Consider the following 57,671-nt stretch of genomic DNA (forward strand, 5'->3'; position numbering starts at 1 on the left):
GCTCGGCCGGTACGGCCACGACGGCCAGGTCCACCTGCTCGCCGATGTCGTGGACGAAGCGGTGGGCCTGGACGCCGGGGCCCGGGAGGTCGGGTGCGCCGAGCACCGCCCCGCCTTCGGGGAAGGCGTGGTTGACGGCGTGCACCCGCCCGGTGAAGCCACCGGCGAGCAGGTTGCGCAGCACGGTGCGGCCGACGCCGCCGGGCCTGCGGCTGGTGCCGATGACGGCGACGGAGCGCGGGGCGAGGAGCCGCTGCACGGAGCGGGCCTCGGCGCGCTGCTCCCGGCCCCGCTGGACGGCGAGGGACCGGTCGGTCGGCTCGAGGTCGAACTCCAGGCGCACCACGCCGTCCTCGAAGCTGCGCTGCTGGGTGTACCCGGCGTCCGTGAACACCTTGATCATCTTGTTGTTGGCGGGCAGCACCTCGGCGGCGAAGCGGCGGATGCCGCGCTCGCGGGCGACGGCTGCGATGTGCTCGAGGAGGGCGGAGGCCACGCCGCGGCCCTGGTGGGCGTCCTGGACCAGGAAGGCGACCTCGGCCTCGTCGGCGATATCGGGAGAGGTCGCGAAGCGTCCGTTGACGGTGGCGGTGGGCGACGGGCGGGAGGTGGCGGGCCGTCCGTCGGCGTCGATCCGGTCGTAGCGCACGGTCGCGATGAAGTCCCCGCCGACGGTGGCCGCGAGGCCGACCCGGTCGACGTAGTCGTGGTGAGTGAACCGGTGCACATCGCGGTCGGAGAGCCGAGGGTACGGTGCGAAGAAGCGGTAATACTTCGACTCGTCCGAGACCTGCTCGTAGAAGCGCACCAGGCGCTGCGCATCGTCCGGAGTGATCGGCCGGATCTGTGCCGTGCCGCCGTCACGCAGCACGACGTCGGCCTCCCAGTGGGCCGGGTAGGCGTGTTCCGGCGTCGTCTGCATGGGGACAAGCGTACGGGCGCGGGGCGGAGCGGAGCACTCCGTGCGCCGTGAGAGACTGGACGGAACTACTGGTCTAGACAACGTCGGGAAACCTGACACGACCCGAAGGGCAGCACCATGGTTGAGCGCCGCGTCACCGTCGGCTGGAACGAGGGCCTGCACGCCCGGCCTGCTTCGATCTTCGTCCGCGCGGCGACCGCCGCAGGCGTCCCCGTGACGATCGCCAAGCCCGACGGCAACCCGGTCAACGCCGCCTCCATGCTCGCCGTGCTCGGCCTGGGCGCCCAGGGTGGCGAGGAGATCGTTCTCGCGTCGGACGCCGATGGCGCCGACATCGCTCTGGACCGTCTGGCCAAGCTGGTCGCCGAGGGTCTCGAAGAGCTTCCGGAGACTGTCTGAACCGTCCGGACCCGACTCGGCGAAATACGCAAACGAGCCGCGGTGGACCTTTATGGCCACCGCGGCTCCGTCGTTCGGAAGTCGCTTTTCTTTTCCGCGCGGAATTCGCCCCTCGTTGTATACGGGAGTTCTGTTAATTCTGCGCGCTCAATCTGTTTACGGAGTGTTTCGAAGTTCTCACATGGCCCGGGCGGCGCAGCCGGTAGCCCGCGAGGGAGCGCTCGGTGTGCACGGTCATCAGGGCACGCGCGCGGTCGGCGTCGCCCCGGGCCACCGCGTCGGCTATGGCCGCGTGTTCCTCCCAGGAGTCGGCGGCCCTGACCGGCGCGTCCGACGCGTACACCCAGGTGATCTTGCGGCGGACCTGGGTGAGCAGGGCGGCGAGGCTGGGGCTGCCCGAGGCCTGGGCCAGGGTCTCGTGAAACCAGCCGCCCAGCGACCGCAGATCCGCCAAGTGCCCGCGGCGGGCGCGCTCCTGACCCAGCCGCACGAGCCCGCGCAACACCTTGAGGTGCGCTTCGGTACGGCGCTGTGCGGCGCGCGCGGCGCCCAGCGGCTCCAGCAGGGCACGGATGTCGAGGAGGTCGGCCGCCTCCTGCTCCGACGGCTCGGCGACGCAGGCTCCGGCATGCCTGCGGGTGGTCACGAAGCCCTCGGACTCCAGGGTGCGCAGGGCCTCGCGGACCGGGACGCGGGAGACGCCGTAGCGGCGGGCCAGGACCTCCTCGGTCAGTCTGCTGCCGGGGGGATGCACGCCGGAGACGATGTCGTCCCGGATCGCCTGGCACACCGCGTGCGCCGGAATGCGGCCCGTGGCCACCGCATCGCCGTTCACATCCGACCCCGCATAGCCGGTCCTCCGCTTTAATCCCCGTGAAACATGCTCGATCGCTGCTTGTTCAGGGACTCTATTGCAATGCGGTGGAATTTCCGACGGGCGGGGCCGGAACATGGATATCTTTTGGCCAGAGCGGCTGTGAAACAGGCCACGAAACGGGTCAGATACGCACTCCGTGCGAGCGGAGATAGGCCACGGGGTCCATGTCGGAGCCGTAGTCGGCGGACGTACGGGCCTCGAAGTGCAGGTGCGGACCCGAGGTGTTGCCCGTGCTGCCCGACAGGGCGATCCGCTGCCCCGGGGTGACGCTCTGGCCGACGGAGACGCGGATCGCCGACAGGTGGCCGTACTGCGTGTACGTGCCGTCCTTCATCCTGATCACGACGTTGTAGCCGTACGCGCCGGCCCAGCCCGCCTCGACGACGGTGCCCGCGCCCACCGCGCGTACCGAGGTTCCGGCCGCGGCGTGGAAGTCCACGCCGGTGTGGGCCCCGGAGGACCAGGCGCCGCCCCCCGCCCCGTACGCGGTGGAGATATAGCTGCCCTCGACCGGCAGCACGAAGGCGTTCAGCCGCTTGCGCTCGGCCTCGCGCGCCGCGCGCTCCTTTCTGGCCCTGGCCTCCGCCGCCCGCTTCTTCGCCTCGGCCTCGGCCCTGGCTCGCGCGGCGGCCTCGTCGGCCGCGGTCCGCTGGGCCTGCGCCTGGGCGCTGATCGTCTCGGCGAGCGAGTCGTCCAGGACGATCGCCTGGCGCAGCCCGGTCTGTTCGGCCTCGGGCGGCTGAGCGGGCGCGGCGAGCGCGGAGCCCGAGGCGAGGGAGGCCACGACGCCAGTGGTGGCGAGGGTGGCTATGCCTGCGATGTTCGCGCCCGAGCGGACGAGGCGGCTCGGACGGCGGTGCTTCCCGGTGGCACGGGTGAACGACGCCATGCGGCGGCGGTGCTCCTTTCCTTCCTTCTCGCCTACCGGGTTAGCTGACGGGTTCGGAGCAGGAAGGTCTCCTACGGGCCCCTCCGCCAGGAGGCGCCCGATTCACCCCAGGGACTCACAGTTCGGGTCCCCGGCTCCCCTGGCTCGCGCCGTACGGGGACTCGGCGATGACTGCCCGGGGCCGCGGGTGCGGCGCGTGGTCGGCCGGACAGCCGGACCGACGCTAAACGGGACATCTTTCAATCGCCAAAGAAATCAGGGCGTTTGTAGCCGACACCACACAACAAACGGCCGACTCATCAACAAACCCGGGCATACGGAAGTACCCCGGAGCAACGGACGCTCCGGGGTACTTCGTCACTCCCGCGAGAGAGCTTGACGCGACGTCAGCCGGTGACGACCTTCACCTCGCCGATGCCCAGGGCCCGTACGGGCTCCTCGATGGCGGACGCGTCGCCGACGAGGATGGTGACCAGGCGGTCGGACGGGAAGGCGCTGACGACCGCCGCGGTCGCCTCCACGGTGCCGGTGTCGGCGAGCCGCGCGTACAACTGCCCCTGGTAGTCGTCCGGAAGATGCTGCTCCACCTGGTCGGCGAGGGTGCCCGCGACCGCCGCCGACGTCTCGTACTTGAGCGGGGCGACGCCGACGAGGTTCTGCACGGCGGTGTCCCGCTCCGCGTCCGTCAGGCCCTCGGCCGCCAGCGTGCGGAGGACCTTCCAGGCGTCCTCGAGCGCGGGGCCCGTGGAGGCGGTGTCCACCGAGCCACTGATGGCGAGCAGGGACGCGCCCGTGCCGTCCGGGGCCGAGCGCAGCACCTGGCCGAAGGCGCGCACGCCGTAGGTGTAGCCCTTCTCCTCGCGCAGCACCCGGTCGAGACGGGAGGTGAGGGTGCCGCCGAGGCAGTAGATGCCGAGCACCTGGGCGGGCCAGACCCGGTCGTGGCGGTCCGGGCCGATACGGCCGATCAGCAGCTGGGTCTGGACGGCTCCGGGGCGGTCGACGATCACGACGCGGCCGGTGTCCTCAGCGGTCACCGGCGGTACGGGGCGGGGCGCGGCCGTGGTGCCGGTCCAGGCGCCCAGGGTGTCGCCGAGGACCGCGGCGAGGTCGATGCCCGTCAGGTCGCCGACGACCACCGCGGTGGCGGTGGCGGGCCGGACGTGCGCCTCGTAGAAGGCCCGTACGGCGGCGGCGTCGATGCGCTCGACGGTCTCCTCGGTGCCCTGCCGGGGCCGGGACATCCGGGAGGTGGCCGGGAACAGCTCCTTGGAGAGCTCCTTGGCGGCGCGGCGGGCCGGGTTGGCCTGCTCGTGCGGGATCTCGTCGAGGCGGTTGCGGACCAGCCGCTCGACCTCGCTGTCCGGGAACGCGGGGGCGCGCAGGGCGTCGGCGAGCAGGCCGAGCGCCTTGGACAGCCGGGAGGCCGGGACCTCCAGGGAGACGCGGACGCCGGGGTGGTCGGCGTGCGCGTCGAGGGTGGCGCCGCAGCGCTCCAGCTCCGCTGCGAAGTCCTCCGCGGTGTGCTTGTCGGTGCCCTCCGACAGCGCCCGCGCCATGATCGTGGCCACGCCGTCCAGGCCCGCGGGCTCGGCGTCGAGCGGCGCGGCCAGGTTCACTTCGACGGCGACGACCTGCTGGCCGGGGCGGTGGCAGTGCAGCACGGTCAGGCCGTTGGCGAGAGTGCCGCGCTCGGGGGCCGGGAAGGCCCAGGGCTTGGCGATCCCGCCCTGCGGCTGCGGGTGGAAGGTCATGGTGGGGCCGGCGTCGCTCACTGGGCCGCCTCCTGTCCTGCGTTGTCGTCGGCCTGGCTGTCTGCGGGTGCTGTCGGCTCGTAGACGAGGACCGCGCGGTTGTCGGGGCGCAGCCGGGCGGCGGCCACGGCCTTGACCTCGTCTGCGGTGATGGCCAGGAGCCGGTCGACGGCGGTCAGCGCCAGCTGGGGGTCGCCGAACAGCACCGCGTAACGGCAGAGCTGGTCGGCGCGGCCGCCGACGGTGGCGAGCTGGTCCAGCCACTCCCGCTCCAGCTGCGCCTGGGCGCGCTCCATCTCCTCCGGCGTCGGGCCCTTCTCCGCGAACCGGGCCAGCTCCTCGTCGACGGCGGCCTCGATGTCCGGGACCTCGACGCCGCCGGAGGTCTTCACGTCCAGCCAGCCGAGCGAGGGGGCGCCGGCCAGCCGCAGCAGGCCGAAGCCGGCGGCCACGGCCGTACGGTCGCGGCGCACCAGGCGGTTGTGGAGCCGGGAGGACTCGCCGCCGCCGAGGACGGTGAGCGCGAGGTCGGCGGCGTCGGCCTCACGGGTGCCGTCGTGCGGGAGGCGGTAGGCGGCCATCAGGGCGCGGGCCGGGACCTCCTCCTCGACGACCTCGCGCAGCTGCCGGCCGATGACGTCCGGGAGCGAGCCGTCGCGCGGCGCCGGCTTGCCGTCGTGGGCCGGGATGGTGCCGAAGTACTTCTCGATCCAGGCGAGCGTCTGCTCCGGGTCGATGTCGCCGACCACCGACAGCACGGCGTTGTTCGGCGCGTAGTAGGTGCGGAAGAAGTTCCGCGCGTCCTCAAGGGAGGCGGCGTCCAGGTCGGCCATGGAGCCGATCGGGGTGTGGTGGTACGGGTGGCCCTCGGGGTAGGCCATGGCCACCAGCTTCTCGAACGCGGTGCCATAGGGCACGTTGTCGTAGCGCTGGCGGCGCTCGTTCTTCACGACGTCCCGCTGGTTCTCCAGGCCGTCCTCGTCGAGCGCGGCCAGCAGGCTGCCCATGCGGTCGGCCTCCAGCCAGAGTGCGAGCTCGAGCTGGTGGGCGGGCATGGTCTCGAAGTAGTTGGTGCGCTCGAAGCTGGTGGTGCCGTTCAGGGAGCCGCCTGCGCCCTGGACCAGCTCGAAGTGGCCGTTGCCCTTCACCTGGCCGGAGCCCTGGAACATCAGGTGCTCGAAGAGGTGGGCCAGGCCGGTGCGGCCCTTGACCTCGTGGCGGGAGCCGACGTCGTACCAGAGGCAGACCGCGGCGACCGGGGTCAGGTGGTCCTCGGAGAGCACCACGCGCAGACCGTTGTCCAGGCGGTGCTCGGTCGCTTTCAGGCCGCCGGAACCGGCCTGTTGCGTGGCCGTGTGACCCATGGGCATGTACGTCCCTTCGATCGCGGGATGGCAGAGGTCGTAAAGAGTCCTGCCACTGTATGCAAGCGTGCTGCCACCTGGCGAAGTTCCCGTACCGTACGGGGGTCATACGGGTAGGTGGAACGCGCTGTCGGTGGGTGGGTCCACAATGGTCGGCGTCAGATCCTCCCTCCTGCTGCCGCCTCCGGGGCGCGGGAGGGGCCCGGAACACACCGCTGAAGGCAGTTTCTAAGGAGCAGCAGCCGCGATGGCCCGCCGCAGTACGAAGACCCCGCCGCCGGACGAGTTCGAGGAGCGCATCCTCGACATCGACGTCGTCGACGAGATGCAGGGTTCCTTCCTCGAGTACGCCTACTCGGTCATCTACTCGCGCGCCCTCCCCGACGCCCGCGACGGCATGAAGCCGGTGCACCGCCGCATCGTGTACCAGATGAACGAGATGGGCCTGCGCCCCGACCGGGGCTATGTGAAGTGCGCCCGCGTCGTCGGCGAGGTGATGGGCAAGCTGCACCCGCACGGCGACGCGTCGATCTACGACGCGCTGGTGCGCATGGCGCAGCCCTTCTCGATGCGGCTGCCGCTGGTGGACGGGCACGGCAACTTCGGCTCGCTGGGCAACGACGACCCGCCGGCCGCGATGCGGTACACCGAGTGCCGGATGGCCTCCGCCACCTCCCTGATGACGGAGTCCATCGACGAGGACACCGTCGACTTCGTCCCCAACTACGACGGCCAGGAGCGGGAGCCGCTCGCGCTCCCCGCCGCCTATCCGAACCTGCTGGTCAACGGCGCATCCGGGATCGCCGTCGGCATGGCGACCAACATGCCGCCGCACAACCTCAGCGAGGTGATCGCCGCCGCCCGGCACCTGATCAGGCACCCGAACGCGGACCTCGAGACCCTGATGCGGCACGTGCCGGGTCCCGACCTGCCGACCGGCGGCAAAATCGTGGGGCTCAGCGGGGTCCGGGACGCGTACGAGACGGGGCGCGGCTCGTTCCGGATCCGCGCGACCGTGGCGGTGGAGAATGTCACGGCCCGCCGCAAGGGCCTGGTGGTCACCGAGCTGCCGTTCACGGTCGGCCCGGAGAAGGTGATCTCCAAGATCAAGGACCTGGTCAACGCGAAGAAGTTGCAGGGCATCGCGGACGTCAAGGACCTCACCGACCGGGCCCACGGCCTGCGCCTGGTGATCGAGATCAAGAACGGTTTCGTTCCGGAGGCCGTGCTGGAGCAGCTCTACAAGCTGACGCCGATGGAGGAGTCGTTCGGCATCAACAACGTCGCGCTGGTGGACGGCCAGCCGCTGACGCTGGGCCTGAAGGAGATGCTCGAGGTCTATCTGGACCACCGCTTCACCGTGGTCAGGCGGCGCAGCGAGTTCCGGCGCGGCAAGCGCCGCGACCGGCTGCACCTGGTCGAGGGCCTGCTGGTCGCGCTGATCGACATCGACGAGGTCATCCGGATCATCCGGTCGAGCGAGAACTCGGCGGAGGCGAAGGGGCGCCTGATGGACCGCTTCTCGCTGAGCGATGTCCAGACGCAGTACATCCTGGACACCCCGCTGCGCCGGCTGACCAAGTTCGACCGGCTGGAGCTGGAGTCGGAGCGCGACCGTCTCGGCGTGGAGATCGAGGAGCTGACCCGGATCCTGGAGTCGGACGCGGAGCTGCGCAAGGTCGTCTCCGGCGAACTGGCCCAGGTGGCGAAGAAGTTCGGCACCCCGCGGCGTACGATCCTGCTGGAGTCGGCGGGCGTCCAGGTCGCTGCGGTCCCGCTGCAGGTCGCGGACGACCCGTGCCGGGTGCTGATGTCCTCCACCGGGCTGCTGGCCCGTACGGCGAACGGCGAACCGCTCGGCCCGGACGACGCGAAGCGCTCCAAGCACGATGTGATCGTCTCGGCGGTCCCGGCGACGGCCCGCGGCGAGGTGGGCGCGGTGACCTCTGAGGGGCGGCTGCTGCGGCTCTCGGTGATCGATCTGCCGATGCTGCCCGACACGGCCACGGTTCCGAACCTGGCGGGCGGCGCCCCGATCGCGGAGTTCCTCACGCTGGAGCCGGACGAGGCGGTCGTGTGCCTGACCACCCTGGACGAGTCCTCGCCCGGCCTCGCGCTGGGCACCGAGCAGGGCGTCGTCAAGCGCGTGGTGCCCGACTACCCGTCCAACAAGGACGAGTTGGAGGTCATCTCGCTCAAGGAGGGCGACCGGGTCGTCGGCGGCGTCGAGCTGCGGACCGGCGAGGAGGACCTGGTCTTCATCACCGACGACGCGCAGTTGCTGCGCTACCCGGCGGGGGCGGTCCGGCCGCAGGGCCGTCCGGCGGGCGGCATGGCGGGCATCAAGCTCACGGCCGGGGCGAAGGTGGTCTTCTTCGGGGCGGTGGACCCGGCGGCGGACGCCGCGGTGTTCACGATCGCCGGGGCGCTGGACACCCTCGACGGCAGCTCGCAGGGCACGGCCAAGCTGACCCCGTTCGACCAGTACCCGCGCAAGGGGCGGGCAACGGGCGGCGTGCGCTGCCAGCGGTTCCTCAAGGGCGAGGACTGCCTGGTCCTGGCCTGGGCGGGCGCCGTTCCGGCTCGTGCGGCGACGACGAACGGCACTCCGGCGGAGCTGCCGGAACCGGACCCGCGGCGCGACGGCTCGGGCGTGCCGCTGGCGAAGGCGGTGGCGGTGGTGGCGGGGCCGGTGTAGCCGGTACGCGGGCGTGGCCGGGCTCGGGGGGCGAGGGTGGCCCGGCCGGGGTGACCGGTACGCGGGTGTGGCCGCGCTGCAGTGACCGGTGCGCAGGCGTGGCCCGGCCGGTGCGCCCCGTCCGCGCGCCGGGTCCGGTTATGCCTGCGCGTAGCGCAGGACGCCCCACATGCTCTCGGGACCGGCCTTCTGCGGGCCGGTCCCGGCGCATGCCGCGAGCCCCCGCCGCAGGGCGCCGGCGTCGATGCCGGCGCCGATCATCACCAGCCGGGTGGAGCGCTTCTCGCCGCGCGCCCACGGCGACGGGTAGAAGCGCAGGAAGTCGCCGACCGCGTGCAGGGCGAACTTCTGCCGGTGCCCGGCCACCGCGAAGTGGACGAAGCCCTTGATGCGGTAGAGGCCCTCCGGCCGGGCGTCGAGGAACTCCATGAGGCGGCGCGGGTCCATGGGATCGTCGGACGTGAAGGCCACGCTCTCGTAGGCGGCGTGGAGGTGGTGGGCGTGGTCGTGCTGATGGCCGTGCTCGTGACCGCTGCCGTGGCCGTGGCCATGGCCGTGCTTCTGGTCGTGCTTCTGGCCGTGCTCTTCGTCGGCGCACAGCTCGTCGAACGAGAGCTGGCGGACGGCCGGTTCCCGGTCCGCCCCCTGCCGCCGGTCGAAGAGCAGCTCCGGGTCCACCCGGCCGTAGGAGGCGTGCACCACGGGCCTTCCGGGGCTGAGCCGCGCGAGCTCTTCGAGGAGCGCCGAGCGGGCCTCCTCCGCCACGCGGTCGGTCTTGTTCAGCACCACCAGATCGGCGACCCCCAAGTGCCGGTCGAGCTCCGGGTGCCTGGCCCGGGTTTCCGGGAACTCCGCCGCGTCGACGACCTCGACCAGTCCGCCGTAGACGATCCGCTGGTTCGTGCTGGAGAGGATCAGCCTGATCATCTCCTCCGGCTCGGCCAGGCCGCTCGCCTCGATGACGATCACGTCGATACGGGCCGCGGGGCGGGTGAGCCGGTCCAGCATCTCGTCCATGTCGCTGGTGTCGACGGCGCAGCAGAGGCAGCCGTTGCCCAGCGAGATCATCGAGTCGACCTGTCCGGCGACGGTCATGGCGTCGATCTCGATGCTGCCGAAGTCGTTGACGATCGCGCCGATACGGCTGCCTCTGCTGTTGCGGAGGAGATGGTTGAGCAGGGTGGTCTTGCCCGATCCCAGGAAGCCCGCGAGGACGATGACGGGGATCTGCTTCTTGGCCACGCCCAGATCGTAGTCAGGCCGCGGGAACGGCCGGGCGGCCGGGCGGCCGGGCGAGATGCGGCTCGGCACCCGCACACCGTCTCGCCACCCGGCGACCCCGGCACCAGCCGCCGGCACCAGCCCTTGTCGCAGGCGGCCCGGACCCCCGTCCCGGGCCACCTCATCCGTAGCTGCCGCGGTCACTCCCCCGCCCGTCACGCCACGGCTGCCCTCACGCCGTGGGGTGACGGCTAAGCGGCCGGGACCGGCTCCGCCGGAGGCGGGCCCACATAGCGGGCCGCGGGCCGGATGATCTTGCTGTCCTCGGCCTGCTCCAGGATGTTCGCACTCCAGCCCACCACCCGGGCCGCGGCGAAGGTCGGCGTGAACATCTCCCGCGGGATCCCGCAGAGTTCCATCACCACCCCCGCGTAGAACTCCACGTTGGTGTGCAGCTCCCGGCCCGGCTTGAGCTCCGCGAGGATCGCCTCGACCCGCCCCTCGACCTGGACGGCGAGCTCCACCAGCGGGCCGCCGAACTCCTCGGCGATGCCGCGGAGCATCCGCGAACGCGGGTCCTCCGTGCGGTAGACGGCGTGCCCGAAGCCCATGATCCGCTCCCCGGCGAGGACCCGCTCCCGGACCCAGGGGTCGATCCGCTCCGGCGTCCCGATGGCGTCGAGCGTGTCCAGGGCGCGGCTCGGTGCGCCCCCGTGCAGCGGCCCCGACAGGGCACCGACCGCCCCCACGAGGCATGCGGCCAGATCGGCTCCGGTCGAGGCGATGACCCGGGCGGTGAACGTCGAGGCGTTGAAACCGTGTTCGACGGTGGAGATCAGGTAGTGCTCGATCACACGGGCCCGGGCCGGGTCCGGCTCCGAACCCGTGAGCATGTAGAGGTAGTTGGCCGCGTACGGCAGGTCGTCCCGGGGCGCGAGGGGCTCCTCGCCACGGCCGAGCCGGTACAGCGCGGTGAGCAGGGTCGGGACGGCGGCGCAGGCGGCCAGGGCGTCCTCGCGGCGCCGCTCGGCCCCGGTGTCGTAGAGCGGCCGGAAACCGGCCGACGCCCCGAGCAGTGACAGCGCGGTGCGCAGGCCCGCGAGCGGGCCGGAAGCGGAGCCGGCACGGGCGATGGCGGGCAGGGCGGCGGACACGTCAGCGGGCAGGTGTCGCAGAGCGGCGGTCCGGGCGGTGAAGGCGGCGCGCTCGACCGGGTCCGGGAGCGCGCCGTGGAGCATGAGGTGCCAGACGTCCTCGAAGGTACGGGTCCCTGCCAGCTCGACGGCGGAGTACTGGCGGTAGTGGTAGAAGCCCTCGCTCCCCCGTACGTCCCCGAGCGCGGTGTCCGTGACGACGACTCCCGTGAGCCCACGGGGCACGGCAGTCGGCGGGATGGTCTGCATGGTGTCCTCCCAAAAGTGTTGATTCGACTGTCCATGCTTGATTCAATGTGCGTCAAGATTGATTCAATCAATATGAGCAGGCGGAGCCATGACGGACGAGGGCGACGGAGCACAGCGGCAGGGACGACGGCTGACCACACGCGAGGCCGCGGACCGGCTGGGCGTGAAGCCGGAGACGGTCTACGCGTACGTGAGCCGCGGGCTGCTGACCAGCCGCCGTGCGCCCGGGGGCCGCGGCAGCACCTTCGACCCGAAGGAGGTCGAGGCGCTCGCCCGGCACGGCCGCCGCGACCAGCCCGCCCCGGGCGCCGACGCCGTGTCGACGTGGGGCGGCCCGGCCATCGGCACCGGCATCACCCTCATCGGCCGGGACCGCTTCTACTACCGGGGCGTCGACGCCACCGAGCTCACCCGGCGGTACGGCTACGAAGAGGTCGCCGAGTGGCTGTGGACCGGCACGATGACGCCCGGCATCCGGTTCTCCGCGCCCGAGGAGGCCCTCGCGGCCGCCCGCCGGGCCGTGGCCGCCCTGCCCCCGCACAGCGGCCCGACGGACCGGCTGCGGGTGGCCGCCGTCGCCGCCGCGGCCGCCGACCCGCTCCGGTTCGACCTGTCGGAGACGACCGTCCTGGCCACCGCCCGCAGCCTGATCCCGACGCTGGTCGGCGCCCTCCCCCTCGCCGGGCGCGCACCGGGCCCGCGCACGGAGCTGGCACAGCGGCTGTGGCCCCGGCTGACGGCCACCCCCGACACCAAGGCGTCCGTCCGGGCCCTGGACGGGGCTCTGGTGCTGCTCATCGATCACGATCTGGCGGCGTCCACGCTCGCCGCGCGCGTGGCCGCGTCGGCGCGCGCCCACCCGTACGCCGTGGTCTCCGCGGGCCTCGGCGCGCTCGAAGGACCGCTGCACGGCGCCGCCAGCGGTCTCGCGCACCGGATGCTGGCCGAGGCCCTGGAGCGGGGCAGCGCGGCCGCGGTCGTCGCCGACCACCTGCGGGCCGGGCGCCGGGTGCCGGGGCTCGGGCACCGGCTCTATCCGGGCGAAGACCCGCGCGCACAGGCGCTGTTCGCGCTGCTCGAGGAGATGCCGCGGTCCGCCCGCGCGCTGGAGGCGGCCCGTGAGGTGGAGGCGACGACGGCCCGCCACGTGCCGCTGCACGCCAATGTCGACCTGGCGCTCGCCGTGCTGACGGTGTCCACGGGCATGCCGCCCGAGGCGGGCGAGACGGTCTTCGCCGTGGCCCGTACGGCGGGCTGGATCGCCCATGCGCTGGAGGAGTACGCGGAGCGGCCACTGAGAATGCGCCCCAGCGGCCGCTACCGCGGGCCGCGCCCGCCCCAGCCGCTGCCCTAACAGGCGGTGCCGCCCGGCTCCCGGTCCCTCCCGACCGGGCCCGGTAAGCCTCCGCGCGCTGGGCAGCGGCATCGCCATCTCCAACCAGCAGTCCTGTCCGATCAGCAGTCCTGCCCGATCCTTGTGCCGTCGTTCACCGCTGCCCCGGCCTCGACAGAGGTGAGCCGGCAGCGCGGCGCCTGGCGGCCGCGGTGGCGTATGGCGGACCCAGCGAGCGGCCCGGGCCGGGCGACCGCGCAGGCGAGACGGCGGCCGGGCGTACGGCGTCGGGTGCGCGGCCAGGCCGCCATGTCCTGTGGAAGCCGCTCAACCTCCAGCAGGACGCTTGTGCCCGGGAGTTCGGCGGGCTCCCCGGCGAGCTCGGCGACGCGGACGAGTCCGCGCGTGCGCGAGCTCGCCGGCCGCGCGCGGCGGATACCCAGCGCCGGGTCGGTGGGCACGCCGTGCGCCTCGGTCGCGGAGTCGAAGCCGGTGCCGTCGCGACCGAAGCAGGTGCTCGTACAGGTCATGTCGTGGCTGCACAGCATCCAGGTCGCAGCCGCGCCAACGCGCGCGTGCGCGGCGAGGCTGGTGTCGATGGAGGCGCGCAGTGAGGTTAGGGTCACCTCTGTGAGTACCTGCGCCACCGCATCGCGGAAGCTGGCCGAGCCTCTCGCGGGCACTTCGGCCACCGCCCGCACGTGGCTGCTGGTCGAACAGCCCGGCCCCTGGGGCGCCAAGGCCCTCACCTCCAGCCACCTCGACCCGGCGGTCGGGCGCGCCCTGGAGCGGGCGGCCGAAGGGACCGGCGTACGGGTCGCGCTCATCCGGCGGCCCGGCCGCCACGCCGACTGCCACACCCCCTCCCGGCGCCGGGTCTACGCCGCGCACACCCTGCCCGGCCGGTCCTGGATCCGTACGGCCGAACTGACCGGCCCCGAGCCGCTGCTCGGCCTCGACTTCGCGGCCCTGGGCGCGGGCGAGTCCGGCGGCCTGGAAAGCCCGTGGGAGGCGTACGAGGGCGATCCCCTCGCCCTCGTCTGCACCAACGGCAAACGCGACCGCTGCTGCGCGCTGCTGGGCCGGACACTCGCGGCCGAGCTGGCGGCCTCGGGCGCGGGCGGCGTCTGGGAGGTCACGCACATCGGCGGCCACCGGTTCGCCCCCACCCTTTTCGTGCTCCCGCACGGCTACGCGTACGGCCGGGCCACCGCCCACGCGGCCAAGGACGTCCTGGAGGCGGCGCGCGCGGGCCGTGTCGTCACGGCGGACGCCCGCGGCCGCTCGGCCTGGGAGCGGCCGGGACAGGCGGCCGACCTGGCCGTGAGGGGGCTCACCGGCGAGGACCGGGCAGGCGCCCTCGACATCGTGAGCGTGGCCGTCCGGACCGATGGCCCGGGCCCCGGTCCGGCCTGGACCGTGACCGTCGCCCACGCGGACGGCCGGACCTGGCACGTCGACATCGCGCAGGGAACGGCCGAGCCGCCGCGTCCGGAGAGCTGCGGCTCAGCACTCGGCTCCCCCGCCCGGATGGACGTCCTGGCCGTCCGCGAGGCGGCCCCCGCCGCGTAGGCCCGTCTCGTAGGCCCGTCTCGTAGGCCCGTCTCGTAGGCCCGTCTCGTAGGCCCGTCTCGTAGCCGCGCCTCGTAAGCCCCGCCTCCTGGGCGAGGCGACCGGCGGCGCGCATTCCGACGCGCCCCTGTTCTGCGCTTTTCGCTCGCGCTACAACAACAGCCAGGACCTGGCCGCGGACAGCGCTCACCCCGGCCGCCCCCCTTACCCTTCGTTCACATGACCGAATCGGAAGAGGGCGCTCCGCACCGGAGCGGTGAGCAGCGAGACGGAGGCGGACGCATGCGCATCGGATGGCCCCGCCGCGTCTTCTCGCAGGTGCTGCTCATGCAGCTCGCCATCGCCACCGGCGTCACCGCGCTCGCCACCGGGCTGTTCCTCGCCCCGCTCGGCGACCAGCTCGACGACCAGGCCATGCGCCGGGCCCTCGCGATCGCGCAGACCACCGCCGCCCGCCCCGGCCTCGCCCAGGATCTCCAGCGGACCGCGCCCTCCCCCGAAGGCCCCGTCCAGGCCGAGGCCGAACGCATCCGCAGGTCCACCGGCGCCGAGTACATCGTGGTCATGGACGAGCGCGGCGTCCGTTGGTCGCACACCTCGCCAGACGAGATCGGCCACCACGTCTCCACCGACCCCAGCGCCGCGCTCGCGGGCCAGGAGGTCATGCAGATCGACAACGGGACCCTCGGGCGGTCGGCCCGCGGCAAGGTGCCGCTGCGCGAAGCCGACGGCGACATCGTCGGCGCCGTGTCGGTCGGCATCGCGTACGAGAGCGTGCGCGACCGGCTGATCTCGGCCGTTCCGGGGCTGCTGGCGTACGCGGGCGGCGCCCTCGCCGTCGGCGCCCTCGCGGCGTACGTCGTCTCCCGCAGGCTCCAGCGGCGCACCCACGACCTGGCCTTCTCCGACATCTCCGCGCTGCTCGCCGAGCGCGAGGCGATGCTGCACGGCATCCGCGAAGGCGTGGTCGCGCTCGACGCGCGGGGCAGGATCCGGCTGGTGAACGACGAGGCGCAGCGGCTCCTCGGCATCGGCCCCGCGGACACCGGGAAGCCACTGGACGAGGTGCTGGGCCCCGGCCGTACGACCGACGTGCTGGCCGGCCGGGTGACCGGCGACGATCTGCTGACCGTCCGGGGCAACCGGGTGCTCGTCGCCAACCGCATGCCGACCGATGACGGCGGTGCCGTGGCCACCCTGCGCGACCGCACCGAACTGGAGCGGCTCGGCCGGGAACTGGACGGAACCCGCGGCCTCATCGACGCGCTCCGCGCCCAGGACCACGAACACGCCAACCGGATGCACACCCTGCTGGGGCTGCTCGAGCTCGGCCTCTACGAGGAGGCTGTGGAGTTCGTCACCGAGGTCGTCGGCGTGCACCGGGCGACGGCGGAGCAGGTCACGGAGCGGGTGCACGACCCGCTGCTGGCCGCCCTGCTGGTCGGCAAGGCGACGGTCGCGGCGGAGCGCGGCGTCGGCCTGCGGATCTCCGGGGACACGCTGCTGCCGGACCGGGTGGTCGACCCGCGCGGCCTGGTGACCGTGGTGGGCAACCTCGTCGACAACGCGCTGGACGCGGCCGCCGGCACCCAGGAGCCCCTGGTGGAGGTGGCGCTGCGGGCGGAGGGGCGTACGGCGGTGCTGCGGGTCGGCGACTCCGGCCCCGGCGTCCCGCCGGGACAGCGCGAACTCATCTTCACCGAGGGCTGGTCCACCAAGGACCCCCCGTCGCACGGACAGCGCGGGATCGGGCTCGCGCTGGTGCGGCGGCTGGCCGAGCGGCAGGGCGGCAGCGCCCTGGTCGGCGCCCGGGAGGGCGGCGGGGCCGAGTTCACGGTCGTTCTGCCGGAGGCCCTCGCCGAGGAGCTGACGGAGGATCTGACCGAGCCCGGACTGGCCGAGGCAGGAGAGGTGCGATGAGCGGCCCGATGAGCGGCGCACCGATCGACGTCCTGGTCGTGGACGACGACGTACGCGTCGCCAGGATCAACGCGGCGTACGTCGCGAAGGTCTCCGGCTTCCGCGTCGCGGGCACCGCGCACACCGCGGCCGAGGCCCTCGCCTTCCTGGAGGGCAACGAGGTCGATCTGGTCCTGCTCGACCACTACCTGCCGGACGAGACCGGTCTCGCGCTGGTGGGGCGGCTGCGGCAGCTCGGCCACCACACCGACGTGATCATGGTGACGGCGGCCAGGGACATCGCGACGGTCCAGGCCGCGATGCGCCACGGCGCGCTGCAGTACCTCGTCAAGCCCTTCACCTTCGCCGGACTTCGCGCCAAGCTCGAGGGCTACGCCGCGCTGCGCCGCGCCCTCGGCAGCGGCGGCGAGGCCGAACAGGACCAGGTGGACAGGATCTTCGGGGCACTCGGCGGTGCCTCGGCGGGCCCCGCCGAACTGCCCAAGGGGCACTCGGCGCTCACGGCCGACCTCGTCCGGGAGGTGCTGCGGGGCGCGGAGGGCCCGCTGTCGGCGCAGGAGGTCGCCGAGCGGTCAGGGCTCAGCAGGCAGACCGCGCAGCGCTATCTGAAGCTCCTGGAGCGGGCGGGACGGGTCCGGATGAGCCTGAGGTACGGAGAGACGGGCCGCCCCGAGCACCGCTACCTGTGGGACCGGGCCTGACCGGTCCGACCTGGCCTCACCCGGTCCGGAAACGGACGCGGCACGGGCCCGCGCACGCGGCACGGGCCCGCGCACGCGGCGCAGCTCGCTTCCCGGCACGGAGCGCCGGGCCTAGGCGGCCCCCGCACCCGTCAGTGACCGCACCTCCGTCTCGGCATGCCTGGCCGCCCGGTCCGGCTCTTCGCGAGACGTCACCGTTCCCAGCCAGCCCGCCAGGAAGCCGAGCGGTACGGACACGAGACCGGGGTTCTGCAGCGGGAAGAGCGCGAAGTCCGCGCCGGGGACGATCGATTCGGGGCTGCCGGACACCACGGGTGAGAGCAACACCAGCACCACGGCCGGCACCAGGCCCCCGTAGACGGCCCACAGCGCACCCCGCGTGGTGAAGCGGCTCCAGAAGAGGGCGTAGAGGAGCACGGGGAGGTTTGCGGAGGCGGCCACGGCAAAGGCGAGGCCGACCAGGAACGCCACATTGAGGTCCTGCGCGAGCAGCCCGAGGGCGATGGCCACCGCCCCGATGCCCACGGCGGAAGCCCGCGCCACCGCGACCTCGCTGCGCTGCCCTGCGCGGCGGCCGCGGCGCAGCGACGCGTACAGGTCGTGGGCCACGGACGCGGACGAGGCGAGCGTGATGCCCGCGACGACGGCGAGGATCGTGGCGAAGGCGACGGCGGCGACCACGGCGAAGAGCACCGTCCCGCCGGTGGAGCCGGGCCCGCCGCCGAGGTCGAGGGCGAGCAGCGGAACGGCCGTGTTCCCGGCGGGGTTGGAGGCGCGTACGGCATCCGTGCCGACGACGGCGGCCGCGCCGAACCCGAGCACGATCGTCATGAGGTAGAAACCGCCGATCAGCCCGATCGCCCAGACGGCCGAGCGGCGGGCGGCGCGGGCCGTCGGCACCGTGTAGAAGCGGGACAGGATGTGCGGCAGCCCGGCGGTGCCGAGGACGAGCGCGAGGCCGAGGCTGATGAAGTCCAGCCGGGCGGTCCAGTCGCCGCCATACGCGAGCCCGGGCGCGAGGAAGTCCCGCCCGTGGCCGCTGCGTTCCGCCGCGGTGGTGAGCAGGACGCCGAGATGGCCGTCGAAGCGTACGAGGACGAACGCGGTCAGGGCAGCGGCCCCGCCCATCAGCAGTACGGCCTTGACGATCTGGATCCAGGTGGTGGCCCGCATGCCGCCGAAGGAGACGTAGACGACCATCAGCGCGCCGACCACGACGACGGCCCAGGTGCGAACGCCAGGCCCCGAGCCGCCGAGCAGGAGCACGACCAGGCTGCCCGCGCCGACCATCTGAGCGACCAGATAGAGCACGGAGACCGTGACCGAGGAGATGCCCGCGGCGATCCGTACGGGGCGCTCCCGGACGCGGGCGGCGACGACGTCGGCGAGCGTGAACCGGCCGCAGTTGCGGACGAGTTCGGCGACGAGCAGCAGGACGACGAGCCACGCGACGAGGAAGCCGACGCAGTAGAGCAGGCCGTCGTAGCCGAAGAGCGCGATCAGGCCGGAGATGCCGAGGAAGGAAGCGGCCGACATGTAGTCGCCGGAGATGGCGAAACCGTTCTCCATGGGCGAGAACAACCTCCCGCCCGCGTAGAACTCCTCCGCGGAACCGCGCCGTCTGCGGCTCACCCACGTGGTGATCGCGAGAGTCGCGGCGACGAAGGCGCTGAACAGCACGAGCGCCAGCGTCTGGTGCTCCGTGGCCGCGAGCCCGCCGGTCAACGCCCCTGCTCCCGCGTCAGCTCCTGGGTCTCCCAGCGGAGCTCGAGGGCCGCCCGGTCCCGGCGCAGCCGCGCGTGCCGGGCGTAGGCGCAGGTCAGCAGGAACGTCGTGGCGAACTGGGCGAGCCCGGCCAGCATCGCGACGTTCAGCGGCCCTCCGGCGACCGGCCGCGCCATCAGGCCGGGGGCCGCGGTCGCGGCGATCACGTACGCGAAGTACCAGGCCAGGAAGGCGATCGAGGCGGGCAGTACGAAGCGGCGGTACCGGCCGCGCACCTCCTGGAAGGCCGCGCTGTGCTGCACCGCCAGATAGACGTCCGCGGCGGACTCGGGCCGGGGCGGACGCTGGGCTGCGGCAGCCAGGGCACCCGGCCGCCTTCCGCCCGGCTGCCTTCCGCCCGCCCGCGACGGGCTCTCATGGCCCTCATGGCTCTCATGGGCGTGCTCGTCCCAGCCCGAGGCGACCACGTCGTACCAGGGGTCGTCGAGCCGGGTCGTTCCGGCATCGGGCCTGTCGTGTCTTTCCACCCCGGACTCCCTTGCTCCGCGGACTGGTGGCCGCGCAGCAAGGATGGACAGAGCGGGAAGATCCCGGAATCTCTTATCCCGGACGTTCACCCCATCAGGTGAAGAATCCGGCGTTACGTACGGTTTGGTGTCAGGCGTCGATGCGCGAACGGTCCAGCGTGGCCGCGGAGTTGGTGATGAATTCCTTGCGCGGCGCGACCTCGTTGCCCATGAGCAGGTCGAAGGCCGCCTCCGCCGCCTCCAGGTCGCTGATGTTGACCCGGCGCAGCGTCCGGTGGCGCGGGTCCATCGTGGTCTCCGCGAGCTGGTCCGCGTCCATCTCGCCAAGGCCCTTGTAGCGCTGGATGCTGTCCTTGAAACGGATGTTCTTGGCCTGGAGTTCCAGCAGCTTCTCGCGCAACTCGCTGTCGGAGTACGTGTAGATGTACTTGTCCTGGCCCTTCTTGGGGTTGGTCAGCTCGATCCGGTGCAGCGGCGGCACCGCCGAGAAGACCCGGCCCTGCTCGACCATGGGCCGCATGTAGCGCTGGAAGAGGGTCAGCAGCAGACAGCGGATGTGCGCCCCGTCGACATCGGCGTCGGCCAGGAAGATGACCTTGCCGTAGCGCGCCTGGTCGATGTCGAAGGTCCGGCCGGAACCGGCTCCTATCACCTGGATGATCGCGCCGCACTCGGCGTTCTTGAGCATGTCGGAGACCGACGACTTCTGAACGTTGAGGATCTTTCCGCGGATCGGCAGCAGCGCCTGGAACTCGGAGTTCCGCGCGAGCTTGGCCGTGCCGAGCGCCGAGTCGCCCTCGACGATGAACAGCTCGCTGCGGTCCACGGCGTCGCTGCGGCAGTCGGCCAGCTTCGCCGGCAGCGAGGAGGACTCCAGCGCGGTCTTCCGGCGCTGCGCCTCCTTGTGCTGCCGCGCCGCGATACGCGTACGGGCCGCCGCGACGACCTTCTCCAGCACCGCTCTGGCCTGCGCCTTGGCGTCCCGCTTCGTCGACGTCAGGAAGGCCTTGAGCTCCTTGGCCACGACGGCCGCCACGATCCGGGACGCGGCGGAGGTGCCCAGCACCTCCTTGGTCTGGCCCTCGAACTGCGGCTCGGCGAGCCGGACCGTCACGACTGCCGTGAGCCCCTCCATGGCGTCGTCCTTGACGACGTCGTCCTCGGCGACCCGGAGCAGCTTGGTGGAACGCAGCACCTCGTTGATCGTCCGGGTGACCGACCGCTCGAAGCCCGCGACATGGGTGCCGCCCTTGGGGGTGGCGATGATGTTGACGAACGACCTGGTCATCGTGTCGTAGCCGGTGCCCCAGCGCAGCGCGATGTCGACGCCCAGCTCGCGGGTGACCTCGGTCGGCGTCATATGGCCGCGGTCGTCCAGGACCGGGACGGTCTCCTTGAAGGTGCCCTGCCCGGTCAGCCGCAGCACGTCGCACACGGCCTTGTCCTGCGCCAGGTACTCGCAGAACTCGCTGATGCCGCCGTCGAACCGGAAGACCTCCTCCACCGGCTGGTCGGCCTCGAGCCCACGCTCGTCCCGTACGACGATGGTCAGGCCAGGCACCAGGAACGCCGTCTGCCGGGCGCGCGCGTGCAGCGTGTCCAGCGAGAGCTTGGCGTCCTTGAGGAAGATCTGGCGGTCCGCCCAGTAGCGCACCCGGGTGCCGGTCCGGGTCTTCGGCACCTTCTTGCCCTTCAGCAGGCCGCTCGACGGGTCGAACGGCGCGTCCGGGCCCGACTCGGTGAAGATGCCGGGCACGCCTCGCCGGAAGCTGATCGAGTGCGTGCGGCTGCCGCGGTCGACCTCGACGTCGAGCCGCGCGGACAGGGCGTTGACGACCGACGCTCCGACGCCGTGCAGACCGCCGGAGGCCGCGTACGAGCCGCCGCCGAACTTTCCGCCCGCGTGCAGCTTGGTCATGACGACCTCGACGCCCGACAGGCCGGTCTTCGGCTCGACGTCGACCGGGATGCCGCGGCCGTTGTCCCGCACCTCGACCGAGCCGTCCTCGTGGAGCAGGACCTCGATCCGGTCGCAGTGGCCGCCGAGGGCCTCGTCGACGGAGTTGTCGATGATCTCCCAGAGGCAGTGCATGAGGCCCCGGCTGTCGGTCGAGCCGATGTACATGCCCGGGCGCTTGCGCACGGCCTCCAGGCCCTCGAGGACGAGCAGGTGCCGCGCGGTGTAATTGGAACCGTCGCGGTCTGCTCCCGTCAGCAGCGCAGTGGACGGCACGGACGTCTCGGCGGTCACGCGGTTCGCTCCTCGCTGAATTTCTGTTGGATCCGGGTGGGGACTCAGAGATGACTGTGTCGCCCGTCAGAGGGTACCGAGGCTTGATAGAGCCGTTGTGCCGCCACCCGTCAGGACGTCCATGCTAGTCCAGAGTCGTTCGTACGTTCGATACCCGGGAGGGATGACGCGAACATCACGTTCCCTTCGAGGCATGAACCATTTAGGCTCCGGGCACGTCCTCATGAACAAACCGGCAATCCAGCCGGGGGACGATGTAAGCAAGCAAGACCAGCGCGATGACCACGTAAGCCAAGGCAATACGGCTCATTCGCCGCCAACCGGCAGCGTCCAGCCGCCTCGGAAGCAAACTTTCGAGAAAAAGGCCCGAGCGGGAACGTTTACGGCCTGGTTGGATGTTGACCCTGGTACGACAGCTCGTCGAGCTAGAGAAGAGGCGACGTGACTACTGTTCTGACACCCGCGACTCCGCTGACGGCCGCTGACCGGTGCGACCGCTGCGGCGCCCAGGCGTACCTGCGCGTCGTCCTGATGAGCGGCGGTGAACTGCTCTTCTGCGCCCATCATGGCCGCAAGTTCGAGCCCGAACTCAAGAAGATCGCCGCGGAAATACAGGATGAGACGGAGCGCCTCACCACGGTGCCCGTGTCCGCGTCCGAGGACGAACGCTGACGCATCGCTGTCCGACGAGCCTCTGCCGGCCCAGGGCCGGCCGGTGGGCGGTCACCCTTGTGGACAAGGGGTGGCCGCCCGCTCTCGTCGGCTCCCGGCGGAATTGACCGCTCCATTTCACGGCCGCGCGCGTCATGGCTGTCAGGGTCACGACTTCAAGGCGGCCAGCCCGGATACCGCGGACACCCTCGTGTAGACGCCGGGGCTTCCCGGCTCCCCGCATCCACTGCCCCACGAGACCAGCCCGATCAGCCGGCCACGGGCCACGAGAGGCCCTCCACTGTCCCCCTGGCAGGCGTCCCGCCCGCCCCCGGCCTGCCCGGCGCAGACCATCGTCTCCGCCTCGTAGCGGCCCTCCTCCGTCCCCGGGTACGCCACCTCGCAGACCGCGTCGTTCAGCACCTGCACCCCGGCCGCGTGCAGCCGGGTCGTGTACGTGGACCGGCCCGTCGTATCGCCCCAGCCGTAGACCGCGGCCGCGGTGCCCGACTGGTAGGCGGCGTCACCGGCCTCCGCCATGGGGATCACATGGTTCCGGGGCAACGCCCGTGACAGCGTGAGCACCGCGACATCTCCGGAGTTGCTCTCCGCGTCGTAGTCCGGGTTGACCCAGATCCCCCGCACCGGGATCTCCCGACCGCTGTGACCCCGCAGGTCGTCGCGGTCCGCGATGACCTGAAGATCGCGTACGGCGCTCCGGTCCGTCCCCAGCACCTCCCGGCTCATGCAGTGCGCCGCGGTGAGGACCTTCGTAGGCCCGACCACCACCGCCCCGCAGAACTGCCCGGATCTCTTACCGCCGAACTGCTGGCGACTGCCCAGCGCCACGGCCCAGGGACTCTTGGCCACCGGAACCGGCTGCCCGCCTATGATCACGCCGTCCGCGGTGGCGGGGGCCGGCGTCGCGAGCGGCAGAGCCACGGCTGCGGACGTCAGCGCCAGCGCGCCGACGAGTACACGGGAGATGGGACGCATGCTGACTCCTGACTCTCTGGTGCACTGTGCACACCCAGAGTGACCCAAACGGGCGGAGAACGCACCCGGACGGACGCACCGGACAGCAACCGGCCCGGAACCCCGAGCGGGGTTCCGGGCCGGAAAGAGCAGCTCCGAGCGGTGCTGGTCCGCTGTCGGCCGTTCAATGCCGACGGCGCGCGCCGTGCCTCAGTCGAGGTAGTCGCGGAGCACCTGCGAGCGGGACGGGTGGCGCAGCTTGGACATCGTCTTCGACTCGATCTGCCGGATGCGCTCACGCGTCACGCCGTAGACCTTGCCGATCTCGTCCAGCGTCTTCGGCTGGCCGTCGGTGAGGCCGAAGCGCATGGACACCACGCCGGCCTCGCGCTCGCTCAGCGTGTCGAGGACCGAGTGCAGCTGCTCCTGCAGGAGCGTGAAGCTGACCGCATCGGCGGGCACGACCGCCTCGGAGTCCTCGATGAGGTCACCGAACTCGCTGTCGCCGTCCTCGCCCAGCGGGGTGTGCAGCGAGATGGGCTCGCGGCCGTACTTCTGGACCTCGATGACCTTCTCGGGGGTCATGTCGAGTTCCTTGGCCAGCTCCTCCGGGGTGGGCTCGCGGCCCAGGTCCTGGAGCATCTGGCGCTGCACGCGTGCGAGCTTGTTAATGACCTCGACCATGTGCACCGGGATACGGATGGTGCGGGCCTGGTCGGCCATCGCGCGGGTGATCGCCTGACGGATCCACCAGGTGGCGTAGGTCGAGAACTTGTAGCCCTTGGTGTAGTCGAACTTCTCGACCGCGCGGATCAGACCGAGGTTGCCCTCCTGGATGAGGTCAAGGAAGAGCATGCCGCGGCCCGTGTAGCGCTTGGCCAGGGAGACCACGAGTCGGAGGTTCGCCTCGAGCAGGTGGTTCTTGGCGCGGCGACCGTCCTCGGCGATGATCTCCAGCTCGCGCTTGAGCTTCGGGGCCAGCTTGTCGGCGTTCGACAGCTTGTCCTCGGCGAAGAGGCCGGCCTCGATGCGCTTGGCGAGCTCCACCTCCTGCTCAGCGTTGAGGAGCGGGACCTTGCCGATCTGCTTGAGGTAGTCCTTGACGGGGTCGGCGGTGGCACCGGCCGCCGCGACCTGCTGCGCGGGGGCGTCGTCCTCGTCCTCGTCGGAGAGCACGAAGCCCTCGTTCTCGGGGCCGGCCTCGGCGCCCTCCACCGCGGGCTTGCCGGGGGCAGCGGCTTCCTCGATGGCCTCGTCGGCCTCGACCAGCTCCTCGGCTTCCTTCTTGACCGGGCCGACGGCGGCCTTCTTCGCCACCGTCTTCTTGGCCGCGGTCTTCTTCGCGGCCGTCTTCTTGGCCGCGGTCTTCTTCGCCGCGGTCTTCTTGGCGGGCGCCGCCTCCGCCTCGTCGGCGACACCGTCCGCAGCCTCGGCGGCAGCGGCGGTCTCGGCGGGGGCGGTGGCCTTCTTGGCCACGGACGTCTTCGCGGCGACGGTCTTGGTCGCGGTGCGCTTCGCCGGACTCTTCGCTGCGACGCTCTTGCGGGTGCGCTTGGGCGCCTCTGCGGCACTGACCATCAGCGTCACACCCTCCTCGTCGAGGACCTGGTTGAGGCTGCGCAGAACATTCTTCCACTGGGTTGGCGGAATCTGGTCAGCCTCGAAGGCCCGACGCACGTCGTCGCCGGCGATCTGCCCCTCAGCCTTTCCCCGCTCGATGAGCGCCATGACAGACTCGGACTCGGCGATCTCCGGCGGGAGCGTACGGGATGTGCTGGCCGACACGAACAACCTCTCGGAACGATGGGAACGGCTTCCGGCCCCGTCCACAGTGGACCGGAGCCGACGACCGCCGGCGGGGATGGACCGACGGCGCGGGCGGAACCGCAGAGCAACACAGCGTCGCGAACGACATCCGTATTCCCTCAGCAGCTATCACCTCTTAGGTCATCGCGCTGCCCCGAAGAGTGTTACGCCCAATCCACGTGGCCCGAGTCACACTTCGCAGCGGCCGTAAACCGGCCGTAATCGGGCGCATCGTCGCGATTGGCTCGCGTATCGGCCCCTGCCCCGCTCGGGCGGGCGCTCGGGCGGGGCAGGAGCCGATCCCGCGGTCGATGCTCATGTGCTCGCGCGGGCGTCGGTACGGGCGCCACTACGGGCGCCGGTACACGCGCTGCTGCCCGTGCTCGCGCCGGCGTCAGTGCTCGCGGGGTGCGGGCACGACACGCTCCACCTCCGGGTGGACGGTGAGCAGCTGGCGCATGGCCGCCTCCGCCCCGGCGGCGTCGCCGGAGCCGAGCGCCTCCACGATCCGCGAGTGGAGCCCGATGGTGGCCTCGGTCGGCCGGTCGCAGCCGGTGGCGGGCCCGCCGGAGACCTGGAGCGCGGACGACACGATCCCGGAGAGGTGCTCCAGCATGCGGTTGCCGCTGAGCTGGAGCAGGAGGCCGTGGAACTCGGTGTCGGCGCGCGAGAAGGTGAGGGTGTCGCCCTGCGCCAGGGCGTGCCCCATGATCTCGACCATGTCGGCGAGCCGCTGCTGGACCTCCTCCCGGCCGTGGCCCGCGGCGAGCCGGGCGGCGAGCGGTTCGATGGTCCAGCGGAGCTCGCACAGCTCCCGGCGCTGATCCTCGCGCTGCGGCCCGAAGGCCCGCCACTCGATGATGTCCGGGTCCAGCAGGTTCCAGTCGCTGACCGGGCGGACCCGGGTGCCGACGTTGGGGCGGGCGCTGACGAGGCCCTTGGCCTCGAGGACGCGGAGCGACTCGCGTACGACGGTCCGGGAGACCTCGAAACGCTGGCCGATCTCCTCGGGGACGAGCGGGCGGTCGGCTCCCAGGTCTCCGGAGACGATCATCTGGCCCAGCTGCTGGACGAGTTGGCCGTGCAGCCCTCGGCCGCGGCTGCCGGTCGCCCGGCGGCCGACTCGGCCCATCTCCGCGTCGGACCCGTCCCATGAGGGACTGCCGGTTCGGTCGGCGCCCGGGGCTTCGCCGTAGGGGTAGCGGTCAAGCTCGCCCGGACCGGGGAGGCCGGAGTCGACGGGGCGAGCCGCGGTCATCATGGTGTGCGCAAGGGTACTCACGCATCCTTTGTCGGCGGCGCTCCGGGCAGCCTTGAGGTCTTTGGTGAAAAGCACACGAAAGGGTGATCGCCCATCACCTCATAATTGACGCCTAATCGGAAGGAAATGGGCTATCTCCGCTGGGTTGTGGGCAGTTCGCGTGCCACCCGGCGGAGCAGGGGCCACCAGGCCGCCTTGCCACGCAACACCGCGACCAGGTAAGCGCCGACCAGGGCGCAGAGCGACAACGCCAGGGCCTGGCCCACCGGTTGGGCACCGAGGCGCAGCGCGCCGGTGACCCAGCGGTCGACGCCGCCCGGCCACTGCAGCAGGCTGGTGGACCGCAGGCGGTCGGACAGCCCGGCGAGCGGGTACGCGGCGGGGCCCACCGGAATCGCCCGTACCGCAGGGACGACGAGCATGGGCACCGCCAGCACCGCGGCGATCCCCGTCGCCGTCGAGCGGAACAGCCCTGCGGCGAGCAGCCCGGCCCAGGTGCAGCCGATGACGAGTCCGGCCCATCCGGCCGCCGCCACGGGCCAGTCGGGCGGCAGCCGGACCGCCTCACCGCCGAAGACGAGCCGCAGCGCTGCGGCGTTGACGGCGGCGGAGACGATCGCGAGAACGGCCGCGGCGGCGGTACAGACGACGAGCTTGGCGACCAGCAGTCCGAGCCTGCGCGGCACCGGGCTGTTGACGTGGGTGAGCGCGGGGTAGCGGAACTCCTGCCCAAAGGCGAGCGCCCCGAGCAGCCCGGCCCCGAACGCGGCGGGCGGGAGCGGGAGTTCGCCCGGCCAGCCCGCGAGCAGGCGGGCAGGCGGGGCGTCGCTGATACGGGCCGTCAGCAGCGCGAGGAGGAGGCCGGCGGCGAGCGTGGTGGCCGCGGCGATCCAGCTGGTCCATACGCCGCCGGCGCGGCGCAGCTCGTAACGAAGGAGCCAGGCGGAACCGGGCTGCGCGACCTGGGCGATCTCGGCGTCGGGGGACGGGGAGGGTGATGGTGATGGTGGCGTGGAGGACTCTGGAGTCGGTGAGGGCTTTGGAGTGAACGGTGATTCCGGGGTGGTCCCAGAGGTCAGGGCTGCTGAGGCAGCCGGGGCTGCCGTGGAGCTCGTGGCACCCGCGGAGCGCGTGGACTCCGTAGCGGGATCAGCCGGGGCATCCGGAGACTCCGGGCCATCCGGAGGGTTCGGGGAGGTGGGGGACTCTTGGGGACCGGGCGCGGCAGCGGGCTCTTGGGGAGCGGGAGCGGCAGCGGATTCCCCTGGGGCTCGAGGGTGGTCGCGCTGTACGGGCGGGGCTTCGGCCGCTGGAGCGGTTGGCGCCGAGGAGGGTGCGGAGCGGCCGTCGGCGCGGTCGAGCGGAGGAGGGACGGGTCCGGAGTCACCGACCTCGTCCGCGAGTTGATGCACGAGAATGCCGTGGCGGAAGGCCAGCTCACCCACGGCTGCACAGCTGCTGCCGTAGACACAGATACGTGTCCCGCTCTCGTGCACGACCTCCGAGGGGCCGTCGGGGCGCATCTCGTCGGTGAGCAGGGCGGCGAGGCGGGCGGCGTGCGGGGAGCGGACGGCGACCCGGGGACGCAGCCGGGTGCGGGCGAAGTCGGCCGCCTTCTGGTCGGCCACGAGGCGGCCACGGTGGATGGTGACGACCCGGTCGGCGATGCGAGCCGCCTCCTTGGGGTCGCGGGCGGTGATCAGGACGGCACTGCCCTGCGCCGCGCAGCGCCGCAGCATTCCGTGCAACCAGGCCGCCTCGCGCGGCGACAGGCCGTGCCCCGGCTCGTCGAGTACGAGCGTGTGCGGGTCGCCGATCAGGGCGACGGCCAGACCGAGCCTGCGGTCCATGCCGCGCGAGAGCGATCCGAGCCGCTGATCGGCGATACCGCTGAGGCCGACGAGATCCAGCACGGCGTCGGCCCGTTGGGCGGGAACTCCGGCTGCGGCGCCCAGCATGCGCACGTGGCTGCGTGCCGTACGTGCGGGATGGCCGGGAACGTCACCGAGCACCACGCCGACCTCGCGGGTGGGGTGCGGGATCCGGTCCAGGGGGCGGCCGCGGAAGAGGGCGACGCCGCGGCCCGGCTCGAGTTGGAGCAGGACACGCAACGCCGTTGTCTTGCCCGCGCCGGGACCACCCAGCAGGGCGGTGACGTGCCCGGCACGGGCCTCGAAGGTCAGGTCGTCAACGGCGGGCGGGGCGCTGCGCCGGGGGGCACTGGTCAGTCCGATGGCCTGAATCATCGCTTCTCTCGCGGGGGACGGGAGACTGCTCGGCGGCTGCGGGCCTTACCCGAGATACCGGAGCAAGATAACGCGATATGTCCTACTTTCCCGGGCGGCGCGCAGCACTTGGCGTGTGCCGCGTGGTTGCTGGGCCTTCCCCGCCGGAAGCGCACCGCGCTCCCGCGCGCAGGGGGTGCCGCCCCAGACTTCCGCGTTCTTCGCCCAGGAGCAGGCGGTCGCCTCAGACCTCGGGGCGCAGCATCGGCGGGTTGAGGAGCGTCGCGCCGCCCGCGCGGAACAGCTGGGCCGGCCGTCCGCCCTGACGGGTCGTCGTACCACCGGTCGGTACGAGGAAGCCCGGCGTCCCGGTCACTTTGCGGTGGAAGTTGCGCGGATCGAGAGCCACTCCCCAGACCGCTTCGTAGACCCGGCGCAGCTCGCCGACGGTGAATTCCTGGGGACAGAACGCCGTGGCCAGAGAGGAGTATTCGATCTTGGAGCGCGCGCGCTCCACTCCGTCTGCGAGGATCTGCGCATGGTCGAAGGCCAGGGGGGCGACCTGCTCCCCGTCCCGCCCGAAGCCACCTTCCTGGCCGAGCAGGTCCTCCACTGGAGCCCAGCGCGCGCTGTGCGCGTCCCCGCCGGGACGCGGGGCAGGCAGGTCGGGCGCCAGTACGAGATGCGCCACGCTGACAACCCGCATGCGGGGGTCGCGCTTGGGGTCGCCGTACGTGGCGAGCTGTTCGAGGTGAGCTCCGTTGACGGGGGACGGGCCCGAGGGGTCGTGCGCCAGCAAGCCGGTCTCCTCGGCCAGCTCGCGGGCTGCGGCGGCCGCGAGGTCCTCGTCGGGCCGCACGAATCCACCGGGCAGGGCCCACCGCCCCTGGAACGGTGGCTCACCACGGCGCACGGCCAGCGCACACAGCGCGTGCCTGCGCACGGTGAGCACGACCAGGTCGACAGTGACGGCGAAGGGCGGAAAGGCCGACGGGTCGTAGGGCGCCATGCGGTGATCATAGTCGTCTCCCTGACGATAAACAGGTCCTTGCGTGGCCCCGTGCGCCGGGGGCTGCGGATTGCTCCGCGCGGGCCCCGGCGGCCGGCCCCGTCCAGCGCCGGGGCCTCGTCCGCTGGCATCATGATCCGCTCCCGGTCCGCCGTTGGCCGGTGCGGCGGCCGCTCGTGCCGCTCCGGACCGCGTGTCCGTCGGGCCGGGTCCGGCCACGGGGGCGGCCGGACGGCGACCGCGGTGGCATTCGGTCGCGTCGACCGGCCTCGCGCCCGGCTCGTTCCTGGCGGAGGCACCGGCGCAGCAGCTCCGGATCAAGGCCCTCGTTGGCGCCCTGGTGCAGCAGCTTGGCGAACAGGTAGTCCGGGTCCGTGCGGAGCGCCATGCCGAGGGCGACCCGAGCCGCGGGTTCGTCGCCCGTGGACATGGCCACCCAACCGGCGAGCGTCAGCGGGGCCGCGGCGTGATCGCCGTATGCACCGACGCAGCGCCGGGCGATCGCCCTCCACACCCGCAGTGCCGCTTCGGCCTCGGGGCCTTCCATCCACTCCGCGGCGCGGTCCCGTGTCGTGCGGTCCTGTAGCCCGAGGATGATCGCGGCGGCTTCCGCGTCGGTGACCAGGGCATCGTCACGCGCATCGGCCTCCGGGTGGCTGCCCGACGCCGGTGAGTCGGCGAACCGGTCCAGCAGCCGCTGGACGAGGCCGAGCGTCTCCCCGCAGACCGTCTCCCGGTCCACTCCCCCGAGAATCCGGGGAACCAGCTCCGCGGTGGCCGCATCCAGCGCCTCCTCCTGCGCTGCCACGACCGGTTCGGATGCCGTGAGGGGCGCGAGCCTGGCTTCCATGTCGCGCAGCGAGCCGCGCACCTGAATCCCGGCATAGGTGGCGGCCGCCGCCATCACGGACGTGCCGGGCAGGGCGAGCGGAGTGCCCTCCGCTGGGCAGCAGCGCACGTCGGGGCAGCAATACGACCAAAATCGGCCGTCGGAGATGCAGAGCGCTTCGAGCACCGGCACGTCGAGTTCGCCGCACGCCGTGCGCAGTTGCTGGGCCAGCGGCCGCAGCCGCTCCATCACGTCCTGCCCGTTCTCCCCCGGCTCCGGGTCCTGACACAGGAAGACGATGATGCCCTCGGGCCGGGACAGGCGCTTCTCGCTGCCCGACACCAGGCATTCGGCGAGCTGGCCCGCGACATCCGGCCACTCGCCGGGGCTGCTGGGAATACCGAGCCGGAGACGCGCGCCGAAACGGCCGCGGTCGCCGTGCAGAGCGACGAGGACGACGCTGTCGTCGGGGTGAAAACCCATCAAGTACGGGAGCGCGTCGGCGAGTTCCGCCGGACTGCGCAGGGTGATCTGGTCGATGGCGGACGGCTGCGAGGGTTCGATGTGCTGCGTCATGCGACGACCGTGCCGTCCGGCCGCCCGGTCGCGAAAGCCCTGTGGATAACTCCCGAATATTGTCCTACGAATTCTGTGGACGAGGGTTTTCCACAGGCAGATGGTCTCGTTCGCGCGATGTCGGTGCCATCGGGTTGCATGGGGGCATGAGCAACGAAGACCTGCGTTCGTCGGCCGATGCCGTACTCGCCCGCCTCGTCGGCGACCCGGGCGGGACCGCCCAGCTGCGCGAGGATCAGTGGCGTGCGATCGAGGCGCTGGTCGCGGAGCGCCGCCGGGCCCTGGTCGTCCAGCGCACCGGCTGGGGCAAGTCGGCGGTGTACTTCGTCGCCACGGCCCTGCTGCGGGCCGCCGGCAGCGGGCCCACGGTGATCGTCTCGCCTCTGCTCGCGCTCATGCGCAACCAGATCGAGGCCGCCGAGCGCGCCGGTATCCGCGCGCGCACCATCAACTCCGCGAACACCCAGGAGTGGGACGCCGTCCAGGCGGAGGTGGCCGCAGGTGAGGTCGACGTCCTGCTGGTGAGCCCGGAGCGGTTGAACAACCCGGACTTCCGCGATCAGGTCCTGCCGAAACTCGCCGCCAGTACCGGGCTGCTCGTGGTCGACGAGGCGCACTGCATCTCGGACTGGGGACATGACTTCCGGCCGGACTACCGGCGGCTGCGCACCATGCTCGCCGACCTGCCACCGGGCGTGCCGGTGCTGGCCACCACCGCGACGGCCAACGCCCGGGTCACCGCGGATGTCGCGGAGCAGCTCGGCACCGGCGGGGCGGCGTCGGAAGCCCTTGTCCTGCGCGGCCCGCTGGACCGCGAGAGCCTCAGCCTCGGCGTGCTGCGGCTGCCCGACGCCGCCCACCGGCTGGCCTGGCTCGCCGACCACCTCGCAGAGCTCCCGGGCTCGGGGATCATCTACACGCTGACGGTGGCGGCGACCGAGGAGGTGGCGGCGTTCCTGCGGCAGCGCGGGCACACCGTCGCCTCGTACTCCGGAAAGACCGAGGACGCCGACCGCCGGGCGGCCGAGGCCGACCTGCTCGGGAACCGGGTGAAGGCGCTGGTCGCCACCTCGGCGCTCGGGATGGGCTTCGACAAGCCGGACCTGGGGTTCGTCGTGCACCTCGGCTCGCCGTCCTCGCCCATCGCGTACTACCAGCAGGTGGGGCGTGCCGGACGCGGTGTTGAGCACGCCGAGGTGCTTCTGCTGCCCGGTCCCGAGGATGAGGCGATCTGGCGCTACTTCGCCTCGCTGGCCTTCCCCGCCGAGGAGCAGGTCCGGCGCACGCTCGATGTGCTCGCCCAGGCAGGGCGGCCGCTGTCCCTGCCCGCCCTGGAGCCCCAGGTCGACCTCCGGCGGTCACGGCTGGAGACGATGCTCAAAGTCCTCGACGTGGACGGGGCGGTGCACCGGGTGCGCGGTGGCTGGACGGCCACGGGCCGGCCATGGGTGTACGACGCCGAGCGCTACGCATGGGTGGCCCGGCAGCGTGAGGCCGAGCAGCAGGCGATGCGCGACTATGCCGCCACGGATGCGTGCCGCATGGAGTTCCTGCGGCGGCAGTTGGACGACGAGGCCGCGGCTTCCTGCGGGCGCTGTGACAACTGTGCGGGCGCGCGCTTCACCGCCGAGGTCTCCGCGGGCTCCCTGGAAGCCGCCCGTGGCGAGCTCGGCCGTCCCGGAGTCGAGGTGGAGCCGCGCCGGATGTGGCCGACCGGGCTGGCCGCCGTGGGCGTGGACCTCAAGGGCCGGATCCCCGCTGCCGAACAGGCTGCGCCGGGGCGGGCCCTGGGGCGTCTCTCCGACATCGGATGGGGAAACCGGCTGAGGCCGATGCTCTCCGCGCAGGGCCAGGACGGGCCGGTTCCGAGGGACGTAGCTGAAGCGGTCGTGACCGTGCTCGCCGACTGGGCGAAGGGACCCGGCGGTTGGGCATCAGGGGCTCCGGAAGCCCCCAGCCGGCCCGTCGGCGTGGTCACCCTTGCGTCACGCACCCGTCCGCAGCTGATCGGGAGCCTGGGCGAACACATCGCGGCGGTCGGCAGGATGCCCCTGCTCGGCTCGGTCGTCTATGCGGACGAGACGACGGACACCAGGGTGCCGCGCACCAACAGCGCGCAGCGGCTCCGGGCGCTGCACGGCGCGCTGATGGTGCCCCCCGAGCTCTCCGATGCGCTGGACGCCGCCCGCGGGCCGGTGTTGCTGGTGGACGATCTGGCCGACACGGGCTGGACCCTCGCCGTGGCTGCCCGGCTGCTCCGCAAGGCCGGGGCCGAGGGAGTCTTTCCGCTGGTCCTCGCTGTGCAGGGGTGATCCGGGAAGCATCGCAGGGATATAGGCGGCGCATCGCCAGATACCGGTCGTCGGCGCCAATTGCTCATTGCCGCCTGCGAGTACGCCCGCAAGAATTGGCAGTGTCCCCCGCACCGGCCTGCCGCAGTTCGGAAGCGCACTGTCGTGGTGCGCCCGAACAGGCTCCGCCCGGCATCGCGGGCGAGCAGACGCAGACGAAGGGAGGACCGTGACCTCCGGCTTCGCTCCGCCGTCCGCCGCGTCCCTCTCCGCTGCCGCGGGCTCCCCGTCCAGGCTGGGCCGGATGCTCGAGCCCGCGGAGTGGGCGGCGGCCGGTATCCCTCTGCTGCGCAACCCCCGCGAGGTCGTCACCGGCCTCCACAGCCGCCATCTGCCGACGCCGTCGACCGCAGTGGTCGCCGTTCTCGAAGCGGACGAGCGAGTCGCCGCGAGCGCGTCCTTCAGCCGCCTCGCGAGCGCGGCCGACGGCTGGGTGTTCCGGAACTCCCTGCTGACGCAACTCCGCCGGATCATCCCGCACGACCTGCGCCGCCGCGTGCCCGTCCGCACGGCCGTACTCATCTACTGCCGGGACGGCGACGGCCGGTGGACCGAGGAGGACGGCGCGTGGATGTGGGGGCTGCGCGACGCCTGCACACTGCACGGGCTGCGCTGTGGCGCGTACATCACGCTGACGCGGGAGGGCTGGCAGGTGCTCGGCGAGGGACGCGCCGGCCGCCGCCCCCACGCGTCCTCCCGCCCGGAAGAGAACCACGAAGTCGTCGAGCGATGGGACGCGGTCACTGCCGCGGCCCTGCGTTCTGCGGGAGAGGGCGCGGGGACGCTGCGCCACGCGGCGGCGCACTGACGGCCGTACGGGGTCCCGTACCCGGGTATCCGCGCAAGGCGTCACCGCACAGGCCATCGCCGTACGCCGCCCACGCGCCGCGCCGGGTGCCGGGAACCCGACGGTCAGACTCCGGCGCCGATGAGCGAGTTGATCCGCTGCGGGTCGCCGCAGACGATCAGCAGCACGCCCGCCCGGGACATGGCCGCGGGCAGCGCACGGGCAATGGCGTCGTCCGCCCCGCCGTTCACCGCCACGACCACAACGGGGCGGCTCGCCGCGCGCTCTGCTGCCGCCGCGTCCGCGTAGAAGACGTCGTCGTGGGCGTCGTGCTGAGCCCAGTACGAGTCCTCGCCGAAGGACAGCTCGTGCGCCGCCCACGGATGCTGCTCGCCCGTGGTCAGCAGGAGGACGTCCTGCGGGGCGCGGCCGGAGTCCAGCAGCAGGTCCACGGCCTCCTCGGCCGCGTCCAGCGCTCCTTCGGCGGATGCGGGGATCAACTGGATCTGCGGGACCTGGTCGGACGCCGCGGGCGTGGCCGCGTCGCGCGAGCCGCGCTGGACGGGTGGTGCGGCGTGGCCGCGCTGCGGACCGGGAGGACCGGGCCGCATCGGGGCAGGCCGGGGGCCGGGACCGGGAACAGGACGGGGGGTCGGCGCGGATCGGCCGGCGGCCGGAGTAGCGCGGGGACCCGGGACACTCTCGTGAATCTGAGGCTCCTCGGGGATGAGAGGCATGAGCTGATGTCTATCAAACGCCGGTGCGGTACGCATCGGCGGGGCGGGGTAGAAATCGGGCAGCCGCTCAGAACTCGAAGCCGAGCTGCCCTCCGGATTCCAGCTCCTCATCCCCTGTCCAGCCCCGCTTCAGCTTGAGGTGCTGCCAGCGGGGCAGCGCGTCCCAGTAGGCCCACGACATGCGGTGGTAGGCAGTGGGCCCCAGCTTCTCCAGGGCGGCGCGGTGCACCGGCGAGGGATATCCCGCATTGGCGGTGAAGCCGAAGTCCGGGCACTCCAGGCCCAGTTCCGCCATCATCGCGTCCCGGCGCACCTTCGCGATCACCGAGGCGGCGGCGACCGCGACACACTTCTGGTCACCCTTGATGACCGTACGGACCCGCCAGGGCGCTCCCAGGTAGTTGTGCTTGCCGTCGAGGATCACCGCGTCGGGCTGCACCGGCAGCGCCTCGAGCGCCCGCAGCGCCGCGAGGCGCAGGGCCACGGTCATCCCCAGCTCGTCGATCTCGTGCGGGGAGGAATGGCCCAGTGCATGTGCGGTCACCCACCCCTCGAGAACCCCGGCCAGCTCGGTGCGGCGCTTGGGGGTGAGCAGTTTGGAGTCCGTGAGACCCTCGGGCGGACGCCGCAGCCCGGTGACGGCGGCGCACACCGTGACCGGACCGGCCCAGGCACCGCGCCCGACCTCGTCGATGCCGACCACGATGCGGGCACCGGTGGTGGCGCGCAGTGAGCGCTCAACGGTGTGAGTAGGCAGTTCGTAGAGCATGACGCCATCAGATTACGCCGCCTGGGCGGCCCCGTGGCAGGTGGGCATCAGCCGGGGTGCGGGCGCAGCAGCGGCACCATCACCTCGTCGACGAACTCGGTGATCTCTTGCTTCGGCAGTTCGCTGCTGCACACCTTGGACCGGTACATCATGAGGGCAGGGAGCACATCGGCGACATGCTCGCCGGTGGCGTCGGGCCGTACGTCGCCGCGCTTGATTCCGCGCCGGACGACCTCGCCGATGAGCCGCTTGCCCGGCATGACCACCCCGTTCAGGATCAGGTCGAGGAAGCGCTCCGCGGACGAGCTGTCGCATTCGTGAAGGACGGAGCGCAGCGCGTAACCCGGTCGCGAGAACATCGCGTCGCGCAGACCGCAGCTCAGGTGGATGAGATCGTCGCGCACGCTGCCGCAGTCCGGGGGGCTGTCGAGCGTGGGCAGGCCCGCCCGCAGCGCGTCGGCGACGAGGTCCTCCTTGGACGCCCAGCGGCGATAGACGGCCGCTTTGCCCGTCTGTGCCGCCGTGGCGACCCCTTCCATGGTGAGGCCGCTCCAGCCCACGGTGCTCAGCTGGTCGAGCGTGGCGTCGAGGATGGCTCGCTCGAGCACGGGGCCACGGCGGCGCAGGGACACCGGCGGTGCCTCGGCGGTCGTCCGGCGTGAAGTGGCCATCGAATTCACTCCGTTGGGAATTTTTCTAGTGAACGGTTGCGTTCACTGAGTGCGGGTGACTACTGTCGGTCATGCAGTGAACGGCACCGTTCACTAAGTCTGTTATGGGGGAACCGTAGTGACAACCTCTCAGTTAGCGGCTCCACGCAAGCCGGGCGCCGCACGTCGGGAAGGCCGGCCGGGTGTCGCCCTCGCCGTCATCGCCGCCTGCCAACTCATGGTGGTACTCGACGCCACGATTGTGAATATCGCGCTCCCGCACATCCAGGAGGCGCTCAGCTTCTCCACCACTGACCTCTCGTGGGTTCTCAGCGCCTACACGCTGACGTTCGGCGGGCTGCTGCTGCTCGGCGGGCGCGCGGGCGACATTCTCGGCCGCCGGCGCGTGTTCATAACGGGCATCCTGATCTTCACGCTCGCCTCCTTGCTCGGCGGATTCGCCCAGGAGCCCTGGCAGTTGCTCACCGCCCGCGCCCTGCAGGGAGTCGGCGGCGCCATCGCCTCGCCCACCTCGCTCGCCCTGATCACCACCACGTTTCCCGAAGGGCCGGAGCGTAACCGGGCGTTCGGGGTCTTCGCCGCGGTGTCCGCCGGAGGCGGTGCGATAGGACTGTTGGCGGGCGGCATGCTCACTGAGTGGCTCGACTGGCGCTGGGTGCTGTTCGTCAATGTTCCGATCGGCATCCTGATCGCCGCACTCGCCCCGGTCTACATCAGCGAGTCGCAGCGCCACCCCGGCCGCTTCGACTTCGCCGGTGCGCTGACCTCCACCACCGGTATGGCCTCGCTGGTCTACGGCTTCATCCGTGCGTCGGAGGAGGGGTGGCGGGACGAGCTGACCCTCGGGGCATTCGCGGCGGCGCTGGTGCTGCTGGCCGCGTTCGCCCTGATCGAGCAGCGGGCACGGGAGCCGATCACGCCGCTGAAGATGTTCGCCGACCGGAACCGCTCCGGCACGTACGTGATCATGCTGAGCCTCTCGGCGGCGATGTTCGGCATGTTCTTCTTCATCGTGCTCTTCGTGCAGAACGTGCTGCAGTACACCCCGATCGAGGCGGGCCTCGCCTTCCTTCCCGTGACCGCGGCCATCGCGGTGGCGGCCGGGCTGTCGCAACGCCTGCTGCCCGCCCTTGGGCCCAAGCCGTTCCTCGTGGTGGGCTCGCTGATCACCGCGGTCGGCATGAGCTGGCTCACCCTGATCGGGCCCGACAGCTCGTACGCGGGCGGGGTGCTGGGCCCGATGCTGCTGTTCGGCTTCGGCATGGGCCTCAACTTCGTGACGCTGACGCTCACCGCGGTGTCCGGAGTCGCGCAGCACGAGGCGGGTGCCGCATCCGGTCTGCTCAATGCGACGCAGCAGGTCGGCGGTTCACTGGGCCTGTCGATTCTGGTCACGGTCTTCGGCACGGCGAGCCGGAACGAGGCGGAGCGCCAGGTCCCGTCCTTCATGGCGCAAGCCACACCCGGGCAGAAGGCGGAGTTCGCCAAGTCCCATGAGCTGCCGGCCCCCTGGGGTCACCATGTGCTGGCCGAGGGCATATCCACGGCCTTCGTCGCAGGTGCGGGCATGGTCCTGCTCGCGCTGGTCATCGCGGTCGTGGTGGTCCGGGTGCGGAAGAGCGATCTGGAGGCGCTCGGCGGTGTCGCCGGTGCCGGCGGCCCTGTCGCCTGATGCGACCGCCCCCCGGCCTCCTCGTGTGTGGGGTACGGAAGGGGGCCGGGGGCTCGGACAGGACAGGGCTCGAACCGACGGGCCGGGCGGGACGGGCTCAGGGCGGGAGGGCTAGTAGGCCTCGCGCTCGCCGCCGTACAGCCCGGCGCGGTCGCAGGAGTCCGTGCCCGCAAGCGGACGGTCCCGAAGGATGGCGCGGGCCCGGTGCTCCCCGAGACTCGTGGCGTACCAGGGCTCATCTGCGGACTGCAGATTACGGTCGATGTCCCGCAGGGCACAGGAGCGCTCCGGCTCGGGCAGCCCGTCGAGGGCGGGCACGGCGTCCGCCGACAGGTCCTGCAGATACTCGAGGTCGATCTTGCCGGTGCGCTCGTACCGTTCGATGTTCTGCTCGGCCACGAGCCCGTCCGGTGACAGCAGTCCGAAGGCCAGCACGGCGGCTGCCGCACTTCCGACCACGGCCCTGGGCAGCCACCGGCCGCCGGCAACACCTGCGACCATGATCAGCACGATGACAAGGCCGAGCCAGAACTCGACTCCGGCCACTGAAATCCTCAGCCGGGTAAGGCCGTAGGCATCGACGTACAGATCCATACGCCGCAGGGCGGAGGCGACCACGACCAGCGTGAGAGCACAGAGCGTACCGAGCACGGCGCGGACCAGCGTCCGGTCCCGCTGACCCCCGCGCGGGGCCAAGCGCAGCGCCACCGCGATGACGACCAGAGTGAGGAGGGTTGCCCAGAGCAGCTGCCAGAAGCCCTGACGGGCGTACTGCGCATACGTCAGCCCCGTCTCGCTGAGCACCTTGTCGTATCCGCCGAAGAGTACGGCGAGTTGCACGGCGATGAAGGCAGCGAAGAGTGCGTTGAGCACGACCAGGGGCAGGGCCCACTCGATCCTGCCGCGCGGTCGGCCCGGCCGGCCCTTGATCCGGTCCCAGCGCAGCGGTGCGGCGGCCGTACGTGCCGCGGCGAGCGCACCGAAGAGCCCGAGGAGGAAGAAGAAGGCACGGACCGGACTGTCCCCGATGGTCACATCGGGCGCCAGGCCGCCGAGCAGGTCGGCGAAGGCGGCATCGGCACCCGCGAAGAGCGCACCGAAGACGACCAGGAGGGCGGCCGCCACGCCCGCCGTACGGACCACAGGCCACCAGCGGTCCCGGGTACCGTCGGCTCGCTCGCGCAACCCCTGCCAGGCCCACCGGCCGCCGGGCACCAGCGCGCCCAGCACGCCGACCGAGCCGAGCAGGGCGCCTCGCCAGGTGCGGCCTCCGTGCAGGGCGAGTGACCCGAGAGCGAGAGCCGCGAGGAGGGCGAGGAAGGCGGGCCATCCGGCGTCGCGCAGGGCGGGCACCGCGAGCAGGGCCAGCCCGCCGACCGCCCACACCAGGGTCCAGGGCCGGATCCGGCGGCCCGCGGCATGGGCGGCGAAGGCTGCGGTGAAGGCTGCTGCCCCCGCCACGATGAGGAGGTTGACGCCTATCCCTTCTTGCAGCAGCAGGGCGCTCAGGCCCGCTGTGGCGAAGGCGGCCCACAGGGTGGCTGGGCCGATCGGGGCCGGCGGGTCGGGCTGGATGTCCAGGCGCCACTGCGGTGCCGGCGGGCGGACGGGGCTCCACTGCACCCCGCTGTCCTCGTACGCCTGCGGTTTCCGGAGACGAGCCGGGACCTCCGCATGGGCCTCCGCCGGGCTCTCCTGCGACTCCGGTATGGCGTCTTCCGGCTCCTCGGCCTCCTGGGCCGACTCGGCATCCGGGTCAGACCCGGCTGCGTACTGGTCGTGCGGCATCGCCTCGTGCGGCTTCGCTCCCTCGGCCGCCTGCCCCTTCGGCTCCGGAGCGGTGGACTGCTGATCTGACACGGGACCCCCTCCCAGCCGGGCTCGTTCGCAGCGCTGCGGCGCACACGGCCCGGCATCTCGTTTCGGCACGTACCTGTCAAGATCGACACGGCGACGTGGCCGTCAGCGTAAGCCCAGTTCCGGCCATGTGGCGTCGCTCCACCCATCCGTGGGGCAAGCTGTGGCCCGACCGTGACGGAGGATCCCGCCGACCGAGACGCACGACGAGACCAGGCGGCAGCGGTTGGAAGGCCAGAGGGCCAGGAGCCAGAGGTTGGAGGTCAGACCTTTACGGCCGGGGTCCAGTCCGGGAGCGGCTCGGTGCGTTCCTGCCACTGGGGCGGCGGAGCACCGGCGTCCGTGGCCGCAACGATGCCGCCCACGATCGCGCAGGTGGTGTCCATATCGCCGCCGACCTGAGCCGTGGTCCAGAACGCCCCCGCGTAGTCGTCGAGGTGGCGGGCCGCGGCCCAGAGCGTGAACGGCACGGTGTCGTGCGCGCTCGTGCGACGGCCGGAGCCGAGGACGGCCGCGACCGTGCCTGCGTCGCCGTAGTCGAGCATGTCGCGAGCGCGCCGCAGACCCGCCTGCACGGCGCTCCGCGGCACGAGCTCGATCACGCCGTCCAGCAGCGCCTCCGGCGCCGGGAGGCCGTCCGGGTCCGCGACCAGGGCCGCCCCTGCGGCGACCGCCATCGCCCCCGCGACCGCCTCGCGGTGCTGGTGAGTGGTGTAGGAGGAGATCTCCGCCTGGTGCGTGGCCTGCTCCACGTCACCGGCGTACCAGGCGCCGAGCGGAGCGATCCGCATCGCGGCGCCGTTGCCCCACGACCCCTGCCCGTTGAAGAGCGCGGCGGCGAGCTCACGCCAGTCGCCGCCCTCCCTTATCAGCCGCAGCATCCGGTTCACGGCCGGGCCGTAGCCGCGGTCGAAGTCGTGGTGCTCGGCGAAGGACCGGGCGAGCGCGTCCTGGTCGATCCGGCGGTGCGCCACCAGCACGGAAAGGACCGAGCAGGCCATCTCGGTGTCGTCCGTCCACTGCCAGACGCCGGGAGGCAGCTCCCGCCGCTTCAGCGCGGGATAGTTCGACGGCACGAAGAACTGGGAGCCCAGGGCGTCGCCCACGGCCAGCCCCCGCAGGCTCGCGAGGGCACGCTCGCAGCGTCGCGTAAGAGTGGGATCAGCGGTCATCGCCCTGACACTCTAGCCGGTGACGTCGTACGACTCCGGGGTGCACCAGCGCTCGAAGGGCCGGTCCAGGTGGTACCTGCCTCCGGGTTCCAGGACCAGCGTCCGGAACTCTCCGTTACCCGGATTCGACAGGGACTCGAACTCCGCCACGGTCCAGTGGAACCAGCGCATGCAGAACAGCCGCATGGTCAGACCGTGTGTGACCAGAAGCACATTGGGCGGGTGGTCGGGGTCCTCGAAGCTGCGGTGCAGGCTCTCCAGGAAAGCGCCCACCCGGTCGTAGACGTCCGCGCCGGACTCCCCCTGCGCGAAGCGGTAGAAGAAGTGCCCGTACGCGTCGCGGTAGACCTTCTGCAGCCGCACGTCCTCGGCGTCCTGCCAGTTGCCCCAGTCCTGCTCCCGCAGCCGCGGCTCCTCCCGCATCCGCACCCGCCGGGGGTCGAGGTCCAGCGCCTTGAAGGTCTGGTGGGTCCGCCGGTACGGGGAGACGTACGCGCTGATGCGCTCCTCGCCGAACATCGCACGCAGCCGGACCCCGGCCTCCTCCGCCTGGCGCCAACCGGTCCGTGTCAGATGCAGCGCGTGATCCGGCAGCCGCTCGTAGACCGTGTCGTCGGCATTGCCCTCCGACTCTCCGTGCCGGAGGAGGACGATGCGCCGGGGCCGTGCCATGCGGCCACCATAATTCGCCGGTCCGGGGATCGCCGTGCCCTCAGACCGCCCAGGTCGGTTCGAGGGCCACGACATCACCGGCGAGTGCGGATATGTCGGCCTCGAGCTGGGTCCGCAGCGCCAGCCGCTCCACGCGCTCCTGGCGGTACTTCCCGTGCTCCGCTGCGGAGTCCCACAGCGACAGCACCAGGAACTCGTTCCCGGGTGCCTCCCCGAAGACCCCGCGCAGCATGCCGGGCGACCCGGCCATCGCCGGGTTCCACACCTTCTCCTGCATGAGCGTGAAGTGCTCCACCCGGTCCTCGCGGACCCGGCAGTGGGCCACCCGTGCCACATCGGCGTCCGAGAAGACCGGCTTGAATCCGACCTTCACATCGAAGCGGTGCTCGAAAAGCCGGAACCGGGCGTCCTTGAAGGTGCCGGACTGGGCAGCCGCGAGCCGGTCGTGCGACCGCGCCATGAAGGAATCGTAGAAGGCCCGGCTCTCCCAGAAGGCGAAGAGATGCGCGACGTCGGGCCGCACCCGGCTCCAGCCACCGCCCTGCCCCCGGAACCCCGGCTCGCCGAGCAGCCCCGCCCATTTCCGCTGCCCCCGCTCGAACCCCCGGCGGTCCACCACGGTACAGCGAATCCACTTGACCAGCACCGCGCCATCGTAGTGGGAGCCGGCCGGCGGCCGGCTCCCACTCGTCAATCATTCGCGATCAGCTGATCAGCTGCAGCCGCTGGTCGAGCCGCAGCCCTCGCACAGGTAGCAGCTGCCCGCGCGGCGCATCTTGGTGCCGCAGGAGAAGCACAGCGGGGCGTCGGCGTTCAGGCCGAGCTGCATCTCGACCAGCTCCGTGGAGCTGTGCGCCTCCTTCGGGGCGGGCACGGCTGCCGTCACCTCGGGCTTCGGCGACGACGGCGAGGTCTTCCTGGGGACCTCGACATGGCGCGGTGCCGACTGGGCGAGTCCCTCGACGTCCATCTCGTCGTCGGACGGCTCGTACGAGCCGGTCTCCAGGTGGCGCTGGCGCTCCTCGGCCGAGTGGATGCCGAGCGCGGAGCGGGTCTCGAACGGCAGGAAGTCCAGCGCCAGGCGGCGGAAGATGTAGTCGACGATCGACTGCGCCATCCGCACGTCCGGGTCGTCCGTCATGCCGGCCGGCTCGAAGCGCATGTTGGTGAACTTCGAAACGTACGTCTCCAGGGGCACGCCGTACTGCAGGCCCACGGAGACGGCGATCGAGAAGGCGTCCATCATGCCCGCGAGGGTCGAGCCCTGCTTGGACATCTTCAGGAAGACCTCGCCGAGGCCGTCGTCCGGGTAGGAATTGGCCGTCATGTAGCCCTCGGCGCCGCCCACCGTGAAGGACGTGGTGATGCCGGGGCGGCCCTTCGGGAGGCGCTTGCGGACCGGCCGGTACTCGACGACCTTCTCCGGCACCGGCTCCGCCTGCTCCGCGGCCTTCTCCTCCTTCTTCTTGGCGGAGAGGGGCTGGCCGACCTTGCAGTTGTCGCGGTAGATCGCGAGCGCCTTCAGGCCGAGCTTCCAGCCCTCGAAGTAGATCTCCTCGATCTCCTCGACCGTGGCCGACTCCGGCATGTTCACGGTCTTGGAGATGGCGCCCGACAGGAACGGCTGGGCCGCCGCCATCATGCGCACATGGCCCATCGGCGAGATGGAGCGCTCGCCCATCGCGCAGTCGAAGACCTCGTAGTGCTCGTGCCGCAGACCCGGGGCGTCGATGACGTTGCCGTGCTCGGCGATGTGGGCGACGATCGCCTCGACCTGCTCCGGCTGGTAGCCGAGCCGCTTCAGCGCCTTCGGGACCGTGTTGTTCACGATCTGCATCGAGCCGCCGCCGACCAGCTTCTTGAACTTGACCAGGGCCAGGTCCGGCTCGACGCCCGTGGTGTCGCAGTCCATCATCAGGCCGATGGTGCCCGTGGGGGCCAGCACGGAGGCCTGGGCGTTACGGAAGCCGCTCTTGTCGCCGAGGCGGATGACGTCCTGCCACGCCTCGGTGGCAGCGGCCCAGACCGGGGTGTCCAGGTCGTCCATGCGCTTGGCCGCGGCGTTGGCGTCCGCGTGCTGCCTCATGACGCGCTTGTGGGCGTCGGCGTTGCGGGCGTAGCCGTCGTACGGGCCGACGACCGCGGCCAGCTCGGCGGAGCGCTTGTACGAGGTGCCGGTCATCAGCGAGGTGATGGCACCCGCGAGCGCCCGGCCGCCGTCCGAGTCGTACGCGTGGCCGGTGGCCATCAGCAGCGCGCCGAGGTTGGCGTAGCCGATGCCCAGCTGGCGGAACGCGCGCGTGGTCTCGCCGATCTTCTGGGTCGGGAAGTCGGCGAAGGAGATGGAGATGTCCATCGCCGTGATGACCAGCTCGACGACCTTCGCGAAGCGGTCGGCGTCGAACGACTGGTTGCCCAGGTCGTCGTCGCGCAGGAACTTCATCAGGTTCAGGGAGGCGAGGTTGCACGAGGAGTTGTCCAGGTGCATGTACTCGCTGCACGGGTTGGAAGCGGTGATCCGGCCCGTCTCCGGGGATGTGTGCCAGTGGTTGATCGTGTCGTCGTACTGAATGCCGGGGTCGGCGCATGCCCAGGCGGCCTCGGCCATCTTGCGGAACAGGGCCTTGGCGTCGACCTCTTCGATGACCTCACCGGTCATGCGGGCGCGCAGCCCGAACTTCGAGCCGGACTCGTACGCCTTCATGAACTCGTCGTTCACGCGGATCGAGTTGTTGGCATTCTGGTACTGGACGGAGGTGATGTCCTCGCCGCCCAGGTCCATGTCGAAGCCCGCGTCGCGCAGGGCGCGGATCTTCTCCTCCTCCTTCACCTTGGTGTCGATGAAGGCCTCGACGTCCGGGTGGTCCACGTCCAGGACGACCATCTTGGCCGCGCGGCGGGTGGCACCACCGGACTTGATCGTTCCTGCGGAGGCGTCGGCACCGCGCATGAAGGAGACCGGCCCGGAGGCGTTGCCACCGGAGGAGAGCAGCTCCTTGGAGGACCGGATGCGGGAGAGGTTCAGGCCGGCACCGGAGCCGCCCTTGAAGATCATCCCCTCTTCCTTGTACCAGTCGAGGATCGACTCCATGGAGTCGTCGACGGAGAGGATGAAACAGGCGGACACCTGCTGCGGCTGCTTCGTGCCGACGTTGAACCAGACCGGGGAGTTGAAGCTGAACACCTGGTGCAGCAGGGCGTAGGTGAGCTCGTGGTCGAAGATCTCGGCGTCTGCCGGGGAGGCGAAGTACCCGTGGTCCTCGCCCGCCTTGCGGTAGGTCCTGACCACGCGGTCGATGAGCTGCTTCAGGCTGGACTCGCGGACGGGCGAACCGACGGCGCCGCGGAAGTACTTGCTCGTGACGATGTTCACCGCGTTCACCGACCAGAAGTCGGGGAACTCGACGCCGCGCTGCTCGAAGTTGACCGATCCGTCACGCCAGTTGGTCATGACGACGTCACGGCGCTCCCAGACCACCTCGTCGTACGGGTGCACGCCGGGGGTGGTGTGGATGCGCTCGATACGCAGCCCCTTGCTCGCCTTGCTGCCTTTGGCACGGGAGCTTCGTGCCGGGCCGCTCGTCGTCTCTGTCATGCCGCCTCCCTAAAAGGGCATAACGCCCTGATGTGCCTTTTTCTTCCCCTAGGCACGGTGTCTGTCTGATGCCCCGGCGCTCCAGCGCGCCCCGGGCAGGTCTGGTGTCCGCCGCTAGTCGGCGGCGCCGGCCGGCGCGGGGACATCGGCGTCCTCCGCGGGCCCACCGGTGTCGGCCGTCCTCCGCTGCTCGCGCAGCTCCGCGACCGCGGCCTCGAAGTCCTCGAGCGAGTCGAACGCCCGGTACACGGACGCGAACCGCAGGTAGGCGACGAGGTCGAGCTCCTGGAGCGGGCCGAGTATCGCGAGCCCTACGTCATGGGTGGACAGCTCGGCGCTGCCGGTGGCGCGCACCGCCTCCTCGACCCGCTGGCCGAGTTTGGCGAGGGCGTCCTCCGTGACGGGCCGCCCCTGACATGCCTTGCGCACGCCGGCGATGACCTTGTCACGGCTGAAAGGTTCGGTGACTCCGCTCCGCTTGATCACCATGAGTGACGCCGTCTCCACGGTCGTGAAGCGGCGGGAGCAGTCAGGGCACTGACGACGCCTGCGGATCGATGTCCCGTCGTCGGTGGTCCGGCTGTCCACGACGCGACTGTCCGGGTGCCTGCAGAAGGGGCAGTGCATGAGATCCCCACCCTCCCCTCGAACCCTCTGAACGTCGTACGACACAGCACAGCTGCACGGCTCCGCAGGGCCTCGGAAGGCCCTTGGGAACAGCCTCAAGCATAGGCGATATCCGCGGCCACGGAGGCCTCGGGACCACAACTTGTAGGTGGCTGCCGCCAATGAAACCACTAGATCTGGTGGTCGTCCGTCAAGCGCACACCCCGCGCGTGTCGCGCCGCCGCGGCGCCCATGAGACTACGGGAGGGAGCCCGGCTACCCACACCCGGGGCGGGGTGCCACACTGGGTGACACCCCGGCAACAGTGCATGGCCGTGCCGCATGGACCCGATCCGGACGAAGGGCGCACTCCGCAAGGAATCGGCTTTCCGCCTATACACCTGAACGCTTGATCACGTCAGCCGATCTGCGAAATTTCACTCGAACGTGTGTTTGGCGCAACCTTTCGAAACCAACTACCGTTGTGCCACTAGGGAGAACCATTTCGAGAGGGGCCGACGTGACCACCACCGCAGACAGCGCCACCATCACCGCCCAGGACCGCTCCCAGCACCGATTCGAGCAGAGCCACCCGATGAATGACGCGACCACGAATCCCGAGGGGCAGAAGCCCGTGCGCTCGCTCCCCGGCCGACCTCCAGGAATCCGCGCCGACAGCTCAGGCCTCACGGACCGCCAGCGCCGGGTCATCGAGGTCATCCGGGACTCGGTGCAGCGGCGCGGTTACCCTCCGTCCATGCGCGAGATCGGCCAGGCGGTGGGCCTCTCGAGCACCTCGTCCGTTGCCCATCAGCTCATGGCCCTGGAGCGCAAGGGCTTCCTGCGCCGCGACCCGCACCGGCCGCGGGCGTACGAGGTCCGGGGGTCGGACGGCCCGGCGAGCCAGCCGACGGACACGACCGGCAAGCCCGCCGCGTCCTACGTCCCGCTGGTCGGCCGGATCGCGGCCGGCGGTCCGATCCTCGCCGAGGAGTCGGTCGAGGACGTGTTCCCCCTCCCCCGCCAACTGGTCGGTGACGGCGAACTGTTCGTGCTGAAGGTGGTCGGCGACTCGATGGTCGAAGCGGCGATCTGTGACGGCGACTGGGTCACCGTGCGCCGCCAGCCGGTCGCGGAGAACGGTGACATCGTGGCCGCCATGCTCGACGGCGAGGCCACCGTGAAGCGCTTCAAGCGGGAGGACGGCCATGTGTGGCTGCTCCCCCACAACTCCGCGTACCAGCCGATCCCCGGTGACGAGGCCACGATCCTCGGCAAGGTGGTGGCGGTGCTGCGGCGGGTCTGACGTACCCCCTCACGACCGGGCCCCGGAACCACTGCGCCGGTTCCGGGGCCCGCTGCACGTACGCCTCCGGAGGGCACGGAGGCCTCCGGAGGCGGTGCCGCGGCCGGGCGCGGCGGCCGCAGGCGCGGTGCTACGTCCCGCGACCCGGCGGAGCTAACTCTCCGCGGTGCGGGCGGCCGCGTCGATCGCGGCCAGTGAGCGGCGGACCTGGTTGCGGTCGGTCGTGTACCAGAAGTTGGGCATGGACGCCCGCAGGAAGCTGCCGTAGCGGGCGGTCGCCAGACGGGGATCGAGGACGGCCACCACACCGCGGTCGCCGGAGGCCCGTACGAGCCGCCCGGCGCCCTGAGCCATCAGCAGCGCCGCATGTGTCGCCGCGACCGCCATGAAGCCGTTGCCGCCGCCTTCCTCCACGGCCTTCTGCCGGGCGCTCATCAGCGGGTCGTCGGGCCGGGGGAAGGGGATGCGGTCCATGACGACCAACTGGCAGTTCGCCCCCGGGACATCGACCCCCTGCCACAGCGACAAGGTGCCGAACAGGCAGGTGCGGGCATCACCGGAGAAGGAGCGGATCAGCTCACCCAGGGTCTCCTCGCCCTGCAGCAGGATCGGCAGGTCGAGCCGCCCGCGCAGAGCCTCGGCCGCGGCCTGTGCGCCTCTCATAGACGAGAAGAGGCCGAGGGTGCGCCCGCCCGCGGCCTCCACGAGCTCCGCGAGCTCGTCGAGCATGTCGGTGCGGCTGCCCTCGCGGCCCGGCTGGGCCAGGTGCCGGGCGACGTAGAGGATGCCCTGCTTCCGGTAGTCGAAGGGCGAGCCGACGTCGAGGCCCTTCCAGCGCGGGCTCGTGTCCTCCTCCGCCGCGCGATCGGCCTGCGCGTCTTCGGCTTCCGCGCCATCGGCCCCTGAGCCAGCGGGCTCCGGGCCGCCGGGCTCTGGGCCGCCGGGCTCCGGGCGGGCCCGCTCCGCGCCACCCGGCCTGCCGGGCGCTGCCTCGGGCGGCAGGCCCAGCGAGGCCGCCACACCATTGAAGTCGCCGCCGAGCTTCAGGGTCGCCGAGGTCAGCACCACCGCGCGATCGGTGAAGAGCTTCTCGCGCAGCAACCCGGACACCGAAAGGGGCGCGACCCGCAGCGATGCCCCGAAGCGGTCGTGCCGCTCGCACCAGACGACGTCGTACTCGGAGCCGGCCACGATCCGCTCCGCCACCCCGTGGACGTTCTCGATCGAGGCGAGGGCCTGTTTGCGCACCGCGTCCTCGTCCTGCAGCGACTTGTCACGGGTGTTTCCGAGGGCCGTGATCACCGTGCGGGACGCGTCCCGGAGGGCCATCAGGGCGTATGCGAGGTCTTCGGGGATCTCCTCGAGACGGCCCGGCAGGGCCAGCTCCATCAGCCGCTCGAAGCTCTCGGCCGCGGTCTGCAGGGCGTCCGCCGCCTTCTCGTTGACCAGCTTGGCGGCTCGGCGGACGGCGCGGTTGACCGATCCCGGGGTGAGCTCCCCGGTGGCGACGCCCGTGACCCGGGAGACCAGTTCGTGGGCCTCATCGATGACCAGCACTTCATGGCTGGGCAGCACGGGAGCGCCCTCGATGGCATCGATCGCGAGCAGCGCATGGTTGGTGACCACGACCTCGGCGAGTTTCGCCCGCTCGCGGGCGGCCTCGGCGAAGCACTCCGCGCCGTACGCGCACTTCGACGCGCCCAGGCACTCGCGGGAGGACACGGACACCTGGGCCCAGGCCCGGTCCGAGACGCCCGGCGTGAGGTCGTCCCGGTCACCGGTCTCCGTCTCGTCGGCCCAGTCGCGCATCCGCAGCAGGTCCTTGCCGAGCCTGCTGGTCGGCGCCGCGGACTCGAACACGTCGAAGAGCCCGTCCTCCTCGTCCTGCGGCGCGCCCTCGTGCAGGCGGTGCAGGCACAGGTAGTTCGAGCGCCCCTTGAGCATGGCGAACTCGGGGCGGCGGCGCAGCAACGGATGCAGCGCCTCGACCGTACGCGGCAGGTCCCGCTCGACGAGCTGGCGCTGCAGCGCCAGGGTCGCGGTGGCCACGACCACGCGCTCGCCATGCGCGAGCGCCGGCACCAGGTAACCGAGTGACTTGCCGGTGCCGGTGCCCGCCTGGACCAGCAGATGGGAGTCGTCGTCGATCGCCTCGGCGACGGCTTCGGCCATAGTGACCTGGCCGGGGCGCTCGGTGCCGCCGACGGCGGTGACGGCGGCGTGCAGCAGGTCGGGAAGGGAGGGCTTCGTCATAGCGCAACCACCCTACGTGGCCGCACTGACATCGCCGTCCGTCACAGCTGGTTGAGGGGGTTGGGGACAGTGCCGTGCACGGCCGCGTGCGGCCGCTCGGGCCGGTCGCGGTAGCCATCGAGGTACAGCCGGTTGCGGTTCAGACACAGCCGCTCAATGCGCGGGGTGAGCAGGTCGAAGGTGTCATACCGGTCCTTGAGCTCCGGGAAGCGCGCGTGGTGGACGAGGATCTCGTCCCGTACGAGCGACCAGAACTGGTCCTCGGCCACCCCCAGGTGCTGCGCGCAGAGCGGGGCGAGATACCGGAAGACGCCGACGAACAGGCCGGAGTGGATGAACTGGGTGAGGAAGGCCGGCGGCTCGGTGAGCAGCACGGTGCGTACGTCCTCGGGCATGGTGGCGTGCTCGGGAAGCCGTTCGGCGCTGACGTTCACATCGTCGACGAAGTCCTTCATCGCCAGGCGGACCGGCACGTCCTGGTCGTCGAAGACGACGATGGCGTTCTCGCCGTGCGGCGAGAAGACCGTGCCGTACCGGTAGAGGAAGTGCAGCAGCGGCGGCAGCAGGGCGGCGAAGAGACGGCGCAGCCAGACGGCCGGCGCGAGCCCGGAACGGCGGACGAGCTCGGCGGTGAAGGAGCCGCCGCGCGAGTCGGTGAGGAGGAGGGCGGCGAGGGTGCGCGCCCGTTCACCGGCGTCGAGCTGGGGGGCGAGGGGCTCACGCCAAATGCAGCCGAGGAGCTCGCGGTACTGGTACGGGACGCCGGGCAGCCTGTCGTACAGCGGGTGCTCGACGGTGATGGAGGCGGTCTCGCCGAGCAGGACGACCCGGGTCTCGTCGCGGAGGAACGGGTCGGCGTCGCGCAGGGCGTGCACCCAGCCGGTGACGGCGGGCGCGGCCCGCGTGCGCTCGGTGGGCAGCCCACGCCACACCAGGGTGTTGAGGATGGAGAGCGGCAGTTTGACGGTGCGGGCGCGGGGGCGGCTGGTGTTGAGGAAGGTGCGGATGGACTGCTGGGGCAGCCGGAAATCCTCGTCCTCCGGGAGCTGGATGATCGTTCCTTCAGCGATCTGGGGCGCGAAGAGCTGGGCGATGTTCTCGTCCCACTGCCAGGGGTGGACGGGCAGCCAGAGGTAGTCGGCGGGGTCGCGGTGGTGCTCGGCGACCGTGCGGGCGAAGGCCGCCCGGGTTTCGGACGAGAGCTCTTCGGCGTACAGCCGGTCGGGGGTCGCGAGTGCCGGGACGCCCTGGTACTGGGCGGCATCTCGGTGTACGGCGAGCCAGGGAAGGCGCTGGGGAGCGCGGGCCTCCGGGGCCCAGCGGGCCGCGTCCCTCGCAGAGAAGCCCATCCGGCCCTTGTTGACCACGATCCAGGGGTGACCGGTCTGGTGGCCTTCGAGGTCGGCGTAGCCGAGGTCGGCGAGGTCTGTGACGCTCGCCGCCGCGGTGTCGAGCCGGGTGTCGGCGGCGAGCGTGGCGGTGAGCTCCCGGATGAGGTGGCCCGTCGTGTCGCCGGTCAGGCCGAGGACGGTGTCGTGGGCCAGGGCGACGAACTGCAGGGGATCCGCGGACGGGGTGATGGAGTCGGGGTCGACGCACCAGTGTCCGTAAGCGCCTCGGCGGGCGCGGAAGCGGTAGGTGGTGGAGTCGGTCACGGGGAGCCGGTAAGCCAGCGGATCGGCGCCGTCCGGCTCCGGCCTGATCACCTCCTCGTACGCGAACTCGGCGAGCATCTTCGCGAGCAGGCGGCGGGCTGCACGGTGCCAGGCGTCGTGACGGTGCTGGGGTGGTGACGGCTGCAAGGTCTGGACTCCTCGGACGGGAACGGGAACGGGCCGAGCGGTGTACAGAAAGCAGTGGAGCAATCAGCGGGCCGCAGCGGCCCGGATCACAGGAGGTGGCGGTGAGCACGGTCGCGGATCATCAGCGCTGCTCGTTTCTCGGGGAGTTCGAGCTCGGCGTGGAAGCGGAACCCGGCGCCGAGGAAGGCGGCCACGGAGGGGGTGTTGCGGATGTCGGGTTCCGCGATCACCCGGGTGCAGGAGGGGCGGTTGTCGAGAACGAGGTCGGAGACGGTGCGGAGAAGGGCGGTGCCGAAGCCGCGGCCGCGGTCGGCGACGGCGCCGATGAGGAGGTGGAGTCCGGTGTCATGGGGCCGTGCCGCATAGTGGCGGGCGATGGGGTCGAGGTCGGCGCGATAGACCTCCCAGTAGCTCATGGGGGTGCCGTTGAGGACACCCAGGCAGGGCACACTCCGGCCGTCGCCCTCGAGTTGGGCACGTAGGTGGGCGCCGGCGATCTCGTCGGGGCCTGCGAGGCCCCAGAAGGCAGCGACGGCGGGGTCGTTCATCCAGCGGGCGACGAGCGGCAGATCGCGGTCGATGCTGACGGGAACCAGCCGGAAGACGTCCGAGCGGCCGGTGGCCGGCCCCCATTCGGCGACGGAGTCCAGCAGGTCCGGGCCGGTCCATGGGGAAGGTGGTCCCGGATGGGCGCGGGGTGGGACGTCCGCGCGTGCCAGGACAGCGCGTTCCTCGTCGATCAACGCGGTGAGTTCGTCCGGCAGGTGCAGGTCGAGGGTGTCGTCGGTGCTGGAGCTGGTGCTCCGGTCGGTACTGGATTCTGCGGACGGCACGGCGACGCTCTCCTCTCGTGGGCCTCGTATATCTCGTGAGCCTCATGGATCTCTGGATCTCCTTGGTTCCCATGGGTCTCTGTGTCACGCCGCGGATACGACAAGGGGGTTGGGGATGGTGACGTAGACGGACTGGGTGTCGACCGGGCCGACCAGCTCATCTAGTCCGTGCAGGCGGGTGAGGAGGTTCGCCTTGCAGCGGAGGGTGGTGGATTTGAGCAGGAGGCCGGGCAGCGGTGAGCCGGTTCCGTTGGGGGCGGCGGCCACGCCGAGGAAGCGGCGGAAGGCAGCGAGCAGGAGGCTCTCGTCTGCGAGCCGTTGGGAGCCGAAGGCTCCGATCAGGCCGAGCACGTTGTTGATGCCGAGGTAATAGGCGAAGCGTTCGTCGGTGACCTCGTCGGAGACGAAGGTGTCGCTCTCGGTTCCGATTCCGGGCAACCTCCGGTCAAGTGCCTCCCGGTGTGACTGGCGGAAGTAGTAGCCCTGGTTGTCGCGGTAGCGACCGCCGACGGGCCAACCGTCGGCGTCCAGAAGGACGAGCGTGTTCTGCTGGTGCGCCTCGAGCGCGACGCCCGCTGCGCCGTCGAGCCACAGGACGGGCCGGACCACGGCCTCGAGGTAGCGCAGGAACCACTCGGCGGACACGGCGGCGGCCGGGCGGCCTGTCGTGGCGGCGAGCCGGGTCACGAGGTCGGCGAGGCGGGACCGCATCACCGGGACGCCGGAGGATTCGGGTCCCGGCCAGGGGCGCGGCGAGGTGAGCGCGGCGATGCACACGGCGTCGTCGCCGGAGCCGAAAGGGTTGTGCCGGATCACGGTGTCCAGGCCGGGCAGCGGCTGCCCGTCCGGTGCGGAGACGGCGATCCAGGCCGGGTCCCTGACGATGTCGAAGCAAGGGTGGGCGCTCTTCCACTGCTCGCCTAGGCCGGAGCGCAGCAGACGGTGGACCTCGACGCCGCGCTGGAGTTCCTTACGGAGGTTCTCGCGGCGGGAGTTGGTGATGCGCAGCCCGAGGGAGAGCTTGAGCATGGCGGTCGCACCGGGCCGGTGCACCGTTCGTACAGAGGAGGTGGGATGCCAGGGCTCGCCGTGGGGCCCCAGGTCGTGCAGCAGCCCGGCGTCAAGGAGTTCGGCGACGGCTGGGCGCTGCCGGAGATCGCGGGCCTGCCAGGGGTGGAGGGGCAACGGCACCGTGCCCTCGGGCAGTTGCAGATCGACGCCCGCAAGGTTCGTGATGAGCTGCTCAGCGGTCACGGGGCGGCCGCCTTCGGTCCAGGCGGAGTCGCCGGCCAGTACGGTCCGGTCGACCGCCATCCAGTGCAGAGGGAAGGAACCGCGCAGCTCGGGTGAGTAGGCGCGGGATTCGGCATCGGAGAGCCCTTCGCGGCTCTTGGGAGTGGGGTGGAGTGGATGGCCGAGGACCAGGGACTGCTCGGCGTCGAGGAAGAGATCACCGCTGAGCCGCATGGCGGGCCGGTTCCGCCGGTCGGCGATGAACTGGGCGGTGCGGTGTACGGAGTCGGCGACGCGGCTGAAGAGATCGGCCGTGTCCGCGCCGGGGGCGATCGGGCCGCGCGCGCTCGTGCTGCGCGGGGCGCCGTGCGCCGCCTCCCGGGCGAGCAGGGCCGCCACGGTGACGGCTTCGGCGGCCGGGGCACCCGCCGAGCCGTTCTCCAGGACCGGGGCCCCGAACCGGTGCCACCCGGTGGCCGACCAGTAGCGGACGGGGACCAGCAGCGCGGTGCCGGTGGCGTCGAGGGGGATGCGCAGGGTGTCACCGTCCGGGGGCGGCGTGGAGTTCTCCCGCGTCCAGCAGCGCAGCAGGTTCTCCACGGCCGCCGCATCGGCCGCGACGCGCGGATCGGGGTGGTCCAGCGGATCCTTGGTGACGCAATGCACACCGGCGGGGCCGGCCTGGCGCGGCACGGTGTGTTCAACGGTGGACGCTGCGGTCTTGGGGCCCGTGCGTGGATTCATCGTTTCGTCGGCGCGCTGGTCCAGGCGCTGCGGCCGTGGTGGAGGCGCCTTCCTCCTTCTTCTGTGGGCAGGGGGCGGGACGCATACGACGTCGCGCGGGTATCCGCATCCCCGTTCCGGCGACGAGCTGCTGGATGGCGAGCAGCTTGCGTGTTCCGGCGCCCCACCGGCGCTTCGTCACCGCGCGCTGTCCCGGGGCGGCCGAGTCGCGCTCGCCCCTGTGCTCCTGCGTCCGCTGCGCCGCACGCCGGTCCTTGCCGCGGTGGCGATGGCGTCGCTCAGCCGGTCGAGGACGGCTGTCGCCTGCTCATCGGTGATCGTGAGCGGCGGCATGAGCCGGACGACGCTGGAGTGGCGACCGCCGAGTTCGACGATCAGGCCTCGCCGCAGGCACTCCTGCTGGACGGCGGCGGCGAGTCCGGGCGCGGCCGGGAGTCCCCTGCCGCTCGTGACGTCGTCCGCTGCGCCCGTGCCCTCGGGGTCGACGAGTTCCACACCGATCAGGAGCCCGCGACCGCGTACGTCCCCCATACACGGCTGCTGTTCCGCGAAGTCGCGCAGTTGCCTCAGCATCCGGCCGCCGAGTTCCGCGGCCCGCTCGGCGAGCCGGTTCTCGCGTACGTACGCCAGGGTGGCGGCGCCCGCGGCCATGGCGAGTTGATTGCCCCGGAAGGTCCCGGCGTGCGCGCCCGGCTGCCAGGTATCGAGATCGTCGCGGTAGACCACGGCGGCAAGCGGGAGACTGCCGCCGACGGCCTTGGACAGCACCATCACATCCGGCACGATCCCGCTGTGCTCGACCGCCCAAAAAGCGCCGGTCCGTCCGACGCCCGTCTGTACCTCGTCCGCGATGAGCGGAATGCCGCGCGTGGCGGTGAGGTCGCGCATCCGGCGCAGCCAGCCGTCCGGTGCCGGGATGACCCCGCCCTCGCCCTGGACCGGTTCGAGGATCATTCCGCCCGGAGGCTGCACCCCGCTCTCCGGGTCGTCGAGCAGGTTCTCCGTCCAGCGCGCGGACATCTCCGCGCCGCGCTCGCCGCCGATCCCGAACGGGCAGCGGTAGTCATACGGATACGGCAGGCGCGTCACCCGCACGTCCTGCGCGCCCCCGGATGCTTCGAGCGCCCCCGCGGTCATGCCGGGAGCAGCCCCGGCGAACGCGAGCACCCCGCTACGCCCGGTCGCGGCGCGTACGAGCTTGAGGGCGGCCTGCACCGCGTCGGTGCCGGCCGGGCCGCAGAACTGCACCCGTGCCCGGTCGGCGAGTTGGCGTGGCAGGGTCCGGAACAGTTCGGTGGTGAAGTCGTCCTTGACGGGTGTCGCCAGGTCCAGGACGTGCAGTGGAGCACCGGAGTCGAGCACGGACCGGATGGCCTCGAGCACCACCGGGTGGTTGTGCCCCAGCGCCAACGACCCTGCTCCGGAAAGGCAGTCCAGATAGCGTCGGCCATCGGCGCCCTCGATCGTCAGTCCGCGCGCCCGGACCGGCACGATGGGCAGCAAGCGCGCATACGTGCGCGCCGCGGACTCGCGCAGCGACTGCCGCCGCAGGATGCCCTCGTGAGCCGCTTCGACCGGAAGGACGGGTGACGCCACCGGCGGTTGCTGGGTCACGGCCACGTTTCGTCAATCCTCCTGCTGGACGTGCTGAACGCTGATCCGCTGTCCCCCGTACGTACCAACGACGCCGAGAGCAGCGGATCACGGGCACGCGCAAGATCCTTGACGGCGGGAGGCGATGGGGAACCACGGACCCGCTCGCTTCCGTCCCCTACGGCACCCGGCATAGTGGGGGTCCTGCGCCCTTCGTCGGCGTGCATGACAAGTCCATCGCAGGTTCGAAGAGACCCAGGGGGAGTTCCGCCCATGCCATCGATACGCCCGCCCGTCTCCCGCCGCCCCGGGTGGAGGGCGCTGCGCCCCCGTGGGGCCGGATCGGCCTTCGCTGCGGTCGCGCTGACGGCTGTCCTGGCGGTGACCGCGACCGCGTGCGGTCCGACGGAGGACGACGCGAACCCGAATCCCGGCGTATCCGCGGGCGGGCAGGGCGGCAGGGACATATCCCTGCCCGACCTCGACGAGCGCCTCAAGGAACTGGGCATCGACCTGGACAAGTGGAAGAACGGGGAGTGGAAGGACTGGAACAGGGACGACTGGCTGCGCGAGGCCGGGGACTTCGTCAACCCGATCATCGAGGACCTGTGGAAGCCCGAGCGTATGGGGGAGGCGGAGGAGCCGCAGAAGACGGTTCCCGAGGACGTCTCCGGTGACCAGGGCGTCACCGACCCGGAGCCGCAGCCTGTCCAGGCCAAGGGAGTCGAGACCCCGTATCACGAGAACGCCGCCCCGGTGGGCAAGGTCTTCTTCGACGGCCCCAAGGGCTCGATGGTCTGCTCCGCCACTGTGGTGAAGGACCCGGCGAACCCGGGCAAGTCCAACCTCGTCTGGACGGCGGGCCACTGTGTCCACGCGGGCAAGGACGGCGGCTGGTACCGCAACATCGCATTCGTCCCGTCCTTCAACGACAACGGCGTGCCGGACAGCCAGTTGAAGAACACTCCGCGCGAGGAGCTCATGCCCTACGGCGTCTACTGGGCCAACTGGGCGTCCACCTCGAAGCAGTGGATCTCCGAGGGCTCGGCAACCGGGGGCAACGGCGCCCCGTACGACTACGCCGTGCTGCATGTGAAGCCGGAGAAGGGCAGCGGGGGCAAGTCGCTCGAGGAGACCGTCGGCGCCGCGCTGCCCGTCGACTTCAACGCCCCTGCGGTCAACAGCATCGAGAGCATGGGGGCCTGGGGCTACCCAGCGGCGCCGCCGTACGACGGCGCCAAGATGTTCTCGTGCGTCGACAAGCCCGGTCGGCTGTCGCTGTCCTCTTCGCAGCCCACGATGTACCGCATCGGCTGCACCATGACCGGCGGTTCGTCCGGCGGCGGCTGGTTCGCCAATGGCTCCGACGGCAAGCCTGCCCTGGTGTCCAACACCTCCATCGGCCCGGTCACGGCCACATGGCTGGCAGGCCCACACCTGGGGCCTGAGGCGAAGGGTATGTTCGACGAGGTCAGCCGGAAGTTCGCCGGGGAATAGCCCGGCCCAGCGGCCCCGGCCCAGCGGCGCACCGCTCCCTCCGCAACGGCAGAGGCCACGCGGCGACGGAGAGGCCCGCTTCCACCGACCTCAGATCGGTGGGAGCGGGCCTCAACTCGTACAAGAGCCGCGCCTGGTGGCGAGGCGGCGGCCGTATGCCGTGGCCGCCTGATGGCGGGGCGGCCTGAGGGCAGGGCGGCCTGAGGGCAGGGCGGCCTGATGGCGGGGCGGTCAGCGCCGTCCAGCCAGGGCGTAGGGCTGCAGTTCGGCCGCAAGTTCCTCGTGGACCCGCGCCTTCAGCAGGGTGCCTTCCGGGGTGTGCTCCTCGGAGATCACCTCGCCGTCGGCGTGCGCCCGCGAGACGAGGTTCCCGTGCGTGTACGGCACGAGCACCTCGACCTCGATCCGCGGCCTCGGCAGCTGAGCGTCGATCAGCCCCCGCAGCACGTCGATGCCCCGCCCCGTACGGGCCGACACCGCGATCGCGTGCTTCTCCATGCGCAGCAGCCGCTGCATGACGAGCGGATCGGTCGTGTCCGCCTTGTTGATCACCACGATCTCGGGCACGTCGACCGCGCCGACGTCGCGGATCACCTCACGTACGGCCGCCAGCTGCTCCTCCGGGTCAGGGTG

44 protein-coding genes and 1 riboswitch (2 of these 45 running past the window's edge) are annotated in these 57,671 nt (G+C 71.5%); of the genes, 12 read left to right on the forward strand and 32 right to left on the reverse strand.

Annotated elements, in window-relative coordinates; translation table 11 throughout:
- Window positions 1-922 carry the 5' end (the start) of a bifunctional acetate--CoA ligase family protein/GNAT family N-acetyltransferase gene (locus ACTWP8_RS03240; RefSeq protein WP_443320617.1) on the reverse strand. Its footprint begins 1,952 nt before the window's first position, so the window shows 922 of its 2,874 coding nt (coding positions 1-922); its start codon is at window positions 920-922; its stop codon lies beyond the left edge, outside the window.
- A gap of 117 nt (window positions 923-1,039) precedes the next feature.
- On the opposite strand from ACTWP8_RS03240, the gene ACTWP8_RS03245 reads away from it, so the two are divergent.
- Window positions 1,040-1,321, forward strand: coding sequence for an HPr family phosphocarrier protein (locus ACTWP8_RS03245; RefSeq protein WP_443315502.1), 282 nt, complete (start codon window positions 1,040-1,042; stop codon window positions 1,319-1,321).
- 133 nt (window positions 1,322-1,454) lie between these two features.
- Here ACTWP8_RS03245 and ACTWP8_RS03250 read toward each other — a convergent pair whose 3' ends face one another.
- The 4 genes from ACTWP8_RS03250 to ACTWP8_RS03265 all read right to left on the reverse strand — a co-directional run bounded on the left by ACTWP8_RS03250 (window position 1,455) and on the right by ACTWP8_RS03265 (window position 6,211).
- Window positions 1,455-2,156 (reverse strand): GntR family transcriptional regulator, encoded by a 702-nt coding sequence (locus ACTWP8_RS03250; RefSeq protein WP_443315503.1) that lies wholly within the window; start codon window positions 2,154-2,156, stop codon window positions 1,455-1,457.
- A 163-nt stretch (window positions 2,157-2,319) separates the two neighbouring features.
- Window positions 2,320-3,087 carry a M23 family metallopeptidase gene (locus ACTWP8_RS03255; RefSeq protein WP_443320618.1) on the reverse strand — a complete coding sequence of 256 codons (768 nt, stop codon included), beginning with the start codon at window positions 3,085-3,087 and terminating at the stop codon, window positions 2,320-2,322.
- A gap of 15 nt (window positions 3,088-3,102) precedes the next feature.
- A riboswitch (cyclic di-AMP (ydaO/yuaA leader) is annotated at window positions 3,103-3,264 on the reverse strand.
- Window positions 3,265-3,473: 209 nt separating this feature from the next.
- Entirely contained in the window at window positions 3,474-4,841 is a 1,368-nt protein-coding gene (locus ACTWP8_RS03260) for a M16 family metallopeptidase (RefSeq protein WP_443320709.1), read from the reverse strand.
- Window positions 4,842-4,858: 17 nt separating this feature from the next.
- Window positions 4,859-6,211 carry a M16 family metallopeptidase gene (locus tag ACTWP8_RS03265; protein ID WP_443320619.1) on the reverse strand — a complete coding sequence of 451 codons (1,353 nt, stop codon included), beginning with the start codon at window positions 6,209-6,211 and terminating at the stop codon, window positions 4,859-4,861.
- A gap of 241 nt (window positions 6,212-6,452) precedes the next feature.
- Here ACTWP8_RS03265 and ACTWP8_RS03270 point away from each other — a divergent pair, with 241 nt between their 5' ends.
- Complete coding sequence (locus ACTWP8_RS03270) at window positions 6,453-8,903, forward strand: DNA gyrase/topoisomerase IV subunit A (protein ID WP_443320620.1); 2,451 nt, start codon at window positions 6,453-6,455, stop codon at window positions 8,901-8,903.
- Window positions 8,904-9,041: 138 nt separating this feature from the next.
- On the opposite strand, the gene ACTWP8_RS03275 is transcribed toward ACTWP8_RS03270, so the two are convergent.
- Window positions 9,042-10,145: a CobW family GTP-binding protein gene (locus ACTWP8_RS03275; RefSeq protein WP_443320621.1), complete on the reverse strand. Its 1,104-nt coding sequence runs from the start codon at window positions 10,143-10,145 to the stop codon at window positions 9,042-9,044.
- 230 nt (window positions 10,146-10,375) lie between these two features.
- A complete protein-coding gene (locus ACTWP8_RS03280) occupies window positions 10,376-11,527 on the reverse strand; it encodes a citrate synthase/methylcitrate synthase (RefSeq protein WP_443320622.1) in 1,152 nt (383 codons plus the stop codon).
- Between the two features lie 88 nt (window positions 11,528-11,615).
- Here ACTWP8_RS03280 and ACTWP8_RS03285 point away from each other — a divergent pair, with 88 nt between their 5' ends.
- Window positions 11,616-12,881, forward strand: a complete 1,266-nt coding sequence (locus ACTWP8_RS03285; RefSeq protein WP_443320623.1) for a citrate/2-methylcitrate synthase — start codon at window positions 11,616-11,618, stop codon at window positions 12,879-12,881.
- 101 nt (window positions 12,882-12,982) lie between these two features.
- Here the strand turns inward: ACTWP8_RS03285 and ACTWP8_RS03290 are convergent, their stop codons facing one another.
- Entirely contained in the window at window positions 12,983-13,486 is a 504-nt protein-coding gene (locus ACTWP8_RS03290) for a hypothetical protein (protein WP_443320624.1), read from the reverse strand.
- Window positions 13,487-13,490: 4 nt separating this feature from the next.
- On the opposite strand from ACTWP8_RS03290, the gene ACTWP8_RS03295 reads away from it, so the two are divergent.
- The 3 genes from ACTWP8_RS03295 (at window position 13,491) to ACTWP8_RS03305 (ending at window position 17,053) form a co-directional block, all read left to right on the forward strand.
- Window positions 13,491-14,432, forward strand: coding sequence for a sucrase ferredoxin (locus ACTWP8_RS03295; RefSeq protein WP_443320625.1), 942 nt, complete (start codon window positions 13,491-13,493; stop codon window positions 14,430-14,432).
- A 219-nt stretch (window positions 14,433-14,651) separates the two neighbouring features.
- A complete protein-coding gene (locus ACTWP8_RS03300; protein ID WP_443320626.1) occupies window positions 14,652-16,352 on the forward strand; it encodes an ATP-binding protein in 1,701 nt (566 codons plus the stop codon).
- The gene (locus ACTWP8_RS03305) at window positions 16,349-17,053 is read left to right on the forward strand and encodes a response regulator (protein ID WP_443320627.1); all 705 of its coding nucleotides are present in this window, start codon (window positions 16,349-16,351) and stop codon (window positions 17,051-17,053) included. Before ACTWP8_RS03300 ends, ACTWP8_RS03305 begins: the two co-directional genes overlap by 4 nt.
- Window positions 17,054-17,164: 111 nt before the next feature.
- Here the strand turns inward: ACTWP8_RS03305 and ACTWP8_RS03310 are convergent, their stop codons facing one another.
- The 3 genes from ACTWP8_RS03310 to ACTWP8_RS03320 form a co-directional block, all read right to left on the reverse strand.
- Entirely contained in the window at window positions 17,165-18,778 is a 1,614-nt protein-coding gene (locus ACTWP8_RS03310) for a solute symporter family protein (RefSeq protein WP_443320628.1), read from the reverse strand.
- Window positions 18,775-19,305, reverse strand: a complete 531-nt coding sequence (locus ACTWP8_RS03315; RefSeq protein ID WP_443320629.1) for a DUF485 domain-containing protein — start codon at window positions 19,303-19,305, stop codon at window positions 18,775-18,777. Before ACTWP8_RS03315 ends, ACTWP8_RS03310 begins: the two co-directional genes overlap by 4 nt.
- A 130-nt stretch (window positions 19,306-19,435) precedes the next feature.
- Window positions 19,436-21,556: a DNA gyrase/topoisomerase IV subunit B gene (locus tag ACTWP8_RS03320; RefSeq protein WP_443320630.1), complete on the reverse strand. Its 2,121-nt coding sequence runs from the start codon at window positions 21,554-21,556 to the stop codon at window positions 19,436-19,438.
- 441 nt (window positions 21,557-21,997) lie between these two features.
- Between ACTWP8_RS03320 and ACTWP8_RS03325 the strand changes: the two genes are divergently transcribed.
- Window positions 21,998-22,228, forward strand: coding sequence for a DUF7455 domain-containing protein (locus ACTWP8_RS03325; protein WP_443315517.1), 231 nt, complete (start codon window positions 21,998-22,000; stop codon window positions 22,226-22,228).
- A gap of 147 nt (window positions 22,229-22,375) precedes the next feature.
- Here ACTWP8_RS03325 and ACTWP8_RS03330 read toward each other — a convergent pair whose 3' ends face one another.
- The 6 genes from ACTWP8_RS03330 to ACTWP8_RS03355 form a co-directional block, all read right to left on the reverse strand.
- Window positions 22,376-23,203: a S1 family peptidase gene (locus ACTWP8_RS03330; protein ID WP_443320631.1), complete on the reverse strand. Its 828-nt coding sequence runs from the start codon at window positions 23,201-23,203 to the stop codon at window positions 22,376-22,378.
- A gap of 189 nt (window positions 23,204-23,392) precedes the next feature.
- Window positions 23,393-24,967 (reverse strand): RNA polymerase sigma factor, encoded by a 1,575-nt coding sequence (locus ACTWP8_RS03335; protein WP_443320632.1) that lies wholly within the window; start codon window positions 24,965-24,967, stop codon window positions 23,393-23,395.
- Window positions 24,968-25,382: 415 nt separating this feature from the next.
- Complete coding sequence (locus ACTWP8_RS03340; protein WP_443320633.1) at window positions 25,383-26,324, reverse strand: FadR/GntR family transcriptional regulator; 942 nt, start codon at window positions 26,322-26,324, stop codon at window positions 25,383-25,385.
- Between the two features lie 56 nt (window positions 26,325-26,380).
- Window positions 26,381-28,495, reverse strand: coding sequence for an ABC transporter ATP-binding protein (locus tag ACTWP8_RS03345; protein ID WP_443320634.1), 2,115 nt, complete (start codon window positions 28,493-28,495; stop codon window positions 26,381-26,383).
- Window positions 28,496-28,718: 223 nt separating this feature from the next.
- Window positions 28,719-29,483 (reverse strand): NUDIX hydrolase, encoded by a 765-nt coding sequence (locus ACTWP8_RS03350; RefSeq protein ID WP_443320635.1) that lies wholly within the window; start codon window positions 29,481-29,483, stop codon window positions 28,719-28,721.
- 130 nt (window positions 29,484-29,613) lie between these two features.
- The gene (locus ACTWP8_RS03355; RefSeq protein WP_443320636.1) at window positions 29,614-30,888 is read right to left on the reverse strand and encodes a DUF4192 domain-containing protein; all 1,275 of its coding nucleotides are present in this window, start codon (window positions 30,886-30,888) and stop codon (window positions 29,614-29,616) included.
- A gap of 146 nt (window positions 30,889-31,034) precedes the next feature.
- Between ACTWP8_RS03355 and ACTWP8_RS03360 the strand changes: the two genes are divergently transcribed.
- Window positions 31,035-33,200 (forward strand): RecQ family ATP-dependent DNA helicase, encoded by a 2,166-nt coding sequence (locus tag ACTWP8_RS03360; protein WP_443320637.1) that lies wholly within the window; start codon window positions 31,035-31,037, stop codon window positions 33,198-33,200.
- A 208-nt stretch (window positions 33,201-33,408) separates the two neighbouring features.
- The gene (locus tag ACTWP8_RS03365; protein WP_443320638.1) at window positions 33,409-34,047 is read left to right on the forward strand and encodes a hypothetical protein; all 639 of its coding nucleotides are present in this window, start codon (window positions 33,409-33,411) and stop codon (window positions 34,045-34,047) included.
- Between the two features lie 104 nt (window positions 34,048-34,151).
- Here the strand turns inward: ACTWP8_RS03365 and ACTWP8_RS03370 are convergent, their stop codons facing one another.
- From ACTWP8_RS03370 to ACTWP8_RS03380, 3 genes are all read right to left on the reverse strand, one after another.
- Window positions 34,152-34,763, reverse strand: a complete 612-nt coding sequence (locus ACTWP8_RS03370; RefSeq protein WP_443320639.1) for a hypothetical protein — start codon at window positions 34,761-34,763, stop codon at window positions 34,152-34,154.
- A gap of 67 nt (window positions 34,764-34,830) precedes the next feature.
- Window positions 34,831-35,532: a ribonuclease HII gene (locus ACTWP8_RS03375; RefSeq protein ID WP_443320640.1), complete on the reverse strand. Its 702-nt coding sequence runs from the start codon at window positions 35,530-35,532 to the stop codon at window positions 34,831-34,833.
- A gap of 47 nt (window positions 35,533-35,579) precedes the next feature.
- A complete protein-coding gene (locus ACTWP8_RS03380) occupies window positions 35,580-36,203 on the reverse strand; it encodes a TetR/AcrR family transcriptional regulator (RefSeq protein ID WP_443315528.1) in 624 nt (207 codons plus the stop codon).
- Between the two features lie 118 nt (window positions 36,204-36,321).
- Between ACTWP8_RS03380 and ACTWP8_RS03385 the strand changes: the two genes are divergently transcribed.
- A complete protein-coding gene (locus ACTWP8_RS03385) occupies window positions 36,322-37,875 on the forward strand; it encodes an MFS transporter (protein ID WP_443315529.1) in 1,554 nt (517 codons plus the stop codon).
- Window positions 37,876-37,986: 111 nt separating this feature from the next.
- On the opposite strand, the gene ACTWP8_RS03390 is transcribed toward ACTWP8_RS03385, so the two are convergent.
- The 6 genes from ACTWP8_RS03390 to nrdR form a co-directional block, all read right to left on the reverse strand.
- Entirely contained in the window at window positions 37,987-39,735 is a 1,749-nt protein-coding gene (locus ACTWP8_RS03390; RefSeq protein WP_443320641.1) for a DUF4153 domain-containing protein, read from the reverse strand.
- A gap of 260 nt (window positions 39,736-39,995) precedes the next feature.
- The gene (locus ACTWP8_RS03395) at window positions 39,996-40,904 is read right to left on the reverse strand and encodes an ADP-ribosylglycohydrolase family protein (RefSeq protein WP_443320642.1); all 909 of its coding nucleotides are present in this window, start codon (window positions 40,902-40,904) and stop codon (window positions 39,996-39,998) included.
- A gap of 12 nt (window positions 40,905-40,916) precedes the next feature.
- Entirely contained in the window at window positions 40,917-41,576 is a 660-nt protein-coding gene (locus tag ACTWP8_RS03400) for a histidine phosphatase family protein (protein WP_443320643.1), read from the reverse strand.
- A 40-nt stretch (window positions 41,577-41,616) separates the two neighbouring features.
- The gene (locus ACTWP8_RS03405; protein WP_443320644.1) at window positions 41,617-42,222 is read right to left on the reverse strand and encodes a YdbC family protein; all 606 of its coding nucleotides are present in this window, start codon (window positions 42,220-42,222) and stop codon (window positions 41,617-41,619) included.
- Between the two features lie 66 nt (window positions 42,223-42,288).
- Complete coding sequence (locus ACTWP8_RS03410) at window positions 42,289-45,171, reverse strand: vitamin B12-dependent ribonucleotide reductase (protein WP_443320645.1); 2,883 nt, start codon at window positions 45,169-45,171, stop codon at window positions 42,289-42,291.
- A 114-nt stretch (window positions 45,172-45,285) separates the two neighbouring features.
- A complete protein-coding gene (gene nrdR / locus ACTWP8_RS03415) occupies window positions 45,286-45,798 on the reverse strand; it encodes a transcriptional regulator NrdR (protein WP_443315535.1) in 513 nt (170 codons plus the stop codon).
- A 499-nt stretch (window positions 45,799-46,297) separates the two neighbouring features.
- On the opposite strand from nrdR, the gene lexA reads away from it, so the two are divergent.
- Window positions 46,298-47,083, forward strand: coding sequence for a transcriptional repressor LexA (lexA, locus tag ACTWP8_RS03420; RefSeq protein ID WP_443315536.1), 786 nt, complete (start codon window positions 46,298-46,300; stop codon window positions 47,081-47,083).
- Between the two features lie 153 nt (window positions 47,084-47,236).
- Here lexA and ACTWP8_RS03425 read toward each other — a convergent pair whose 3' ends face one another.
- From ACTWP8_RS03425 to ACTWP8_RS03445, 5 genes are all read right to left on the reverse strand, one after another.
- Window positions 47,237-49,336 (reverse strand): ATP-dependent DNA helicase, encoded by a 2,100-nt coding sequence (locus ACTWP8_RS03425; protein ID WP_443320646.1) that lies wholly within the window; start codon window positions 49,334-49,336, stop codon window positions 47,237-47,239.
- A 41-nt stretch (window positions 49,337-49,377) separates the two neighbouring features.
- Entirely contained in the window at window positions 49,378-51,138 is a 1,761-nt protein-coding gene (locus tag ACTWP8_RS03430; protein WP_443320647.1) for an IucA/IucC family protein, read from the reverse strand.
- 86 nt (window positions 51,139-51,224) lie between these two features.
- Entirely contained in the window at window positions 51,225-51,971 is a 747-nt protein-coding gene (locus tag ACTWP8_RS03435) for a GNAT family N-acetyltransferase (RefSeq protein ID WP_443320648.1), read from the reverse strand.
- A gap of 84 nt (window positions 51,972-52,055) precedes the next feature.
- The gene (locus ACTWP8_RS03440) at window positions 52,056-53,948 is read right to left on the reverse strand and encodes an IucA/IucC family protein (RefSeq protein WP_443320649.1); all 1,893 of its coding nucleotides are present in this window, start codon (window positions 53,946-53,948) and stop codon (window positions 52,056-52,058) included.
- A 177-nt stretch (window positions 53,949-54,125) separates the two neighbouring features.
- The gene (locus ACTWP8_RS03445; RefSeq protein ID WP_443320650.1) at window positions 54,126-55,568 is read right to left on the reverse strand and encodes a diaminobutyrate--2-oxoglutarate transaminase family protein; all 1,443 of its coding nucleotides are present in this window, start codon (window positions 55,566-55,568) and stop codon (window positions 54,126-54,128) included.
- Between the two features lie 246 nt (window positions 55,569-55,814).
- Between ACTWP8_RS03445 and ACTWP8_RS03450 the strand changes: the two genes are divergently transcribed.
- Window positions 55,815-57,038: a trypsin-like serine peptidase gene (locus ACTWP8_RS03450; RefSeq protein ID WP_443320651.1), complete on the forward strand. Its 1,224-nt coding sequence runs from the start codon at window positions 55,815-55,817 to the stop codon at window positions 57,036-57,038.
- A 231-nt stretch (window positions 57,039-57,269) separates the two neighbouring features.
- Here the strand turns inward: ACTWP8_RS03450 and hflX are convergent, their stop codons facing one another.
- A protein-coding gene (gene hflX, locus ACTWP8_RS03455) for a GTPase HflX (RefSeq protein ID WP_443320652.1) crosses the window boundary here: on the reverse strand, window positions 57,270-57,671 show its 3' end. The gene runs 1,095 nt beyond the window's last position; 402 of the gene's 1,497 nt are visible here — the last part of the coding sequence; the start codon falls outside the window, past its right edge — the gene reads right to left on this strand; it ends in the stop codon at window positions 57,270-57,272.

The organism is Streptomyces sp. 7N604 (assembly GCF_052245475.1).
Classification (GTDB): Bacteria; Actinomycetota; Actinomycetes; order Streptomycetales; family Streptomycetaceae; genus Streptomyces.

What these genes read in the sequence shown, in the direction of transcription:
- ACTWP8_RS03245 (WP_443315502.1), top strand. Translation starts at nt 1,040, where the DNA reads ATGGTTGAGCGCCGCGTCACCGTCGGCTGGAACGAGGGCCTGCACGCC.
- ACTWP8_RS03255 (WP_443320618.1), bottom strand. Translation starts at nt 3,087, where the DNA reads ATGGCGTCGTTCACCCGTGCCACCGGGAAGCACCGCCGTCCGAGCCGC.
- ACTWP8_RS03260 (WP_443320709.1), bottom strand. Translation starts at nt 4,841, where the DNA reads ATGACCTTCCACCCGCAGCCGCAGGGCGGGATCGCCAAGCCCTGGGCC.
- ACTWP8_RS03265 (WP_443320619.1), bottom strand. Translation starts at nt 6,211, where the DNA reads ATGCCCATGGGTCACACGGCCACGCAACAGGCCGGTTCCGGCGGCCTG.
- ACTWP8_RS03270 (WP_443320620.1), top strand. Translation starts at nt 6,453, where the DNA reads ATGGCCCGCCGCAGTACGAAGACCCCGCCGCCGGACGAGTTCGAGGAG.
- ACTWP8_RS03280 (WP_443320622.1), bottom strand. Translation starts at nt 11,527, where the DNA reads ATGCAGACCATCCCGCCGACTGCCGTGCCCCGTGGGCTCACGGGAGTC.
- ACTWP8_RS03285 (WP_443320623.1), top strand. Translation starts at nt 11,616, where the DNA reads ATGACGGACGAGGGCGACGGAGCACAGCGGCAGGGACGACGGCTGACC.
- ACTWP8_RS03300 (WP_443320626.1), top strand. Translation starts at nt 14,652, where the DNA reads ATGACCGAATCGGAAGAGGGCGCTCCGCACCGGAGCGGTGAGCAGCGA.
- ACTWP8_RS03305 (WP_443320627.1), top strand. Translation starts at nt 16,349, where the DNA reads ATGAGCGGCCCGATGAGCGGCGCACCGATCGACGTCCTGGTCGTGGAC.
- ACTWP8_RS03330 (WP_443320631.1), bottom strand. Translation starts at nt 23,203, where the DNA reads ATGCGTCCCATCTCCCGTGTACTCGTCGGCGCGCTGGCGCTGACGTCC.
- ACTWP8_RS03345 (WP_443320634.1), bottom strand. Translation starts at nt 28,495, where the DNA reads ATGATTCAGGCCATCGGACTGACCAGTGCCCCCCGGCGCAGCGCCCCG.
- ACTWP8_RS03350 (WP_443320635.1), bottom strand. Translation starts at nt 29,483, where the DNA reads ATGGCGCCCTACGACCCGTCGGCCTTTCCGCCCTTCGCCGTCACTGTC.
- ACTWP8_RS03355 (WP_443320636.1), bottom strand. Translation starts at nt 30,888, where the DNA reads ATGACGCAGCACATCGAACCCTCGCAGCCGTCCGCCATCGACCAGATC.
- ACTWP8_RS03360 (WP_443320637.1), top strand. Translation starts at nt 31,035, where the DNA reads ATGAGCAACGAAGACCTGCGTTCGTCGGCCGATGCCGTACTCGCCCGC.
- ACTWP8_RS03370 (WP_443320639.1), bottom strand. Translation starts at nt 34,763, where the DNA reads ATGCCTCTCATCCCCGAGGAGCCTCAGATTCACGAGAGTGTCCCGGGT.
- ACTWP8_RS03375 (WP_443320640.1), bottom strand. Translation starts at nt 35,532, where the DNA reads ATGCTCTACGAACTGCCTACTCACACCGTTGAGCGCTCACTGCGCGCC.
- ACTWP8_RS03380 (WP_443315528.1), bottom strand. Translation starts at nt 36,203, where the DNA reads ATGGCCACTTCACGCCGGACGACCGCCGAGGCACCGCCGGTGTCCCTG.
- ACTWP8_RS03395 (WP_443320642.1), bottom strand. Translation starts at nt 40,904, where the DNA reads ATGACCGCTGATCCCACTCTTACGCGACGCTGCGAGCGTGCCCTCGCG.
- ACTWP8_RS03400 (WP_443320643.1), bottom strand. Translation starts at nt 41,576, where the DNA reads ATGGCACGGCCCCGGCGCATCGTCCTCCTCCGGCACGGAGAGTCGGAG.
- ACTWP8_RS03410 (WP_443320645.1), bottom strand. Translation starts at nt 45,171, where the DNA reads ATGACAGAGACGACGAGCGGCCCGGCACGAAGCTCCCGTGCCAAAGGC.
- nrdR (WP_443315535.1), bottom strand. Translation starts at nt 45,798, where the DNA reads ATGCACTGCCCCTTCTGCAGGCACCCGGACAGTCGCGTCGTGGACAGC.
- ACTWP8_RS03425 (WP_443320646.1), bottom strand. Translation starts at nt 49,336, where the DNA reads ATGACGAAGCCCTCCCTTCCCGACCTGCTGCACGCCGCCGTCACCGCC.
- ACTWP8_RS03440 (WP_443320649.1), bottom strand. Translation starts at nt 53,948, where the DNA reads ATGAATCCACGCACGGGCCCCAAGACCGCAGCGTCCACCGTTGAACAC.
- ACTWP8_RS03450 (WP_443320651.1), top strand. Translation starts at nt 55,815, where the DNA reads ATGCCATCGATACGCCCGCCCGTCTCCCGCCGCCCCGGGTGGAGGGCG.